This is a genomic window from Paenarthrobacter nitroguajacolicus (genome assembly GCF_031455195.1).
Taxonomy (GTDB): Bacteria; Actinomycetota; Actinomycetes; order Actinomycetales; family Micrococcaceae; genus Arthrobacter; species Arthrobacter nitroguajacolicus_D.
In genome coordinates this window covers 740930-797382 of record NZ_JAVDSH010000002.1, presented here as the reverse complement: position 1 = coordinate 797382, position 56453 = coordinate 740930, and the positions used below count along the sequence as shown (strand labels likewise).

Below are 56453 nucleotides of genomic sequence, written 5' to 3'. Positions count from 1 at the left end.
CGTCGAAGCCGATCAGCAGACCTTCGCCACGGACTTCGGTGACGGCCTCCACAGCGGCAAGGCCCTCGCGCAGGTGTGCCCCGACGGCCAGCACGTTCTGCAGGACGCCCTGGCTTTCGATGGCGTGCAGCGTGGCAAGCGCGGCCGCCGTGGCCACCGGGTTCCCACCGAAAGTGGTGCCGTGCTGTCCCGCGGTGAGCAGGGCCGACGTCGTGCTCCCGAAAGTAATCAACGCTCCCACCGGGAAGCCGCCACCGAGGCCTTTGGCGAGCGTGACGGCGTCGGGCACAATTCCGGCGTCCTCGCTGGCCAGCCACTTGCCGGTGCGGCCGATGCCGGTCTGGACCTCATCCAGGATGAGCAACGCCCCTGCCGCCGTGGTGGCCTCGCGGGCCGCCTGCAGGTATGCGGCGCTGAGCGGACGTACGCCCGCTTCGCCCTGGATGGGTTCCAGGAAAACAGCTGCCGTGGAATCGTCGACGGCGGCACGCAGGGCGTCGATGTCGTCGAACGGTATGTGGACCACGCCACCGGGCAGTGGTTCGAACGGGGCCCGATACGCTTCCTTTGCGGTGAGCGCCAACGCGCCCATGGTGCGGCCGTGGAAGGCACCTTCGAGGGCGATGACCTTGGTGCGCTTGCCGTCGGAGTTGTTCCGGCGGGCGAGCTTGAATGCGGCTTCATTGGCCTCCGTGCCCGAGTTTGCGAAGAACACCTTGGAACCAGCCGGTGCCTTGCTGATCGCTAGGAGCTTTTCAGCGAGTGCGATCTGCGTGGGGCTCGTGAAGAAGTTCGAAACGTGGCCGAGCGTGGCGAGCTGGCTGGATATGACCGACGTGACGAACGGGTGGGCGTGGCCCAGCGCGTTGACGGCGATGCCGCCCAGCAGGTCCAGGTATTCCTTGCCATCGGCGTCCCATACCAGGCAACCCGCCCCCCGGACCAGGACACGCTGCGGAGTGCCAAAGACACCCATGAGCGAGGAGTTGTAGCGGGCAAGCCAGTCAGCGCCTGAGCTCTGTGAAACGAGCGTGGTTGCGGCAGCCTCCGCCGCGATGGGGGCCCCGCCCGCTTCGCGGTGCCCGACCACACCCGGCCCCCCATCGCTGCTGCGGCTTTCGGCGGTATGGCTCAGTTCGGTGCTCATGCGTTCACTTCCTCGTCGGGTACTACCTGGGTGCCAATGCCCGCTGTCGTGAAGGTTTCCAGCAGCATCGAGTGCGCGAGGCGCCCGTCCACGATGTGGGCGCGCTGCACGCCTTCGTCGATTGCTTTGAGGCAGGCGGCCATTTTAGGGATCATTCCGGACTCCAGGCGAGGCAGCATTTCACGGAGCTCGGTGGCGGTCAGCGAGGAGATCAGCGAGGACTTGTCCGGCCAGTTGGCGTAGAGGCCCTCGACGTCGGTCAGAATGACGAGCTTGGTGGCGCCCAGGGCAGAAGCAACAGCTGCAGCGGCAGTGTCCGCGTTGACGTTGAGCACCTGCCCGGTGGTGGAGCCGGTTCCATCCCCCGCGTCCAGGATTTCCGGGGCGACGGTGGAAATCACGGGGATGCGACCGGCGTCGAGAATGTCCTTAATACCTGCGGGATCAACGCCGACAACCTCGCCCACCAGGCCGAGGTCCACTTCCTCGCCGTCAACAACAGTGCCGGTGCGCACGGCGCGCAACAGGCCGCCGTCCTCGCCGGACATGCCCACGGCGTACGGTCCGTGGGAGTTGATGAGGCCAACAAGTTCACGGCCCACCTGGCCGGTGAGGACCATGCGGACCACGTCCATGGCCTCGGGCGTGGTGACCCTGAGGCCTCCCTTGAACTCGGATTCGATGCCGAGGCGGCTGAGCATGGAGTTGATCTGCGGGCCGCCGCCGTGAACCACCACGGGATGGATGCCCACGTGGTGGAGGAACACGATGTCCTCCGCGAAGGCACGGCGAAGGTCATCGTTGACCATGGCGTTGCCGCCGTACTTGATCACCATCGTGGTGCCGGCAAAGCGCTGGATCCACGGCAGAGCCTCAATCAAGGTTCCGGCTTTATCCTGGGCTGTCTCGGCTGAGACGTGGCCCATGGAGGTAGTTTCCCGCGTGTTGGCAGTCATCGTCTTCCGCTCAGCTTGAGTAGGCGCTGTTCTCATGCACGTAATCGTGCGTGAGGTCATTCGTCCAGATGGTCGCCTCGGCGTCGCCGGCCTGCAGGTCGATTTCGACCAGCACTTCGCGCGGCTCAAGGTCCACCAGATTACGGTCCTCGCCGATGCTGCCGTTGCGGCAGATCTGGACCCCGTTCATGGCGACGTTGAGTTGATCGGCTTCGAACACGGCGTCCGTGGTTCCCACAGCGGAGAGGACACGGCCCCAGTTGGGGTCCTTGCCAAAGATGGCGGCCTTGAAAAGGTTGGACCGGGCAACGGACCGGCTAACGATCTCGGCGTCCCGTTCGCTGGCGGCGTTGAACGTCCGAATGGCGATGTCGTGGCTGGCGCCCTCCGCGTCCCCGATGAGCTTGCGGGCCAGTTCAGCGCAGACCCTGGTCACTGCGTCGCTCAACTGGGCAGTTGAAGGCAGGGCTTCAGAGGCACCTGATGCCAGCAGCACAACAGTGTCGTTGGTGGACATACAGCCGTCCGAGTCGGCGCGGTCAAAGGTGACGCGCGTGGCGTCGCGGAGGACGACGTCGAGCTCGTCGGCAGGCACTTCGGCGTCCGTTGTCAGGACCACCAGCATGGTTGCCAGGCCTGGTGCCAGCATGCCGGCACCTTTGGCAATACCACCTACGGTGAACTGCTTACCTTCAGCATCGGTTCCCGTGAAGACTGCTTCCTTGGAGACGCTGTCGGTAGTCATGATGGCCGTGGCGGCTGCGGAACCGCCGTTTTCTGAAAGCCCGGAAGCAGCAGCCTCGACGCCGGGGAGGATCTTGTCCATGGGCAGTTGCTCGCCGATCAGGCCAGTAGAGCAAACCACGACGTCGGAAGCTGAGACCCCCAGCACCTCTGCCACCTTCTCGGCAGTGGCGTGGGTGTTCTGGAAACCCTGTGGACCGGTGCAGGCGTTGGCGCCGCCGGAGTTGAGGACCACGGCGTCCACGCGGCCGTCGCTGACCACTTGGCGCGACCAATGCACGGGAGCGGCCGCCACGCGGTTGGACGTGAATACTGCAGCGGCGGCCTTGGACGGTCCGTCGTTCACGACCAGGGCGAGGTCCGGGTTGCCTGATGCCTTGATGCCGGCTTTGACGCCTGCGGCGCGGAATCCCTTGGGGGCGGTAATGGTCACGGTGCAACTCCCTGCAGGTTCAGGCCGGCGGTTTCGTCCAGGCCGAGGGCAATGTTCATGGACTGCACGGCGCCGCCGGCGGTCCCCTTGGTGAGGTTGTCGATGGCGCAGGTCACGATCACGCGGCCTGTGTGCTGGTCGAACGCCAACTGCATGACGGCATGGTTGGATGCCTGCACCGATTTGGTGGTGGGCCACTGGCCTTCCGGCAGCAAGTGCACGAATGGCTCGTCGTCGTACGCGTCTGCCCACGCCTGCCGAAGTTCAGCTTCGGTCACGCCGTGGGCAACTTTGGCCGTGGCGGTCGTGAGAATGCCGCGACTCATCGGCACCAACGTGGGCGTGAAGGACACGGTCACCGGCTCCCCCGCAGCATTGGACAGGCCCTGTTCGATTTCCGGCGTGTGGCGATGACCGCCACCCACGCCGTAGGGGCTCATGGAACCCATGACTTCACTGCCAATCAGGTTGACCTTGGCTGCCTTGCCGGCGCCTGAGGTACCTGAGGCGGCAACAATCACGACGTCGTCCGTCAGGAGGAGATTCTTGGCGAACCCGGGTGTCAACGCGAGCAGGGCCGACGTCGGGTAGCAGCCGGGGACAGCGATGCGGGTGGCACCCTTGAGCGCCTCGCGCTGGCCCGGCAGTTCGGGCAGGCCGTAAGGCCAAGTGCCTGCATGGGCTGAGCCGTAGAACTTTTCCCAGGCTGCGGCGTCCTGGAGGCGGTGGTCCGCGCCGGCGTCGATCACTACAGTGCCTTCGGGCAACTGGGCAGCGATCTCGGCGGAAGCGCCGTGGGGCAGGGCCAGGAACACCACATCGTGGCCGGACAGGTTTTCCACCGTGGTGTCTTCAAGAATCCGGCTGGCCAAACCATGGAGATGCGGCTGCAACTCCCCTAGTCTGGAACCGGCGTTGCTGTGCGCCGTGATCGCACCGATGGTGACGTTCGGATGGCCCGCGAGCAAGCGCAGCACTTCTCCCCCGGCGTAGCCGCTGGCACCGGAGACGGCAACAGAAATAGTCATGACTCCACTATACAGCAAGAATATTCATGCCGTCCGATATTTATGCATGCCTAATGTGAGCTGTCACATTTGTTAGGACATTGCGCGTATGCTTAGTGGAGGGTGATCCAGACCGTGCAGTCCGAACGTCGGCTGCAGCGTTGCCCGTTAGTGATACGGGGCATATAAATGGCACCCACGTCCACCGCTGAGCGCCCCAAAGCACGCGCAATTCAGCCAAATCCCGTCGTTCAGAGCTACTCAGAGCTCCTCAAGAGCGTCAAGTCCGCAGGACTCCTTGAGCGCCGCAGCGGCTTCTATATCTGGGTTTTCGTCGCCCTGATACTGCTCATGGCCGGCACCTGGCTCGGATTCGCCCTCATTGGCGAATCCTGGTACCAGCTCCTCATTGCCGCAGCCGTCGGCATTCTCTGCACGCAGTTGAGCTTCCTGGCCCACGAAGCCGGACACAAGCAGATCTTTGCCTCCCGCCGCGCCAACGATTGGTCGGCGCGTCTCCTGGCCACGGGCATCGCCGGCATCAGCTACTCCTGGTGGGAGCAGAAACACGGGGCCCACCACAACCACCCCAACGTCATTTCCAAGGACCCCGACATCCGGAACAACGCCTTGGTTTTCTACGAAGACGCAGCTGCGGAACGCAAGGGCCGCCTGGCGTTCCTGACAAAGAAGCAGGGATGGTTCTTCTTCCCCCTGTTGACCCTGCTCGGCCTGAGCCTTCAATTCGATTCGATCCGCTTTGTCTTCGGCAAGCAGAAGGTCCGGCACCGCTGGGTGGAAACCCCCATCCTCGTGGCACGCCTGACGGCATTGCCGGTGCTGGCTTTCACCTTCCTGCCCATCGGAATGGCGTTCGCTTTCCTCGGCGTCCAGATCATGGTTTACGGCTTCTACATGGGCGCATCCTTCGCCCCCAACCACAAGGGCATGCCCGTTCTCCCCAAGGACAGCCGCGTGGACTTCCTCAACCGCCAGATCCTGACCTCGCGCAACATCTCCGGCGGCATCTTCATGGACTTCCTCCTGGGCGGACTCAACCGTCAGGTAGAGCACCACTTGTTCCCGGACATGGCCCGCCCCCACTTGTACAAGGCCACGAAGATCGTCCGTGAATTCTGCGCCAAGCACTCGATCCCCTACACCGAAACCACGCTCATGCAGTCGTACGGGATCGTGGTCAGCTACCTCAACGAGGTGGGCCTCGCAGCAGGCCGCGGCTTCGACTGTCCCGTGGCTTCGACGCACGGACGCCGCTAGCCGTTCGACATGGGAGGCCCCAACCTCCCTAGGATGGATTCTGAAACCGGGCACCGGAAGGACCGCCCCGGAGTGAGGAGCCACCATGACGCACGCCATTGTCGCAAAGCAGCCCGGAGGACCTGAAGTCCTCGAATACGCCTCCGTGGAAGCACCAGCCCCCGGTCCCGGCCAGTTGCTGATCAAGGTCGCAGCTGCCGGGGTGAACTTCATCGAAACCTATCAGCGCAACGGAACCTACAAGGTTGACTACCCCTTCACCCCCGGCGCAGAAGCCGCCGGCACGGTGGAGGCGGTGGGTGAGGGCGTTGAGGACATTGCCGTTGGCGACCGTATTGCCACGGCTGAAGGGTCACGCACCTACGCCGACTACACTCTCGTGGATGCAGCGAAAGCGCTTCCGGTTCCGGACGGCGTCGACGACCACACTGCGGCTGCCCTTCCACTGCAGGGCATCACAGCGCACTACCTGATGAATTCATCCTTCCGCGTCGAGCCAGGACACACCGTCCTGCTGCACGCGGGAGCCGGGGGCGTCGGCCTCCTGCTGACTCAGCTCCTGAAGGCCCGCGGGGCACGTGTCATCACCACCGTTTCCTCCGACGAGAAGGCCAAGCTGTCCGCGTTGGCCGGAGCTGACGAAGTCCTTCGCTACGAGGGTTTCGCCGACAAGGTCCGGGAACTGACCGACGGCGAAGGCGTCAACGTGGTGTACGACGGCGTCGGCAAGGACACCTTCGACGAATCCCTCCGAAGCCTCCGCATCCGGGGTGCCATGGTGCTCTTCGGTGCCGCCTCCGGCCCTGTGCCACCGTTCGATCCCCAGCGCCTGAACGCCGGTGGTTCCTTGACACTGACCAGGCCCACCATGGCGCACTTTGTGCAGAACACGCACGAACGCCGGTGGCGCTCAGCCGAAATTTTCGACGCCGCCGCCAACGGAACCCTCGCCGTCAGAGTCGGGGCAACCTACCCCCTGGCCGAAGCAGCACAGGCCCACCGTGACCTGGAAGGCCGCCGGACCACCGGCAAAGTCCTGCTTCTGCCGTAACTCCACAGCCCGGCTCCCGAACAACTGGCGACCTACAGGCAAACAGTGGTGCAAGAAAATGTGACGAACAGGAAACGTCAGACACCTTTTGTTCACCTTTCTGCGCAAAGCTAGGCCTGTGAGCACAGAACATCCCGTGGGGGCCGGGCCGGCGCCTGCCCTGACCACCTACCGCCCCCAGTTGCCGGGCGGCGCCGCGGCACCAGCCGAGCGCACGCTCGTGGACATCCTGGAGGAGACCACAGCATCTTTCCCCGAGGCTTCGGCCTTGGATGACGGGCAAAAATCCCTCAGTTATACCGAACTCCTCACGGCGGTACGGACCTTCGCCGCACAATTGAACGCTGCGGGCCTGGGACGTGGTGAGAAAATCGGCGTCCGCATCCCCTCCGGAACCAATGAGCTGTACATCGCCATCCTGGGAATCCTCATGGCCGGCGCGGCATACGTTCCGGTCGATGCCGACGACCCCGAGGAGCGGGCACGCCTTGTGTTCGGGGAAGCCAAAGTTGCTGCGGTGATTGGGACGGGGCTTGATATTCAAGCTGCCGGGGCCCCACGCGAACCTGTCCCCAGCCCCTGCACACCCGGGCTGGATGATGATTCCTGGATCATCTTCACCTCCGGATCCACTGGCACCCCCAAGGGTGTTGCGGTGAAACACCGTTCCTCCGCCGCGTTCGTTGACGCAGAGGCGAGGATTTTCCTGCAAGCCGAACCCATCGGCCCCCAGGACCGCGTGCTGGCGGGCCTGTCGGTAGCCTTCGATGCTTCCTGCGAAGAGATGTGGCTCGCCTGGCGCCACGGTGCCTGCCTCGTCCCGGCTCCGCGGGCGTTGGTGCGGACCGGCATGGACCTGGGTCCCTGGCTGATCAACCACGGCATCACCGTGGTTTCCACGGTGCCCACCCTTGCTGCGTTGTGGCCGGCAGAGTCCCTCGAAAACGTCCGCCTCCTCATCTTCGGCGGCGAGGCATGCCCGCCGGAGCTGGCCGAACGGCTCGCCGTCGAGGGCCGCGAAGTCTGGAACACTTACGGACCCACCGAGGCCACCGTCGTCGCCTGCGCCGCACCGTTGGGCGGACCCGGCCCGGTCCGGATCGGGCTGCCTTTGGACGGCTGGGACCTCGCCGTCGTCGATTCTGATGGTGTCCCGGTCGCGGAAGGCGGGATCGGTGAACTGATCATCGGCGGCGTCGGGCTGGCCCGCTACCTTGATCCCGCCAAGGACGCCGAGAAGTATGCACCTATGACAACCCTGGCCTGGGAGCGGGCCTACCGCTCCGGCGACCTGGTCCGTTTCGAAGCGGAGGGCCTGATCTTCATGGGCCGGGCCGACGAACAGGTCAAGCTGGGTGGACGCCGCATCGAATTGGGCGAGGTGGACGCGGCACTGCAGGCACTCCCCGGCGTGGCGGGAGCTGCCGCCGCAGTTCAGACCACGGCTGCCGGCAACCAGATCCTGGTGGGCTATCTTGCACCCGTTGACGGCTACCAGTTGAACATGGACGAAGCCCGTCGCCTCCTGGGCGAGAGCCTCCCGGCAGCGTTGATCCCCCTGCTGACGGTAGTGGATTCGTTGCCCACCAAGACCAGCGGAAAGGTGGACCGCCATGCCCTGCCTTGGCCGCTGGCGGGAGCCGGTGCCGCTGAGGCCAGCAACGCGCCCCTTAACCTGCCGGACGACGCCCGTTGGGTGGTGGACCAGTGGGAGTCGGTATTGGGCAGTCCCGTCAGTACCCTTGACGCGGATTTCTTCGCCTACGGCGGCGGGTCCTTGGCCGCGGCCCAGCTCGTATCTGCCCTCCGGGTCCGGTACCCCACCATCACCGTGGCTGACATTTATGCGACGCCGCGCGTCGGTGCCCTGATCGACGCCGCCCGCCAATCACTGCCCGACGGCGGTACGGCAGGTCCCGCTGCCGAGCGCACCGTTCATCCCACAGCCTTGAAGTCGCAGATCTTCCAGGTCCTCATGGGAGTGCCGCTCCATATTCTGGTGGGAATGCGTTGGCTCACCTACCTGATGGCCGGCAACAGATTACTGGCAGACTTTGCCGGATTCGCTGCAGCTCCTGTGGTTTCCTGGTGGTGGATCGCGGCGTCCTGGCTGGTCTTCGTCAGCCCGCTGGGCCGTATGACCATTTCGGTGATAGCGGCCCGCGTGCTGCTCGGCAAGATCCAGCCTGGCACCTACCCCAGGTCCGGCAAAACCCATCTTCGGCTGTGGCTCGCCGAACAAATTCAAGACCTCTCCGGCGCCATCGGCCTCGCCAGCGCCCCGTTCGTCCCTTATTACGCGCGCGCCCTCGGCGCCAAGATCGGCCGGGACGTGCACCTGCACTCGTTGCCGCCTGTTACGGGTTTGTTGTCATTGGGCAGTGGCGCCAACATCGAGCCGGAAGTCGATCTTTCCGGATGGTGGGTGGATGGCGACTCGGTGCACATCGGCCAGATACACGTAGGAGCCGGTGCCGTCGTCGGTGCACGAAGCACCCTCATGCCCGGCACCACCATTGGCGCAGGCGCACACGTCGACGCCGGATCCGCAGTGCTGGGCAAAGTGAAGGCCGGCCACCTGGTCGCCGGATCCCCGGCCGAACGACGCGGCAAGGCAAAGCACGATTGGCCTGAGTCGTCGGGCCGTCCTTCCGCTGTGGACCGGCTATGGTTTACCGCCTTTGCCAGCGCTTCGGCGCTTCTGGCCCTGATCCCGTACATCTCCGCCTTCGCTGCTGCACTGGTGGTTCTGGCTTCCATCCAAGGCCACGATTCGTTGGAGACCGCACTCCCCCAGATAGCCCTGGCACTCCCACTGGCGGCGTTGGCGTGGTTCTTTGGGAACCTGGTCCTCATCCTCGTTGTTGCCCGGCTCCTTGGCCTCGGACTCAAAGAGGGGTATTACCGTGTCCGCAGCCGGATCGGCTGGCAGGTGTGGGCCACAGAACGCCTGCTGGACATGGCACGTGAGCTCCTCTTCCCCGTCTATGCCAGCCTGTTCACTCCTGTTTGGCTGCGCTTGCTCGGCGCCAAGGTGGGCAAGAACGTGGAAGCGTCCACAGTTCTGCTGGTGCCCAGGATGACTACCATCGGCGATGGCGCGTTCCTGGCTGACGACACCATGGTGGCGTCCTACGAACTGGGCGGTGGTTGGATGAAAATCGCGCCGGCCAAGATCGGAAAGCGGTCATTCCTCGGCAACTCCGGGATGACGGCCGCCGGGCGGAATGTACCAAAGAACTCCCTCGTGGCCGTCCTGTCGGCCACCCCTGCCAAGGCGAAGTCGGGCACGTCGTGGCTTGGCAGCCCACCGGTCAGGTTGCGCCGCACCGCCGTCGACGCCGACCAGACGCGGACTTTCCAGCCACCCCTCAAGCTCAAAATCGCGCGTGCACTGTGGGAGCTGTGCCGCCTGGTACCTGTCGTCCTGACTGTTGCCATCGCCGTCGGGGTCATGCTGGTCCTGGATTGGGTAGCCCGTGGGTGGGGCTATTGGATCGCGGCAGTGCTGGGCGGCGTGGTCATGCTGGCGGCAGGTGCGGTGGCAGCACTCAGCTCCATCGTGGCCAAGTGGGTCCTGGTGGGAACCATTCGCGCTGGCGAGCACCCCCTGTGGAGTTCGTTTATTTGGCGAAATGAAGTAGTTGATACGTTCATCGAAATGGTCAGCGCTCCGTGGTTCGCCCGATCGGCCGCCGGGACTCCTGCCTTGGTGTGGTGGCTCCGCGGGCTTGGCGCGAAGATCGGCCGCGGAACGTGGTGCGAAAGCTACTGGCTGCCCGAAGCCGATCTGGTGACGCTCGGAGAGAATTCCACGGTCAACCGCGGCTGCGTTGTCCAGACGCACCTGTTCCACGACCGGGTCATGAGTCTGGACACGGTAACGCTCGGGAACGGAGCCACCATGGGTCCGCACGGCGTGATCCTCCCCGCCGCCAGCATCGGCGACGGCGGTACTGTTGGTCCGGCGTCGTTGGTCATGCGTGGCGAAACCGTCCCGGCGGGGACGTACTGGATGGGCAACCCTGTCAGCCCGTGGGTGGGTCCGTCTGCACAAGCGCCCCGTCTCAAGTAGATTGGGCAGATCATGACCGCACCAATCACTACCCCCATGACCGAAGCCGACCCCTACACCCTGGACCACGGCAGCACCAGCTACCGTGTGGACCGGTATGAGTTGGACCTCGACGTCAGGCTGGGCAGCAACAAGCTGATCGGCAAGGCGGTCCTGCGCTGCACGGCTTTGGAACCGACAGCTCAGATCGTCTTGGACCTGGTGGGTTTGAGGGCAAGCAAAGTTCAACTGGACGGCAAGAAGCTCCAGAAGTTCAGCCATAGGGCTGAACACCTGGTGCTCAACCCGGCCTCCCCGCTTAAGCCTGGGCAGCAGTTTTCCTTGGAGATCCGCTACGATGGCAACCCCCAGCCCCGCCGTGGACTGTGGGGAGATGTTGGCTGGGAAGAATTGAACGACGGCGTCCTGGTCGCCGGCCAGCCCAATGGAGCAGCGTCCTGGTTCCCCTGCAACGACCATCCCCGTTACAAATCGAGCTTCCTCATCTCGGTGACCACCGATGACAATTACCGGCCTGTGTGCAACGGGCGGCTCGTATCGCACTCCCGTAAGTCGAGCAGGGAAACGTGGGTCTACGAACAGGCTGAGCCCATGGCGACGTACCTGGCTACCGTACAGATCGGCCGTTACATCAAGGTTCCGTTGCAGGCCGACGATTCCCACCACAGGGTCCCCCAGTTCGTCGCCGTTACTCCAGAGATGGCAGCCGACGCCCTGCAGGGCCTGCGACGCCAGCCGGACATGATGCGGACCTTCGAGGATTGCTTCGGCCCTTACCCGTTCGCCGACTACACCTCGGTGGTCACTGAAGACGAACTTGAAATCCCGCTGGAAGCTCAGACCGTCTCCATCTTTGGCCGGAACCACATGCGTGACGCCTGGGATTCCCAGCGCCTGATCGCCCACGAACTCTCCCACCAGTGGTTTGGAAACTCCTTGACCGTCAGCAGCTGGAAAGACATCTGGCTGCATGAAGGATTCGCCTGCTACGCGGAGTGGTTGTGGTCCGAGGAATCCAGGACCATGACTGTCGCCGCCCGGGCAACGGCCGCGTGGAAAAGGCTCGACGCCGGACCCCAGGACCTACTGGTCGGCGATCCCGGGCCTGAGCTGATGTTCGACGACCGCGTCTACAAACGTGGGGCCCTTGCCCTGCATGCTGTGCGGATGGCGTCCGGGGATGAGGCGTTCTTCGGCTTCCTGCAACATTGGACGGCCTCAAACCGGCACGGATCGGTGTCCACCGAGGCGTTCATTGAGGCTGCCAACGCGTTCATTCCGGGCTTTGATGCCGCGTCAATTCTCCGGCCGTGGCTCTACGAGGCGGCGCTGCCCGCCCTGCCTTCACCGCGTTAGCCGACGGCCAAGGCGGCTACGAGGCCTTCCGGCAGTGCCCGTCCGCCTACAGTGTCCAGGTCCTGCACACCGTGGCGCCCCAGCACATCCAGGTCGCTGGGATCGCGTCGCAGGCCCTCACCGGTCATCTTCAGCCACGCCTCCTTGCGCGCCCAGAGGCGGGTCCGCTGCTCGTCGCGCAGCGTCTCGGGGGTTGACGCCAGGTAGCGCTTCTCATTCCTGGTCAGGACGACGTCGTCGAAACCCGCGAACGCTGCCCGGTCTGTTGCTTCAAGGTCCACTCCCAGCCGTAGGCCTCCTTGTGGATGCACGACGCCGGCCAGCAGCACCCAGCCCGACGCCCGGGACGCGCTGAGCGCGATAGGTGCGGGGCCGCCGTCGAGCGTGAACCCGGGGCGGCCGTGGTCCTGTCCGGGGCCGCACAGAGGGCAACGATAGTCGGGCAGCAGCTGGTGGGGTTTCACGTCGAGGAGCGCAGCAGCGAACTGTTGGAGGGCGAGCCGGCCTGCCACAAATGCGTCCCGGTCTTGGGCACTGGCGAACCTGGCTGCACGGCGCTTGGCAGGTTGCCCCATGAGCCGTAATTGCTCGTCCGGGACCAGCTGGACCTCGAGCTGATGCAACTCAAGCACAAGACTGTTCGTCATGCCCTCGCTCGGCTCTCGATTGCTCCAAGGAACAAGGGAAGCAACGGGTTGGCGCTCTCGCGAAGCCAGGCAACTCCTATGTCCCAGACCGCGGACTCCAGGTCGATCGCGATAAGTTGCACGCCGTCGGGGAGGATAGCTGAGGCGCTGGCGGGGACCACGGCCGAGCCCGCTCCCGCGGCTACGAGTGCCACTACAGTCAGCAGGTCCGACGTTTCGTAGACCGTCGTCGGGCTGCATTTCAGGTCCAGGAACAGCTCGTTTGTTTGCGCGGCCAGGCCCGGTCCGCGGGCCGGGACGAGGCGGACCAAAGCCTGGTTTTGGAGCCATGCCCGCAGGCCATTCCGGCCAGGCTCGGGAACCGTCTCACCGGCAGGGATGGCGAGTGCCAGCTGATCGCGCCGAATGACCTGCGCGGCAATGTCCTGCGGAACAGGCATGCGAACGAATCCCACGCTTAGCGTGCCGTCGCGGAGTGCGGCAAACTGCCCGGCGGAGGACATATCTTCGAGCTTGATGTCGATCCCGGGGTGACTCGCGCGGAAGGCAGCGACAGCCCGCGGGGCTACATCGATCGCCGACATCCCAAACCCCACGTTGAGCACGCCTTCCACGCCTGCTGCCACCCGCTCCATACGCTGGGCCAAGGCATCTGCCCTGCGCACAAGGTCGACCGCGTCTACGAGCAACGCCTCTCCCGCGGGTGTCAGTGCTGCCCCGTGGCGCCCACGCGTGAACAGCGTGCTTGCGGTCTGCCGTTCCAATACCTGGATCTGCTTGGTCAGGGCGGACTGGGTTGTTGACAGCGCCTTGGCAGCAGCTCCGAAGTTCTGGTTCATGGCAACCGCGATAAACGACCGCAAAAGGCGTAGTTCCATTTCCTAACACTATCGAGAGGACCATGCCCGATCACACACACGTTGCTGAGGCTCCCCGCCACCGAGGAATTTCATTCCTACAAGGAATCAATCTGACACAAATATTCATTGGACAGAATGATTTTCCGGAACAAGCATGGGAGAGGTCACTACCAAGGAGAACCAATGCCCCATGATTCACAGCCCACACTTCGCGCCTCAGCTGTGCAGTTCGAAGCGGTACCGGACCGCCCGGACCTTAACCTCGAGACCATCCGCCGGCTGGCGACCGCTGCTGCAACCGCGGGAACACAATTGATCGCCTTCCCCGAAATGTGCCTGATCGGCTACTGGCACCTTCGAAGGCACACGCCGAAACGCTTGGCGGGGCTTGCCGAGGCTGAGGGCGGCCCGAGCATCCACGCCGTCCGGGACCTCGCCCTTGAGCTGGGCATCGGCATCGGCGTCGGCTACCTCGAGGTGGACGGCGACGGCCGACTATTCAACTCCTATACGGTATGCCTTCCCGACGGCGCCCTCCACACGCACCGGAAAATCCATGCCTTCGAACACGAGTCCATCGAAAGCGGCTCACAATTCACTGTCTTCGACACCCCTTGGGGCATCAAGATCGGAATCCTGATCTGCTGGGACAACAACCTCGTCGAAAACGTCCGGGCGACAGCCCTCCTGGGTGCAACAGTTCTCCTGGCCCCCCACCAAACCGGCGGCACCAACTCACGGAGCCCACGGGGAATGAAACCGATCCCCGTCGGGCTGTGGGAAAACCGGGCAGCAGATCCCGCAGCACTTGAGGCGGCATTCCGCGGACCCCACGGACGCGAATGGCTGATGCGCTGGTTGCCCTCCCGCGCCCACGACAACGGCCTCTTCATCGTCTTCAGCAACGGCGTGGGCCCAGACGATGACGAGATCCGCACGGGTAACGCAATGATCATCGACCCTTATGGCGCGATCATCGCCGAAACCTGGATCGCAGGCGAAGCGATCGTTACCGCCGATCTGGACCTCGGCCTTGTGCCTCTTTCAACCGGCCGCCGATGGATACGGGGCCGCCGACCAGAGCTCTACGCCACCCTGACCCAACGCCAAGGACATGAGCTCGACGCCCGAGCCGCGCGTTTCTCACAACACCCCGTCGAGTCCCCGTAGCGGCCCGCCCGCCGAGCCTTCGCTTCCACGGCTTCGTTAGTCCGGACAGCAGTGTTCCCCGCAGCCAGGACCACGCTGCGGGGAACACAGATGCAGATTAACCCACCCGGGCTACTTCACCGAGGTGAGGTAGTTGGCCAGGGTCGGGGTGATGCGGGTACCCGAGTTTGAACTGCCGCCGTTGGTGTGGATGGCAACAATGGTGTTGGAGCTGTTGTACACAGGCGCTCCGCTCTGGCCTCCGAAAGTGTCCATCTTGTAGTAGACCTTTTCGGTTGAGGTGCTCTCAATGGCGCCTGTCATGGACCACATGGTTCCAAATGCCTTGTCCCCCGGGTAGCCGCGGACGGTTGCGCTGGTTCCGTTCAGGCTGGCGGTGGTGCCAGCGTAGTTAAGCCACCCGGTGGTGTTGCCGATGGTGCAGTCGAGCTTGATGACACCCCAATCGGCGTTGGTGTTGGCCGAGTCGATCCAACGCTGGTCCGTGAGGAGTTGGGTAGCGCCACAGGTTCCGTACGGAGCCGTAGATCCATTCCGGCCAGGTGCCACTTTGACCCCCCAGGAGTAATCAGCAGTGGAACCCGTGCCGCCCTCGTGGACGCAGTGTCCTGCTGTCAGGACGGTGTCATCGGAGATCAGGGCACCGGAACAGATGTAGCCGCCATTGAACTCGATCTGAACGATCGAGCGGTTGGGGGCTGCTGTCGTGTTGGTGATTCGAACCCGGCCGTCGGCGCCGATGACTGAGTCCGTGGAGGCACCGCCAGTCTTGGACGGTGCAGCAATCGTGTATTTGTCGGCGAGTGGCGATGCGGCGGAACCGCTCGTCTGCGACGTGTCCACAGTGTGGGATACAGGCTGGACCTCGGCGGAGGCTGCTTGCGGCATCGACTCTGACGCTGTCGCAGCTCCACCAAGCGAGGACGTCAAAGCCATAACTGCAGCCCCGACAAGCAAAGCAACGTTCTGCTTTTTCATGGGTACCTTTCAAGGGACGGCTCTCACCGAACCGTACGAGGGATGTGATACACACGTTTCACATGTGCATGACAAAACTGTCATACATGCGTGAATACTCTGTCAAGATGCTGGGAGTGCAATCTCAATAAAAACGAAAATCCCCGGAACCAAGGGAGGTTCCGGGGATTTTCAACGAGCGTCAGGGAGATCAGCGTTGGACTGCTCCGAAACGCTCTGCGGCGACTGCGACGGCTGCTGCGCGGGCTTCGGAAGCCTCATCAGCCGTCAGCGTGCGGTCATCGGCGCGGAAACGCAGGCCGAAGGCCAGCGATTTCTTGCCTTCGTCGATACCGGGCCCCGCGTAGACATCGAACAGCGCGACGTCTTCGAGAAGTTCGCCGGCACCTTCGCGAAGGGCAGCCAGAACCTGGTCGGCCGGCACATCCTGCGGAACCACCAGCGCAACGTCCTGCGTCGCAACAGGGAACCCGGAAATGTGCTTAGCGACAATCACGTCGGCAGCGGCTTCGAACAATGCCTCAACATTGACTTCCAGCGCCACAGACCGGGCGGGCATGTCGTGTGCTGCCAGAAGCTTCGGGTGGAGCTCGCCGGCGTAACCCACCACATCGCCGTTGCGCAGGGAGAGTTCCGCGGCACGCCCCGGGTGGAACGCCTGGTGGCTACCCTGGCTGACGACCAGTTCAACGCCAAGAACGTCGGAAATGAGGCGGGCAATATCCAAAGCGTCAGCCCAGTCCCAGGCGCGGGGCTGGTGCGTTGCGGCAGCCGGCGAGTCATGACCCGTAAGGACAGCGCCAACGTGCAGCGGCTGGGGCGGGACGCCGTCGTACAGCGCATCCAGAACCTCATCGGAAGGCTTGACACCCAGCGGCGGGATGGACTCCGTGCCGAGCTTTTCACCCGGGAGGAAGACCGAACCTGCTTCGTACAGTGCAAGGTCACGGAAGCCGCGCGAGTGGTTGCGGCGGGCTACCTCAATGAGGCCGGGCAGGATGGAGGTACGGAGGTAGCCGTTCTCCTCGCTGATCGGGTTTGCCAGCTTCAGTGCCGGACGCTCCGCGCCTTCCTCCGCAACACCGAAGGTGTCGTTGGCGGCCTTGGAAACGAACGGGTAGGACAGCACCTCGGTGAGCCCTGCGTCCGCCAGCGCCTGGACAACACGACGCTTCTGCTGCTGGCTGCGGCTCAAGCCACGGCCCGGAGGCGCCACCGGGAGGGTGGACGGGATGTTGTCGTAGCCCACCAAACGAGCGATTTCCTCGGAGAGGTCTTCCTTGGTTTCGAGGTCATTGCGCCAGCTCGGAGCAGTCACCCGGTAACCGGTGGCGGTCTTCTCCACTACGGCGCCCAGGTCTTCAAGTGAAGAAGTGATCTGCTGGTCGGTGAAGTCGATGCCGATTCGGGCAGCGGCGAATTCTGCGGGCAACTCGATGGTCACCGCATGCGGCGCGGTACCGACGTCGGTCCCGGCCTCATCGGCGGTTCCACCGGCAAGCTCCACCAGGAGGTCCACTACGCGTTGCGCGGCGACGTTGGCCACATGCCAGTCAACGCCTCGTTCAAACCGTTTGGAGGCCTCGGAGGGCAACTTGTGGCGGCGACGCGACCGGGCAATGGAAACTTCGTCGAAGTGCGCCGCTTCCACCAGGATGTTAGTGGTGGAGTCCGACACCTCCGTGTGGGCGCCACCCATGACGCCGGCAATGCCAATGGCCCCTGAGTCATCGGTGATCAGCAGGTCCTCGACGTCGAGCGTGCGCTCTTTGTCGTCGAGGGTGGTGATCTTCTCCCCCGTGACGGCACGGCGGACCACGATGTCGCCCGAGAGCTTGTCGAGGTCGTAGCAATGGTTCGGCTGGCCGAGCTCCAGCATGACGTAGTTGGAGATATCGACAGGCAGCGAGATGGAGCGGATGCCGGCCAGGCGAAGGCGCGAGGACATCCACGGCGGGGTGGGGCGCGAAGCATCCACGCCCCGGACCGTGCGGGCCACAAAGCGGTCGCATCCCGGCTTACCGTAAATGGGGGCGTCATCGTTGAGCTTGACGCCGTACCCGCCTTGGAGGGTGGCCGGCGCGGTGACCTTTGAAGCCGGGTCCACGAACGAGGTTCCCGTGGCGTGCGCGTACTCGCGGGCAACACCACGGATGGAGAACGCATAACCGCGGTCCGGGGTGACATTGATTTCCGCGGCCTGGTCATACAGGCCCAGCAGCTCCATGGCGTCCGTACCGATTTCCGGGTCCAGGCCAATGCGGGAAAGCACCAGGATGCCGTCATGGTCGTCGCCGATGCCCAGCTCGCGCACCGACGCAATCATGCCGGCAGAGAGGTGACCATAGGTTTTGCGCGCTGAGATCCGGAAGTTCCCGGGCAGGACAGCACCTGGCAGGGTAACAACCACTTTGTCGCCCTCAACAAAGTTGTGGGCGCCGCAGATGATGCCCTGCACGCCGGAGGGGTCGATGCCATCGCCGGTGAGGGTCTGCTCCTGTCCCTCCGGAACCACGCGGACCTGGCACCAGTTGATGGTCTTGCCGTTGGATTGCGGCTCCTTGACCAGGCTCAGGACCTGGCCTACGACGATCGGGCCGCTGAGTTCGTCCGTGGGACGGTGGACTTCTTCTTCTTCAAAGCCGACCTTGACCAGATCTGCCATGACGTCTTCGGCCGTTGCATCGGCCGGAACCTGCGCGAATTCACGCAGCCAGGAAAGTGGGATACGCACTGTTAGATCTCCATCCCGAAGTGCTCGCTGAAACGTACATCGCCTTCGATCATGTCGCGCATGTCGCCGACCTCATTACGGAACATGAGGGTCCGCTCAATGCCCATGCCGAAGGCAAAACCTGAATAGACGTCCGGATCGATGCCGGCTGCCCGGAGGACATTGGGGTTGACCATGCCGCAGCCGCCCCATTCGATCCAGCGCGGACCGCCCTTGGCGCCCGGGTGCCAGATGTCGAGTTCCGCTGAGGGCTCCGTGAACGGGAAGTAGTTGGGGCGCAGGCGGATGGAGGCTTCGTCGCCGAACATCTGCCGGGCGAAGTGCTCCAAAGTGCCGCGAAGGTCCGCCATGCTGAGGTTCTTGTCAATCGCCAGGCCCTCGAACTGGTGGAAGACGGGAGTGTGCGTGGCATCGAGTTCATCGGTGCGGAATACCTTGCCTGGGCACAGCACGTAGATGGGCACTTCGCGTTCCAGCATGGAGCGGACCTGCACCGGCGAGGTGTGGGTACGCATGAGCAGGTGCGCCTCGGGGGGTTCCACGAAGAACGTGTCCTGCATTTCGCGGGCCGGGTGGTCCGGCTTGAAGTTCAGGGCATCGAAGTTGAACCACTCCGACTCCACCTCGGGGCCTTCGGCAATTTCCCAGCCCATGCCCACGAAGATGTCCGAAACGCGGTCCTGCAGGGTGGACAGGGGGTGGCGGGCACCGGCACGGCGACGACGCGGCGCGGCGGTGACATCCACGGTTTCTTCGACGAGGATGCGGGCGTCGTTCTCTGCTTCCAGTACCTCGGTCCGGGCTGCGAGCGCCTGGTTGACCCTTCCGCGGGAGGAACCCATGAGCTTGCCTGCCGCAGCCTTGTGTTCCTTGGCCAGGCCGCCGATTTCGCGGTTGGCGAGGCTCAGGGGCGACTTCTCACCGGTGTGGGCGAGGCGGACAGCCTTGAGTTCTTCGAGGGAGGAAGCGGCTGCGATGGCAGCGAGCGCGTCCTCGACGGCAGCGGTGATGGCGGCTTCATCCAGCGGATTCGGGCTGGCAGCGCCTGGCAAAGTGTCAGTCATCTACTGTTCTTAGCTACGAGTAGGGAGCGGCCGGCAATGCTGGCCTGGAAAACGAAAAGGGCAGTGCTCGCCGCGGACGGCAGGCACTACCCTTCAGTCTAGTTGAACGTCACGGACCTGATTTAACGCCTGCGTTCCGAGCAACCTCCGCATGTCCGATGGGTCTAGCATGGCTTCATGACTCCCGCGCAGCGCCTGAGGCAGATCGCAAACGTCATCAACCTGTCCACGCCATTGGGACTTGCGGTGGCAGTAGCGTCCCGCTCCATCCGGTCGCAAGGGCCGCGCGGCCTTGTCATAGCCGCCGGGTATCCCTGGAAACTGCCCCACGCGGGAGCGTTCACCCTGGGAAATGTCATTCTTTTCCGGGCGCCCCAAGGTATGGCGGGCAGCGACGCCACCCTCCTGGGACACGAGGAGCGGCACAGCACCCAGTACGCGTATTGCCTTGGCCTGCCCTTCTTCGCCGTCTACGGCATCGCCGCCGGGTGGTCCCTGCTTCGCAGCGGGGACCCGGCGTCGAGGAATTTCTTTGAACGCCAGGCCGGCCTCGTCGCCGGTGGCTACGTTGACAACCACAAGCGTCGGCAAGGCGGACCAGCCGACCAACGGATTGAGGCTTAGACATGAAGCGAACCATCACCGTCACCGGCACCGGCAGCGCCAAGGCTGCCCCCGACCTGGTCACGCTGACTCTCGGCGTGGAGACCCGCCGCGAGACTGCGGGAAAAGCATACGACGACGCCGGCAAAGCGGCCGCCGCTGTCGCTTCGGCTCTACGGGAAGCCGGCGTCGCAGGCGTTGACTTGCGAACGAGTGGCCTGAATCTCCGTGCCGACATCGCCTGGGTGGAGGGGCAGGGCCAGAAGGTGACCGCCTACGTCGCTTCCACCACCCTCCATGTGGGCATCCGCTCCCAGGCAGATGCCCCGGCTGCCATCGCTGCCGCGGTTGCGGCCGGTGGGGACGACATCAGAATAAACGGCATCGAGCAGGGCTTCGTGGACACGGCTCCCATCACTGCACGGGCTCAGGAGGCGGCCTGGCAGGACGCCTTGGACCGGGCGGAGCACTACGCCACGCTGGCAGGCGTTCGGCTTGGAGCCGTTCGATCCATTTCCCAACAACCAGTTCCCGGCGCTCCCATTCCCGTGGGCGGACTGGTCCGGGCGTCCTTTGCCACGGAAGCACTTCCGGTGGAGGCCGGGGAATCGTCCGTTTCTGCCTCTGTCACGGTGGAGTGGGAACTTCTTTAGTGGATGGCTCCTGCCGGCAGCCGTATGTCCGCGGCCGTTTTCAGTGCCGTGCGAACAACCACGGCAACACCTTCGGCCATCGTTTCCAGGGTCATTGACGGGGTGGCAGTGGCGGCCGGCAGTTGCTCCGGAAGGTACGGGACGTGGATGAACCCGCCGCGGACGCCCGGCCTGGACGCCAGCGCATGCATGAGCGCGTAGAAGACGTGGTTGCAGACGTAGGTGCCGGCCGATTGTGAAACTTCGCCTTTGATGCCTGCGATCTGGAGGTTCCTGAGTGCTGCCTTGATTGGCAGGCTGGAGAAGTAGGCCGCGGGACCGCCCTGGACTACTTCCTGGTCAATGGGGCGCTGGCCGGCGTTGTCCGGGATCCTGGCGTCATCGCAATTGATTGCCACACGTTCCAGCGAGACGCGCTCACGCCCGCCGGCAAGACCGACACACACCACCACCTCAGGAACGGCGCGATCCAAGGCCGCGTTGAGAGATGCTGCCGACTCGCCAAAGACGCAAGGGAGCTCGACGGCTTCCACCGGGTAGCCGTCGTTCCGCAGTATCTCCGTGGCACGCTGCACGGCCCGCCACGACGGATTGACCTTCTCTTCGCCAAAGGGTTCGAAACCAGTCAGGAGAATCATGGGCCAACCCTAGCAACGTCCTTGTCCACATGGTCGGTCCTCCCATCGAAGCCTTGACATTTATTCGAACATACCTTCGAATAGAGATCATGAGATGGGACGCACAAGCACTTTCACCGGCACGTGGGTTGGCGTCCGAAAACACCGGCAACACGCTTCCCGGCCCTGCCCCGGCCATGGAGGCGTTGCTGCCGCTTGCCGGGCTTGTGCGTTCCGTCTCGACACCCGAATTCTCCGGAGTCACCTTCCATGAGGTCACCGCAAAGTCAGTGCTCAACAATGTGCCTTCCGGTTCGGCCATGCCCTTTGAATGGACGGTGAATCCCTACCGCGGCTGCAGCCACGCCTGCGTCTACTGCTTTGCCCGCAAGAGCCACACCTACTTGGAATTCGACGCCGGACGGGACTTCGATTCGCAGGTGGTGGTCAAGATCAACGCCGCCGACGTCCTGCGCAAGGAGCTGGCCAAGCCTTCCTGGCAACGACACCAGGTTGCCCTTGGCACCAACACGGACCCCTATCAAAGGGCCGAAGGCCGTTATGCGCTCATGCCGGGGATCATCAGGGCATTGGCGGATTCCGGAACACCGTTCTCCATCCTGACCAAAGGCACGCTGCTTGCCCGGGACATCCCGCTGCTCAAGCATGCAGCAACGCAGGTCCCCGTGGACCTCGGCATCTCCCTTGCCATGACAAACGAAGACCTTGCAGAGCTCATTGAACCCGGGACCCCCTCCCCGCGTGCGCGGCTGAAACTCATTGCCCGCCTCCGCGATGCCGGCCTGGGCTGCGGGGTCATGGCGATGCCCATCCTGCCTTGGCTTACGGACTCCGATGCAGCCCTCGATGCCCTGTTCACCGAACTGGCCCGGGCGGGTGCCACGGGAGTCACCGCCGGGGCCCTTTACCTCAAACCAGGGACGCGGGAATGGTACATGAGCTGGCTGGCCGCGCAGCATCCCGAATTGGTGGGTAAGTACCGCCGCCTGTACGGCCAGGGATCTTATGCTTCGAAGGAATACCGCAGCTGGCTGGCAGGCAGGATCAGTTTCTTCAAGGCCAAGCACGGCTTCAGTGGAAGCTCGGGATTCAGCCACCGCAATGCCCGCACCACCGACCCTTCGGCAGTTCCTTCCGAGGCCAACGCTGCCTCACCGTTGCCAGGACAAGAACCGCTTTTCTGAGAAGGCCGCTGGTTGCCCACTGAAGGGGCCGCGGCGCAGATCGCTTAAGCTGCGGCGGAGACCCGATCAAGCAGTGCCTGGACAATGGGCAGGTCCGCCGGAATCCATGGAAGTCCCAGAACGTCGTCAAAGCCATCCAAGGGCATCCACCGCAGCTCGTCGTGATCTTCCAGCGGGCGGGGCTCCCCCGCGGTCAGCTCCGCGAACCAAACCCGCATGGCCGCACGCTCGTTGAGGGTCCACCCGGCGCTGTTTCCGGATTCAAGCTCATGGCCCAAACGAACCTCAACCCCGAGCTCTTCGGCGAGCTCCCGGTGCAGTGCGGCCTCTGCCGTCTCTCCCACTTCCACTTTGCCGCCGGGGAACTCCCACATCCCTGCGAACTGGGGAGGAGCGGTGCGGCGTGCGGCGAGAAGACGGGTGGGGGTTTCCAGGGAGTCGACGACGGCGGCGCCTACGACGTTTATGAGTCCAGTCACCGGAACAGTCTATGGCCGTAGCGTCCATGGGGGCCGTCACATGCGGACGCCAAGTCGCCCGAGCACGACTAAACTTGTTATCGGATTTTCTCCGCGTTTCCCGGCCGATCAGGCGCCCCTCAAGAAGCAGGCTTATGACTACCACCGTGTCCCCGTCCGCCACAGCGAAAGCAAGCAAACGCCACCTTGGCATGGCCATCCTGGCCCTGGCTATGGGCGGGTTCGCCATCGGAACCACCGAGTTCGCCATGATGGGCCTCTTGAAGGAAATCGAGGAAGGGCTGGGCATCAGCACTCCGCAAGCGGGCAGCCTCATCTCCGCCTACGCGTTGGGCGTCGTTATCGGTGCGCCCATTTTCGCGGCCTTCGGTGCGAAACTTCCCAAGAAGCACCTTGCCCTGGGCCTCATGCTTTTCCTGTCCGTGGCAAACCTGACATCGTTCATCGCTCCCGATTACGGTTTCATGCTGCTCTCCCGTTTCGCTTCGGGCCTTCCCCACGGCGCCTTCTTCGGAGTGGCAGCTGTCATCGCGGCGGGCTTGGTGGCTCCCACCAAACGCGGTTGGGCGATTTCCATGGTGATGGCCGGTCTTACGGTGTCGAACGTCATCGGGGTGCCGCTCGCCACCTGGGTGGGTCAAACCTTCGGTTGGCGGCTGCTGTTCATCATCGTCGGTGCCATCGGGCTCCTTACCGTTGCCATGGTGTGGAAGTTCGTCCCGTTCGAAGCGGCCCACCCGGACGCGAGCATCCGGCGTGAGCTGGGAGCCCTCAAACGCCTCCAGGTGTGGCTGGCGCTGTTGATCGGCATCATCGGCTTCGGCGGTTTCTTTGCCGTCTACACCTACATCGCCCACACGATGACGTCCGTGGCAGGTATCCCCGAAAGCCTTATCCCTGCCGTCGTGGCCCTCTATGGGCTTGGCATGGTGGCAGGCAACATCATCGGCGGACGAATCGCGGACAAGTCCGTCATGGGGACCATCTACTGGGTCATGCCGGGAATCGCCGTAGCCCTGGTGGTTTACGCCGTCGCCGCGCACTGGGCGTGGGCGGCCTTCATCATGGCATTCGTCGTTGGCGGCGTGGGATCCATGCTCACCCCCGCCCTGCAGACACGCCTCCTCGACGCCGCTCCCGGTGCCGCGTCGCTGGCCTCTTCCTTGAACCACTCCGCCCTCAACATCGCCAACGCACTGGGTGCCTTCCTCGGCGGCACCGTCATCGCCTGGGGCTGGGGCTACGTCGCTCCGGCACTCGTGGGTGCGGTCCTGGCCATCCTCGGCCTCGGCGTCGCCGTGGTGAGCGGCCTGCTGGAACGAAGGAAGCCGCTGGCAAGCTGATAGCCGCTGGCCAGCGCGTACAGCGCGCAGCCAGCCAACGAAGGACCCTTAAACGACGAATGGCTCCGCCGGTGCGGAGCCATTCGTCGTTTAAGCTCTAGGCCTGCTGCGCCTGAACCCGCTCGATGTCCGGTTCGAGGTAGATGACCCGAGCGATCGGAACGGCCGCGCGGATCCGCTGCTCGGCGTCGTCGATCCCCTTCGCGATCTCCTGGCCGGTCTCTGAGGCACCCATGGAAATCTTGGCGGCCACCAGCAATTCCTCCGGGCCCAGGTGCATCGTCTTGAGGTGGATGATGTGGGTTCCGTCGGCCTCCAGGGCTTCGGTGATCCGCTGCACGTCCTCCTTGGTTGCGGACTCCCCCAGCAACAGGGACTTGGTTTCCATTGCCAGCACAATGGCAATGGCTACGAGCAGCAAACCGATCATCGCGGTGCCGAAGGCATCCCAGATACCGTCACCGGTGACCAGGGTCATGCTCACGCCAAACAGGGCGAACACCAAGCCCAGCAGCGCACCGAAGTCCTCCAGGAGGATCACCGGCAGCTCGGGCTGCTTGGCATTACGGACGAACTTGACCCAGGTCTGCTTACCGCGGATGTGGTTCGACTCGATGATTGCGGTCCGGAAGGAGAACCCCTCGGCGATGATGGCGCCGACGAGGACAGCCAACGGAACCCACCAGAAGTCACCTTCGATGCCGTGCGGGTGCTGGAACTTCTCAAAGGCTTCGTACAGGGCGAACAGGCCACCGACACTAAAGAGGACGATCGACACGATGAACGCGTAGATGTACCGCTCACGGCCATAGCCGAACGGGTGTTCCGGGCTGGCCGCACGTTTTGCACGCTTGCCGCCCACCAGGAGCAGGAGCTGGTTGCCGGAGTCGGCAACGGAGTGAATGGCCTCTGCGAGCATTGACGATGACGCCGTCAGGAAGAACGCAATGAACTTCAATACAGCGATGGTCAGATTGGCTGCGAGAGCCGCCACGATCGCTTTGGTACCGCCACCTGCAGCCACGAAAGCTTCACCTCTTCGGGTTGGGGAAAGTTTGGAATGGGTCAAGAAGAGTCGTCATCGCCTGCCCTTGCAAGCAATACCGTACCCGGCCAGGCGCTGTTTACGCATTCCCCACTCGGACGCCCTGCTGGGAGCGTGCGCTGGCGTATAGGCAGACAGTGGCCGCAGTACCGAGGTTGAGGCTCTCGGCAGCCCCGTAGACGGGCACAGCTACCCGGTGATCGGCAAGGGCCAGTTCCGCATCGGACAAGCCTTGGGCCTCGTTGCCGAACAACCACGCTGTGGGCCCCTCAAGGGCGTATTCGGAGGCCACCGACTCGTTGCCGAGCCTGCGCGCCGCGTTTTCGTCCTGGAGCTTGTCCAAATTGACCGTTCCATACCCGTCGGCGGCCAAGACACCAATGCCAAGCTCCCGGCAACGTGCCACCAGTTCATCAACGTCCACACCCAGGACCACCGGCAGGTGGAATAAGGAACCGGCGGTGGACCGGACGGCTTTGGGATTGTAAATGTCTACACTCGACCCTGTCAGGACCACAGCATCGGCGCCTGCGGCATCAGCGGCACGCAGCACCGTTCCGGCGTTACCGGGGTCGCGCACCTGGCACATCACGGAAATAAGGCGGGGGCCGGCGTCGAGTACTGACTCCAGGCTAACGTCGACAAAACTGCAGACCGCCACAATCCCCTGCGGATTGACAGTGTCCGCCATCGCGGCCAGGACCTCATCGCTGGCGAGCCTGAGCTGCGTGCCCTGCGCGAGGTCGGCGAGTTCGGGAAGCCGCTCCAGGCACGCTTCGCTAGCGAAAACTTCATGCACGACGGCGTCGCCACCTGCCGCTGTCCGCTCACGGTGCAGGCTCAACGCCTCGCGTACCGCCTGTGGCCCCTCGGCCAGGAAGCGTCCGCGCTTTAAACGCGCCGGGCGCCCGGCAAGCTTGGCGACGTCCCTCACCCGATCAGCTCGGGGGTTGGTCATCGAAAAGTCTTGCGGGCGCCCGGTTTCGTTCATATAAGAACTTTAGTGGCAGTTGCGACTAGTTCTTGATCTGCTGGCGGGCTTCGCCGCCGGCCGGCTCAAAGCCGGCAGCCTTTGCAGCCTCAACCGTGGAGAACCAGTATTCGGCAGCCGTGGTGTTGTACCAGGTGGAACCCGGCACGTGGTACTTCTTGGACTCGGCGTTGCCCTTGATGGCGTAGCCTTCCGGAGCTTCGTCGCCATCAGCAGCAACTGCGCCGTCGATGGCAGGCTTCTCGGAAACGACAGCCTTGACAGCCGTAGCCGTGGCGGCAGCCGGAGCAACCTTTGCAGCCTTGGGAGCAGCTTCGGCCTTTGCAGCCGGAGCAGACGTGTCAGCCGGCAATGCAGCCTTGGCAACGTTCACCAGTGCGGCGAAAGCGTTGGCGTCGGAAACGGCCAGTTCGGCCAGCATGCGGCGGTCAACCTCGACCTCAGCGGCCTTCAGGCCCTGGATCAGACGGTTGTAGGTGAGGCCGTTGGCGCGGGATGCAGCGTTGATGCGCTGGATCCAGAGGCGACGGAAGTCACCCTTCTTCTTACGGCGGTCACCGTAGCTGTACACAAACGAGTGCAGCAGCTGCTCTTTTGCCTTGCGGTACAGGCGCGAACGCTGACCGCGGTAACCCTTGGCGCGTTCGAGGACAACCCGGCGCTTCTTGTGGGCGTTTACCGCCCGCTTCACACGTGCCACGTGCGTACTCCTTCAGAAATCTTTATCCCAAGCTGCTACTGCCGGAAGTCCGGCGGGCCTGAGAAGGCTTTTGGTGTAGTCGGTTCCTGCCGGTTGGCAGACCCCAGAGAACTTGGAACTTAGACGCCGAGCATCTTCTTGATGACCTTGGCATCGCCCTTGAAGACGATCTTGTCGCCGGCAAGACGACGGGTCAACGTGGAGGACTTGTGCTCCAGGTAGTGGCGGCGGTTGGCCTGCTGGCGCTTCAGCTTGCCGGTACCGGTCAGCTTGAAGCGCTTCTTAGCACCGCTGTGGGTCTTCATCTTCGGCATGGGAACCGATCTCCTTACGTATCCACGGACGAGTCCGCGATTCTTTCGCGCAGCCGGCCTACAGGGGCCAGCGTGCTGGTTGCTTGCCAATGGAGGACAGGCCTCCGCGGCGTTGAACTAGTTGGTCTTGCGTGCAGCAGGCTTCGGTGCGACCTTGGGGGCCGCGGGCCGAGCTGCCGGCTTGGGAGCTGCTGGCTTGGCGACGGGCTTCGGAGCCGCAGGAACTGCGGGCTTCGGAGCCGCTGCCGGTACAACCGGCTTCGGAGCTGCCGGAGCAGGTGCCGATTCGGTCTTGGCGGATTCCGTCTTGGCTGGGGCGGCCTTGGCTGGGGCGGCCTTGGCAGCCGGGGCCTTCTCGGCCACAGCTTCCTTGGCTGCCGGCGCGGGAACGTCCTCGACTGCGGGAGCTTCCTCAACAACAGGGGCTTCCTCAACAACCGCGGGCTCGCTGGCTGCCGGGGCTTCTTCAGCTACGGGAGCCTCGACCTCGGGAGCTTCCACAGTTTCCTGTGTGGGCTGTGCTTCGCTTATCTGGAAGCCCTCGGGAAGAAGGTCAGCCAGGCTCTGCGTGAGTGGCGCCTGCTCCCCCGTGGTGTCCACGCGTCCTGCTGCCTTGGCCTCGTTCTGGGCCTTGGCTTCTGCGCGCTGGGTTGCACGGCGAGCTTCAGCCTTGGCTTCGGCCTTGTTCTTCAGCGGGCCGATCACCATGACCATGTTGCGGCCATCGATGCGCGGGCTGGACTCAATGATGCCAACCTCGGCAACATCTTCCGCGAAGCGCTGCAGCAGGCGGATGCCCATTTCGGGACGCTGCTGCTCACGGCCACGGAACTGGATCATGGCCTTGACTTTGTCGCCGGCACCGAGGAAGCGAAGTGCATGTCCGCGCTTGGTCTCGTAATCGTGCTTGTCGATCTTGAGGCGGAAGCGGATTTCCTTCAGAACCGTGTTGGTCTGGTTCTTGCGCGCTTCACGGGCCTTGACGGCTGCCTCGTACTTGTACTTGCCGAAGTCCATCAGCTTGCAAACAGGGGGCTTGGCCTGCGGCGCAACTTCAACGAGATCGAGATCGGATTCGGCAGCAAGACGCAAGGCGTCCTCAATGCGGACAATTCCTACCTGTTCGCCGGCAGGGCCGACCAACCGCACCTCGGGGACGCGGATACGCTCATTGATTCTTGGCTCGCTAATGTTAAAGCTCCTGTGGTTGTGGTGATGTCACCGGCAAATAGAGAAGGCCCCCAATTGCTGGCGCAATCGAAGGCCTCGAAGATCGGGGGCACTCCCCTAGGGGAAGTACGCACCTCGGGGTTTTCACCCTCAAAGTGTCCGACCAGGTACCCGGCAACCTCTTGTCCTGTGAAGGAATCCTGTCCCCTAAGGGAAACGGCTGACGCGGGTGGGAGAGAACTCCGCTTGCTAACTGAAAGTCAATTCTACAGAAACAACCCACCAAGCGCACATTGCGGGCGGCGGGATCGTTGACTGCAAATAACGACTTCCAGTCGGTCTGTGACAAGCTTACCAGTATGAGCACTGAAGACAGCAATTCCCGCAACTCCTTTGGCGAAGACGCCGTCCCGGCAGTTGATGCCGGCGTTTCCCAGCAGATCCGCGACATCGCGGAAGTACCGGCCGTGGAGGTCATCACCACCGGCGCCGTCCATCTGATGAGCGCAGCCGCCGTGAAGGTCGGCCTCGCCGACGATCCCCATGCCGAGGACCTCAAGGACCTCGACGAAGCCCGCAAGCTGATCACGGCCCTCGCCGGACTGGTATCCGCGGCTGCCCCGGAAATCGGCTCCCAGCACGCAGGTCCGTTGCGCGACGGCCTTCGTTCGCTGCAGCTGGCCTTCCGTGAGGCCTCCCTTATTCCCGACGCCCCGGGCAAGGGCCCGGGCGAGAAGTTCACCGGACCCGTGAACTAGCCCCTAACAGCCTCAAGATCCGACGACGGCGACCCAACCACATCAGGTTGGGTCGCCGTCGTCGTTTCCGTGGTTTCGGTAAGTCTCAGACGCGAGCGGATCTCCGGCGCATCGACATCAGGGCCAGGCCGGCAAGGCACAGAACGACGCCCGCCGCACCGATGGCCGCGAACCCGGCTGACGGGCCTACGTTATCGATGAAGATACCTGCCAGCGGCGCGCCGAGCGCCACCCCGGCCGTGAGCGCGGACCCATACCAACCCATGGCCTCGCCGCGACGTTCCTCATCCACGAGGTCGGCCACCTTCTCCGACGATGCCGACAACACAGGAGCACAGAGCAGTCCCGGAAGAAGCGACAGGAAGGCAAGGCTCCAGGTGTCCTGGGCAAAGCCCATCGGAATGGTCAAGGCGGCCATGCCCAGCAGCAACACCATGGGTGAGATCTGCCGCTTCATGGAACCGTAGATCAGCCCGCCAACAACTGACGCGGCGCACCAGAAGAAGAACACAATACCGATCTGGTTCTGGTGGCCGCCCCGTTCCAGCAGGCCCACGATGCTCACGTCCGAGCCGCTCAGGACCATGCCGGATCCGGCCGCCACGGCGAAGAGGGCAGCAACGGAGACCGTAAACCAACTGAAGTTCCGGGCCACCTTGCTGCGGATGGCCGCCGCCCGGGAGGTAGCAGGCGCCATCTCCGAGGCCGCCTCCTGGACGTGGGCCGGAGCGGACGCCACCATGGCAGCCTCGGCGGCCGCCAGGTCTGCTGCAGCCCGATCGGCGGACTCCTGCGGTGTGCAGGCCACATCGCTTCGTGTTGGCGGGTTGAACCACATGAGGAAAAGCCCCGCCACGGAAACCGAGATGCCTACCGCGGTCAGCCCCAGCGCCGAAAAGCCGGCTGTGGCCACGACGGCGCCGACGGCCGGGCCGATCATGAAGACCAATTCGGTCGCGATGGAATCGAGGGCAAAGGCCGAACGGCGCTGCTCACCATCCACCATGACGCCCAACGACTGACGGACCACGCTGAAGATGGGGAGGGTGAAGAGCCCGCCAACAAAAACCAGTGGCAGCAACCACTGATAGGACACGTGCGGAACGATTGTCCAAATGACTGTTTCGGACACAACAGAGGGAATCAATGCCCGGCGCAGGCCCACGGTATCCACCCGGCGGCCACGCCATGGTGCGCCCACGGCAATGCCGATCGTCATGACAGCGGCAGCAGCGCCCGCTGCGGCGTATCCCTGCCCCAGGGTCAGGACAATGTGCAAGGTCAGAAGCACGCCGGCCGCCGAATGCGGAATGCGGGCAATCATCCCCACCACCAGCAAGCGCCGGACAGGGCGGATGGACAGCATCTCTTTATAGAGAGCGAAATTCACTGGCAAATCCTCTTGTTCCCCCGGGGCAGCCCGGAGGGACCGGTACTGCCGTTAGTGCCGCCCAGGCTCCTGTGCTGCACGCTGCAATTTCACTTCAACGGAGTCAACGCTTTCGGCAAACGACTCCATCCGCGCCCACGCTTCGTGCAGGCTGCCAACCAGCGCCTGGACGGCCACGGCGTCAAGTCCATCCTCAAGGAAGAGCACAACCTGGAGTTCCGGGCCCGGGCCTCCGCCGGCGACTACGCTGCCATCCGCCGCCAACGAGGACACCCCACCGCCGGGCCGCGTCTCAAGACGGCGCACGGCCGGAAATTCCAGGGCTACTGAAGCGAGAGCAGACTCCAGTTGATCATCAAGGTATGACGGCGTCCAGTCCCGTTGCTGGGCCAAAGCCCACATTGCCGGCCGCCGCACCACGAACGTGTACGCGGAGCCGGGGTCCAGTACCAGCAGTTGGGCATCTTCCGATACCGCGGACAAGGCCGCCCGCGCCGCATAGACAGCTACCGGACGGGCTTGGGAATGCCACGCTTCCAGGGCCGCCGCAGACGTAAAGACGGGCATCGCAGTTCGGCCATCAGGGGCCTTGAGTGTGATCAAAGCCATATCGGCCTGCTTGTCCGCGTGCAAGCCATCGACACCCTCAGCTTCCTCAGCGAGTTGCGCGACAACCGGAACAAAAACCCGGGCGGTGGCCAGCGATGCCACCACGTCGGCCTCAGTGCCGGTACCACTGATGAGCGCTGCGATAGCCGCGGCATAGCCGGGATCGGCTGAGCCGTCGTCGTCCTCGAAGTTGTGGATCTTGGCGTCATCCCCACTGAGGCTTCGGCCGGCCCAAGGGCGGCCCGCTGAGTCGCCCGCTCCTCCGGCACCCTTCAGCGCGGCGGCGATGTGCCCAGGAAGCTGACGCCCACCGTGGCCATGTTCATCGTGCTGGTGTCCTGCGTCGTGCGGCATCAGCGGCGACCGGCGACGTCCAGGGCCTCAGGCAGCGTGAAAGCACCGGCATACAGGGCCTTGCCCACAATGGCCCCTTCGACGCCGAGCGGCACGAGTTCCCGCAGCACGCGGAGATCTTCGAGGCTCGAAATACCACCCGAAGCCACCACGGGCTTGCCCGTCTTCTCCACCATCTGACGCAGCAACTCGACATTGGGGCCCTGCAGTGTTCCGTCCTTGGTGACATCCGTGACCACGTAGCGGGCGCACCCAGCGTCCTCAAGGCGCGCCAGCACCTCCCAGAGGTCGCCACCCTCCTTGGTCCAGCCACGACCCGCGAGGGTGGTGCCACGGACATCAAGTCCGACGGCGATTTGGTCGCCAAAGCGCTCGATGGCGCGACGGGTCCATTCCGGATTTTCAAGCGCAGCCGTGCCGAGGTTTACCCGAGCAACACCCAAATCCAGGGCCCGCTCCAACGACTCGTCATCCCGCAAGCCACCGGACAACTCCACCTTGACGTAGAGCTGCGACACAACTTCGCTGATGAGTGCGGCGTTGTTCCCCCGACCGAAGGCGGCGTCCAGGTCCACCATGTGTACCCATTCAGCACCTGCTTCCTGCCAGTTCAAGGCAGCTTCGAGGGGCGTTCCATAGCTGGTTTCCGAACCCGCTTCGCCCTGCAGGAGGCGAACCGCCTGGCCATCGACAATATCGACGGCGGGAAGGAGTTCCAGAACGGACTGGGTGGAGGTGGTCATGAGTGTCCTTGAAATTGTGGGGGCGCGGATTAGTTACCGGGCAGCGTCAGGAGATAGGCAGCCAGCAGGGACATCCCTGCCAGCACGTAGAAAGAAACTGAAACCCAGGTGGGCTTCTTCTGCTGATGGAAGGAGATTCCCCCTCCCACCAGCACACCGGCGAGGCCCATGAGGATAACCGACCACATTTAGGCGGCACCGCTTTTAGCGGTTTCCGCCGTGGAGGCAGGCTTGCGCAGGCTGTCCACCCAGTTCCGGAGGAGCCGCGCTCCGGCGTCGCCGGACTTTTCGGGGTGGAATTGGGTAGCGCAGAGGGGGCCGTTCTCGACGGCGGCGATGAAGCGGGCGCCGTGCTCGGACCACGTGACCATGGGAGGGGCCATGCGAGGCTGCACGACGTCGAAGTTCCACTCCTGGACACCATAGGAGTGCACGAAGTAGAAGCGCTCCTGCTCGACGCCGGCGAAGAGCTTGGAACCCTCCGGGACGTCCACAGTGTTCCACCCCATGTGCGGCACAACGGCCGCGGGAAGCAACTCCACCTTGCCGGGCCATTCGGCCATGCCCTCGGACTCCGTGCCGTGTTCAACACCGGCCTCGAAAAGGACCTGCAAGCCGACACAGATAGCAAGCACCGGCCGGCCACCGGCCACCCGGCGACCAATCATGCGGATGGCGTCGACGGCCTTGAGTTCCTTCATGACAGTCTCGTAAGCGCCGACACCCGGAACCACCAGGCCATCGGCGTTGAGAACGTCCTCAGGCTTGGCGCTCAACAGTACGTGGGCACCGGCACGTTCCAGTGCGCGGACAGCAGAACGGACATTGCCCGAGCCGTAGTCCAGCACCGTTACGGTGGGCTTGCCTTCCGGTGATTCCGGCTTGATGGCCGCCACGGTGTCGGTGACAGACCCATCCTTCAGGACCTGGCCGCTCATAGCGCTCCCTTCGTGGAGGGGATTCCCTCGACCCTCGGATCAGATTCCACTGCAGCGCGCAGCGCCCTCGCGAACGCCTTGAACTGGGCCTCCACGATGTGGTGCGGGTCGCGCCCCGCGAGAACCCGCATGTGCAGGCAAATACCGGCGTGCAGAGTGATGGCTTCAAAAACGTGACGGGTCAGCGAACCCGTAAAATGTCCGCCAATGAGGTGGTATTCCTGGCCCGCAGGCTCGCCACCGTGCACCAGGTACGGACGTCCCGATACATCCACTACCGCGTGGGCCAAGGCTTCGTCCAAGGGAACGGTTGCTTCACCGAAGCGACGGATTCCAGCCTTGTTGCCCAGTGCTGTCCGGAGGACCTCGCCGAAGGTGATTGCCACATCCTCCACCGTGTGGTGGGCGTCGATGTGGGTATCCCCCGTGGCCTTGACGGTCATGTCAATCAGCGAGTGCTTGCACAGGGCTGTCAGCATGTGGTCGTAGAAGGGAACCGAGGTGCTGATGTCCGAGACACCGGATCCGTCCAGGTTGATCTCCACCAGGACGGAAGATTCGCTGGTGGTGCGCTCCATGCGCGCGGTGCGGGCAGCGGACGGCGTGGCGCCGGTTTCGCTCATTGGGACGTCCTTATACACGGAGGATTGGTTGGGTCTATTGACAAGTTTAGGCGGGCTGTGAAGCTTGGCCGTCCAAAAGGGCTTCCAGTGCGACCAGGAAGGCCGTGGTTTCCGGTTCGGTACCGGCTGTGACCCGCAAGTGGCCCGGGATCCCGACGTCGCGGATCAGCACTCCTGCATCGAGCAATCCCTGCCAGATAGCGTGCGGGTCCTCGAGACCGCCGAAGAAGACGTAATTGGAGTCCGATGCGGCAGGCTTGAGCCCCATCCGCAGCAACTCTGTGACAATGCGGTCGCGCTGGACTTTGATGTCCTCGACATCGGCCATCAGCGCTTCCCTGTGGCTCAGCGCAGCGAGGGCGGTTGCCTGGGTAATCGCCGAGAGGTGGTACGGAAGCCGGACTAGCCTGATCGCGTCCGTAACCTCCGGGGCAGCGGCCATGTAACCCAGCCGGGCGCCTGCCAAGGCAAAAGCCTTGCTCATGGTGCGCGAGACGATCAGCCGTTCCCGTCCTGGCAGCAGAGTCAGGGCGCTGGGCGTGTTGTCGTGCGCAAACTCGTGGTAGGCCTCGTCAACGATTACGATCGCCTGGCTCGCTTCGCCGGCTTCGTAGACCGCCTCAACGACATCCAGTCCTAGCCCCGTCCCGGTGGGGTTGTTGGGAGAACACAGGAAAACGATGTTGGCGCCGGTCTCCCGGACCTGGTCAGCGGCCGATTGCGCGTCCAGTCCGTAGTCGTCGGCCCGGACTCCACGCAGGTATTCGGTGTCCGTGCCGCTGGCGAGCAGCGGGTACATGGAATAGGTGGGAGGGAAACCCAATGCCTTGCGGCCGGGCCCACCAAATGCCTGGAGTATCTGCTGCAGGACTTCGTTGGATCCATTGGCCGCCCAGATGTTGTCCCGGGTAAGGCCGTGCCCCAGGTACTCGGCCAGGGATTCGCGGAGTTCCGTGAACTCGCGGTCGGGGTAGCGGTTCAAACCAGTGGCGGCGGCGGCAACGGCCTCGGTGATGGCGGCCTGCACATCCGCGGGGACTCCATGGGTGTTCTCGTTGACGTTCAGCAAAACGGGGACTTCAAGCTGCGGTGCGCCGTAGGGGCTCAGTCCACGCAGGTTGGTCCGGAGGGGAAGTCGGTCAAGTCGTTCAAGCTGCTCACTCACCACGTCAGTTTAAGGGCCGCTGCTGCTGCAAACTAACTGTGACGCCGCGCCACCCCGCCTCGCGGCGGCGCCCGACACTTAGTTGGCGGGTACGAAGAGCTGCTGACCGGGCTGGATGCGGCCCCCACGAAGGTCGTTGAGCTGAATGATTTCCGAGATGACGTCGCGGGGGTCACGTTCAGGAGCTGCCGCACCGGCGATACCCCACAGGGACTGGCCGGGCTGGACAGTGACAGTGACGGCGACCGGCGGCCGAAGCTCGGACTGGGAGTCGGAAGCCTTTGCAGGGGAGGTAATGAAACCGGTGAGGCTCAACAGCGCAGCCACCAGCAACATGGCCGGGATGCCGAAGAAGACGATCCGCCCCCGCCGGGTCAGACGCAGGCGGGCGGGCGCCTGGGTGGTGCGGAAATCAGCGAACGTGGTGATTGCGGACATGAGCTGAGCCCTTCTGAGCTATTGCCAACGAGCCGGATGCCCGGCGCCTGGCTGCCAATTCTTGGTGTTCCCCCTCCGCCAACCCCCGATGTTCGAACACTTTCTTCGAACATCAGGCCCCAGCGTCAGGTTAATAGAACACATATTCGAACCTTGCTATGACATTTTTAGCACTTATCAACGAACGGTGTCGAGACTCGCTAGAACAAATGTTTGATAAACGCCTTTGGCTGCCCTACGTTTGAGTGAAGAAACAGCACTGTTTCAGTGGAACAGGAGGGTCTGACATTTTTGCAGGCCCGACAACCCCGGACACGCTCCGGGGACGGAATGGAAAGGCATTGGCGAACATGGCAGCGAAAGCCACAGGCGGCGGGGTACCCCTGCGGAGCCAACAGCCTCAAAAGAGCCCCAAGAGCCTGACCGTCCGTCAGAAGAAGATCCTGGAGACCATCCAGAGGTCCGTGAATGACAACGGATACCCGCCGAGCATGCGCGAGATCGGCGACACCGTCGGCCTTGCCAGCCTGTCGAGCGTCACCCACCAGCTGTCCCAGTTGGAAAAACTCGGGTACCTCCGCCGCGATCCGAAGCGGCCGCGTGCCATGGAAGTCCTGATGCCCCTGACCCTCGACGGCGGTCCCATCCCCGGTGTGGAAACGCCCACGGCACTCCGCAGCACGGGCGGACTCGCTGTGACCGAACTGGCCAGCGCCAGCGACACCGCCATGGTTCCGCTGGTCGGCCGCATCGCTGCCGGCGGTCCCATCCTGGCCGACCAGACCGTGGAGGACGTACTCCCCCTCCCGCGGCAGCTCGTGGGGCATGGCGAATTGTTCATGCTGAAGGTCGCCGGTGACTCCATGATTGACGCAGCCATCTGCGACGGGGACTGGGTGGTGGTGCGGCGGCAGAACGACGCCATCAACGGAGACATCGTGGCCGCACTCCTGGACGACGAAGCAACCGTAAAAACGTTCCGGCAGCGGGACGGCCATACGTGGCTGCTCCCCCAGAACACCCAGTACGAGCCCATCCTTGGCGATCAAGCCACCATCATGGGCAAGGTCGTCTCGGTCCTGCGCTCCCTTTAGCCCTCCTGAGGCCTCCAAGAGGCCTTTAGGAGGCCTTCGCGGACCCCAGCCGCTCAAGAACGCCACGGACTACCTTGCGGTCGGTTGTAGCCCAGAAGGGCGGCAGCGCGGCCCTGAGGAAGCCACCGTAACGTTCTGTGGAAAGCCTGGAATCCAGTACCGCCACCACACCCTTGTCACCCGTTGAACGGATGAGGCGTCCGGCCCCCTGCGCCAGCCGAATGGCTGCGTGGGTGGCCGACACGGCCATGAAGCCGTTTCCACCGGACTGGGCGACTGCCCGTGAACGGGCGGTCATCAGGGGATCGTCGGGGCGCGGGAACGGAATACGGTCTATGACCACAAGCCGGCAGGAACCGCCCGGAACGTCCACACCCTGCCACAGGGACATGGTGCCGAAAAGGCAGGTGTCCGGCTCGTCCGCGAACTGCTTGACCAACGCCGCCATGGTGGACTCCCCTTGGCAAAGGATGTCAACGTCCAGGCGGAGCCGCATGGCATCAGCTGCTTCCTCGGCGGCCCTCCGTGAGGAGAACAGGCAGAGTGCTCCGCCACCCGAGGCCCGGATCAGGTCTTCCAGCTCGTCGAGGGCCTCCGGTGATGTTCCGCGGCCTGGCTTGGGCAGGTGCTTGGCCACATAGAGCACACCCTGTTTGGGGTAGTCGAACGGCGACCCAACATCGATCCCCGTCCAGCTCGGGGCGCCGTCCCCGATCAGCCCCAACCCACCGGCGGCTGGTTCAAAGGCCGAGCCGATGGCCAGCGTCGCGGAGGTGAGGACCACTGTGTGGCCGGCAAAAAGTCCTTCACGCAAACGGCCCGCGACGCTCAACGGCGCGATATTGATGAGGGCGGGTGCTGTTTCATCAGGCTGGGAGTAGCCCTGTTGGGGGTCGAAGTTGCTGTTTCGCGAGAACCACACCACTTCCCGGTTCTCTTTGGCGGCGAGCATGCGTTCGCACAATTCCAGGATGAGCATGAGCCGTGAGCGCGCCAGCTGCCGTCCGCCGTCGACCGCGTTTGAAGAGTCGGTCTTCGAATCGGAAAGTGCCGCGCGCGTGGCGTCCCGCAGCTGGTCAAGGCAGTCAAGCTGTTCGTCGTTGAGCCCGTTGGGCAACAGGCCGTTGGGCACGCCTGCGATGGCCATATCCAGCCGGTCCGCCGCAGCGTTGAGGGCATCCACCGTGATGGCCGTGTGCTTGCGCGCACTGGACGCTGCGGCATGGACCATGGCCACTGACAGCTGGCCGGATACGGCTCCGGTGACTCGGTCCTGCAGTTCGTGGGCTTCGTCAACGACCACGACGTCGTACTCGGGGAGCACGGCCAATCCCTCAAAGGCACTCACGGCCAGCATCGCGTGATTGGTGACGACGACATCGGCCTCAGCCGCGCGGGACCGCGCGAGTTCGCTGAAGCATTCCTCAGCCAACGGGCATTTCTGCGCGCCGAGACACTCCATGGACGTGACCGAAACCTGCCGCCACGCACGGTCGGTGACTCCCGGCATGAGTTCGTCGCGATCACCGGTGGATGTCTTCTCGGCCCACTCGCGAAGCCGGACCACTTCCTTGCCGAGCTGCGACTGCGGCCCGCCCATGGAGGCAGCGAAGTGCGGAACGCTGGTGTCCTCACCCAGGGAGAACAGTTGCCCTTCGGAGGGCTCCTCGCTGGGGAAGCCGCCCTCAAGTTTCTGCCGGCAGACATAGTTTGCCCGGCCCTTCACCAACGCCACGTTGACGGGGCGTTCAAGGGCGGGATTAATGCTCTCCAACAGCCGCGGAAGGTCGCGGCCGACAATCTGGGTCTGCAATGCCAAGGTGGCGGTGGACACGAGCGTCGGTTTGTTGCTGTCCATCGAATGCGCGATCAACGGAATCAGGTACGCCAACGACTTACCTGTTCCGGTCCCCGCCTGGACGAGCAAATGCTCCCCGGTCTCGATCGCCCGGGCAACGTGTTTGGCCATCTCGTGCTGGCCTGCACGGCTTTGTCCGCCCATGCCGGCAACAGCCCGGTCCAACAATTCGAGGGTGGCCTTTTCGCCCACCGACTCGACGGCGTCCGCCGCCACCTTCTCAACCATTGCTGACGAATGACTCCAGTTCGGCTGCCAGTCCTTCGCGGACCATGACAACCACGCGCGTCCCGGATTCCTCGTGGTCAAGGCTCAGGATTTCCGAGTCGGAGCTGTGCAGCTTGCTGATCATGTCGCCACGGTCGTAGGGAATCAGCAGCTCAAGGCGTACTCCCGGCCGTGGAATCGACTGGCTGATGTCCTCCAGCAATTCCGCGATGCCCTGGCCTGTGCGGGTGGAAACCACCGCATGGCGGGGCTCCTTTTGCTTGAGGCGCTCCACGACGAAAGGATCCGCTACATCCACCTTGTTCAGGACAATGATTTCCGGTACCTTGCGCGCATCCACTTCGGTGAAGACAGCCCGCACCGCGGCGATCTGTCCCTCGGGATCCGGGTGCGAAGCGTCGACGACATGCAGGATCAGGTCCGCATCCGCCACTTCCTCCAGCGTGGACCTGAAGGCTTCGATCAGCTGAGTGGGCAGCGAACGGACAAACCCCACGGTGTCGGCAAGTGTGTACCCGATGCCATCCGGGGTCTGCGCCTTGCGGACGGTGGGATCCAGCGTGGCGAACAGCGCATTCTCCACCAGGACACCGGCGTCGGTCAGTCGGTTCAGCAGCGAGGACTTACCTGCGTTGGTGTACCCGGCAATAGCGACGGACGGAACGGCATTACGACGGCGGTTGGCACGTTTGGTCTCGCGCGCCGGCTTCATCGCGGCGATTTCACGCCGAAGCTTGGCCATGCGCGTGCGGATTCGACGGCGGTCCAGTTCGATCTTGGTTTCACCAGGACCACGTGAACCCATGCCTGCTCCGGCACCACCCACCTGGCCACCTGCCTGGCGGGACATGGAGTCGCCCCAACCACGGAGACGCGGGAGGAGGTATTCGAGCTGGGCCAACTCAACCTGGGCCTTGCCTTCGCGGCTCTTGGCGTGCTGGGCGAAGATGTCCAGGATCAGTGTGGTGCGATCCACCACCTTGACCTTGACGATGTCTTCCAGTCCGCGTCGCTGCGAAGGTGCCAGTTCCGTGTCAACCACCACGGTGTCGGCGCCCGTCGCTGCCACGATGTCCTTGAGCTCCTGGGCCTTGCCTGATCCAAGGAAAGTCCCGGGGTCCGGCTTGGTGCGGCGCTGTACCAAGCCATCCAGCACCTCCGAGCCGGCGGTCTCAGCCAAAGCAGCGAGTTCGCGCAGCGAATTCTCTGCATCGGCGAGCGTTCCCTCGGTCCACAGGCCGGCGAGGACGACGCGCTCAAGGCGCAACTGCCGGTATTCAACCTCAGTGACGTCTTCGAGTTCCGTGGAAAGCCCGGCGGTTCGACGCAGGGCGCGGCGTTCAGCCAGATCTTCCTGGTCGCCGTCGTAAATGCTGTGTTCCTGGTCCAGCGTGGAGATCGCCTGCGCCTTGCCAAACACACTGTTGGCATCGTTGTCGTTGGATGCCTGCGCAGGTACATCCTTGGAAAGAATCCGGTCGATGACGGCCTGGATTTGTTCAGGACTCATGTCCTGGGCGTCGGAATCGGATCCGGAGTGCTTCTGGGTGGTCATGGTCTCCTTAGACTGTTCGGCTATTCCAGAATAGTGCTGTTTGCTGTTTGATGGGGCGCTATTCGCGCTGGGCTGACGGTCTTGGGCCAAAGGGGCCTCCTGTGTGCCGGGCGGCCACGTCTCAAAGGCAGTGGTGGCCGCTGCGATTCAACGGAAAGGATCCGCAGGAAGGTCCAGGGCAACCAAGGAAAGGGACATCCGTTCTTCTGGCAAACCGGCGTCAGCGGTGGCGGAGAATAACGGGTGGTGTGATCTTCGGAGCGCCGATCGACTGCGTCATGCAGTGGACTGACTTTGCCAGGTGGGACCTGCCGGGCGGAAAGGCCATGCGGTTGGCTCGGAGCCTAGCTGGCCTGCGTCGCGGGCGGTGCCGGTTTTCGGCAGATTACTCGAAGATCAGGAACATGACTTCCACATTAGCAGCCAGTGTCAACCCACCTGCCTCATGCGACAGTTTCCTATGACGCCGTCAGCCCACTAATCTGGCAAATTATGGAGTCTGCACACTATTTCACTGCCCAGCCAGCTGGACCTTTCACCCGCAAACCCCTCACGGTGGAGCTCGCCGGGGCTACCCGCCAACTGCAGACCTCCTCTGGCATCTTCAGCCCAGACGGCGTGGACAAGGGCACGGCGATCCTTCTTTCGGAAGTCCCGCCGCCGTCACCGCAGGGCAACATGCTGGATATCGGTTGCGGATGGGGTCCCATAGCCCTGAGCCTCGGCTTGAAAGCTCCGCATGCACGCGTTTACGCCGTGGACGTGAATGAGCGATGCGTGACGCTGACCAACGAGAATGCTGCGGCGCTGGGTCTCGGCAACGTCACTGCCAGCCTTCCCGACCAAGTGGATCCTGCCGTCAAGTTCGACACCATATGGTCGAACCCGCCCATTCGCATCGGCAAAGAAGAACTTCACTCGCTGCTTTTGACGTGGCTCCCGCGCCTCGCACCAGGCGGAAACGCCTGGCTGGTGGTCCAGAAGAACCTGGGGTCGGACTCGCTCCAACGCTGGCTTGCCAATGAACTGGACAGCACCTTCGCGGTTTCCCGCGAGAGCACGTCCAAGTCCTTCAGGATCATCAGGGTCAGGAAAGCGTCCCAGTAGCTACGATCACGGCGGGGCCGCTGAGCTCTACGTGCTCGCGGCCGCCGGCACCTGGGAAGAACTTTACGCCGACGACGCCGCCCGGAACGTTGACGTGCCAGTCGTTTGGGGCCGTACTTCCGGCCCAGTGACGAATGGCCACAGCTGCGGCGCAGGCGCCTGTGCCGCACGACTGAGTCTCCCCCACACCACGTTCGTGGACGCGCATGGTGATGGTTCCCACGCCGTCTTCAACCAGGGGCTCGGCGGGAACGACGAATTCGACGTTGGTTCCGTTGGCAGGCTTGGGATCCACCACCGGAGGCTTGAACAGTTGCGTGGCCGCCAGCTCGCTGAGCTCCGCCAGGGCTACCACCGTGTGGGGATTTCCCATGCTGACGGACAGGCCCGGCCGGGCGACTTCAAGACCGTCGGCGCTGACCAGGGCATCCATGGCTTTGCTGGTGGCTTCCCGCGGAAAAATGAACTCCCAAGGCCCCATGTCCACGGCGTAACCCGTAGCAGTGCGCACCACCTTCTTGACGCCGCCGCGGGTGCCAATTGTCAAAGTCTCGCCTGGGCCAAGCTCCACCAGTCTTTCGGCGATGAGGAAATGAACGAACACACGAACCCCGTTGCCGCACATCTCTGACAGGGAACCGTCGCCGTTGCGGTAGTCCATGAACCACTCGGCGGCCGGGTCCTGCTCAAGCATGGCGCGACCCTCGGGAAGGAACCGTGAGGGCACCGCCCGGATGAGGCCATCTCCCCCGACACCAAGGTGCCGGTCGCATAGCTGCGCAACTTGTTCCGGAGTGATCTCGTGGGCGTCGCCTGGGTCGGCGATAAGGACGAAGTCATTACCCGTTCCGTGGCCCTTGGAAAACGCCAGCCCGGACAGGCTGGGGGCGGTCACAGCGGCGCCGGCAGCTGCTGGCTGCTGGGCGGAAAGGGAAGCGGTTTCATCCATGGCTCTAGGCTACCTGCCACGGCTCGTCGGCCCGAAATTGCGGGCGTCAGGCAGCAGCTGCCGCCTTGGCTACGAGCTGGGGGTCCTGCCAGTCCAACCACGCGATTCGCGGATCCGCGCGGAACCAGGTCAGCTGGCGTCTGGCGAACTGCCGCGTGGCGACGATGGTCTCTTCAGCGGCAGCGGCGACGTCAGCCTCGCCGTCGAGCACTTTCAGGAACTGTGCATATCCCAAGGCCCGGGAAGCCGTCTTGCCCTTCCGCAGCCCGGCGGCGTCGAGGCGTGCAACTTCTTCCTGCAGCCCGGCTTCAACCATTCGATGCACCCTTTGGGCGAGCCGTTCCCGGAGGACCTCCCGGTCCACTGAGAGGCCGATTTGGATGGCAGGCTGGAAATAGTCGCGTTGGGGCATGAATGAGCTGAAAGGACGGCCGGTTATCTGGTGAACCTCAAGTGCGCGGATCACGCGTCGGGCATCCCCCAGCCGGGCCGCAGACACGGGATCGACTTCTTCCAGCCTGGTCCGCAGCGGCGCCAACCCGTGGGTTTCGCATTCCTGCTCGAGTTCCTTCCGAACCATCTGATCGGTCCCGGGGAATTCCAGTACGTCCAGCGCCGCCCGGACGTAGAGTCCGGAACCTCCCACGAGGATGGCACGCTTGCCCCGGGAATGGATCTCCTGGATGGCAGCGCGGCACTCCGCCTGGAAGTCGGCAACACTGGCCTCCTCGGTGACATCCATGGTGTCAAGAAGGTGATGGGGAACGCCTTTGCGTTCTTCCACAGTGATCTTGGCGGTGCCAATGTCCATGCCACGATAGAACTGCAGGGCATCTGCGTTGATCACTTCACCGCCCAAGGCCAACGCAAGATTGACCCCGAGATCCGATTTGCCGGAGCCGGTGGGGCCAACGACGGCGATGACGGGAGGCTGCGGTTCAGAGCCGGAGGTGGACACGTCGCGTTGCCCGGCGCTAGGAGCGGCGCACAGGCAGCGACGGCATGCCCAGCGATACGCCGCCCTTGCCGGGAGCTGCCCCGGGTGCGGGAACACCGCAGGAATCTGCCTGTGCCCTGTCCCAGGCATCCCCCGCACGGGACCGGCGCAGAAGGTAGTCCTCCGCGGTGGCTGGATCCGCCACGAGGTGGAAGGCCGCGGCTTCGGTGATGGTCACTGTGACGAAATCACCGGGACGCGGGGTTTCAGCACCTGCTGGGACAGAGAAGTGGACCAGCCGCTGATCCTTGGAACGACCAGACAAACGATGCGTTTCCTCAGCTTTGCGACCGGACTGGGCCGTCACCAGGATTTCGACCTGACGGCCTAGTTGGCTTGCGTTCTCTTCTGCCGCAATGCGGTCCTGAAGGGCTGTGAGGCGTTCGAACCGTTCCTGGACAACCGCCTTGGGCAGCTGGTCCGGCAAATCGGCAGCAGGTGTGCCGGGGCGCTTGGAGTACTGGAACGTGAACGCGGACGAAAAGCGTGACTTTTCCACGACATCCAGCGTCGCCTGGAAGTCTTCTTCCGTTTCGCCGGGGAAGCCAACGATGATGTCGGTGGTGATCGCGGCGTTCGGGATGCGCTCCCTGACCTTGTCCAGGATTCCGAGGAATTTGCTGGAACGGTAGGAGCGGCGCATGTCCTTAAGAACCTTGTCCGAGCCGGATTGCAGCGGCATGTGCAGCTGCGGCATGACGTTAGGTGTCTCAGCCATGGCGTCGATGACGTCGTCGGTGAAGGCAGCGGGATGGGGGCTCGTGAAACGGACGCGCTCCAGCCCTTCAATGTCACCGCAGGCCCTGAGCAGTTTGGAGAACGCCTGCCGGTCGCCGAACTCCACCCCGTACGAGTTCACATTCTGCCCGAGCAACGTCACTTCGACGGCGCCGTCGTCCACCAGCGCCTGGATCTCGGCGAGGATCTCTCCGGGACGGCGGTCCTTTTCCTTGCCTCGGAGTGAGGGAACGATGCAGAACGTGCAGGTGTTGTTGCATCCTACGGAGATGGACACCCAGCCGGAGTACACCGAGTCCCTCTTGGTGGGGAGCGTCGAAGGGAACACATCCAACGATTCGAGGATCTCGAGCTGTGCCTCGTTGTTATGACGAGCACGGTCCAGTAGTGCCGGAAGGGCACCAACGTTGTGGGTACCGAAGACAGCGTCCACCCATGGCGCCTTCTTCACGATGGTTTCGCGGTCCTTCTGGGCCAGGCAACCACCCACGGCGATCTGCATCCCCGGGTGCGCCTCCTTGACCTGCCGCAACTGGCCCAGGTTGCCGTAGAGCTTGTTATCCGCGTTTTCCCGCACAGCGCAGGTATTGAAAACCACGACGTCGGCTATGTCACCGTCCGCTGGTACGTAACCCGCGTCTTCGAGGAGCCCAGCCATCCGCTCCGAATCATGGACGTTCATCTGGCAACCAAAAGTCCGGACCTGGTATGTCCGTGGCATGGCAGAAGGAGTGGCGGAAGCTGTTGGGGAAGGAATGGTCAAACTCACTACTCAAGGGTACCGGCTTCTGCCAGCACCTCACCGACGATCCTGAAAGCCAGGGAAGGCGCGTAGCCCTTGCGTGCCAGCATCGAGGCAAGGCGGCGTGTGTACTTGTCCCGTTCCGCGCGATCGGCCAGGTCCATGCCAGGCCGCAGCTTGCGTTGAACGAGCTCTCGGGCTGCCAGTTCCTCATCCTGATCGCTCAGCTGGGATAGTGCTTCCTCTGCGTCCTCCAGCTCAATGCCTTTGTCCGAAAGTTCACGGCGAAGTGCACCCTTGGCCAGCTTCTTGCTTTGCGATCGGCTGCGGACCCACATCCGGGCGAACTCCGCGTCGTCGATCAGCTGAACCTCTTCGAACCGATCCAGGACTGCCTCCGCTACGTCCTCAGGGACATTGCGCTCGGCGAGCTTCCGGGACAGCTGGAGCCGGCTCCGCGGCGCCATCGTCAACTGCCTCAGGACGATGGCACGCGCCACGGATTCAGGATCAGGTTCGGGATCAGCCGCAACGGAAGAGTCCGGGTCCGGCCCCCTCCTAACCGTCAACGGCCTTCAGCTTCGGGGAGTCTTCCTCCGGCTTGACACCCACTCCGAGCTTTTCCTTGATCAGGCGCTCCAGCTCCTGGGCCAGTTCAGGGTTGTCCCGCAGGAACCGCCGCGAGTTCTCCATGCCCTGGCCAAGCTGGTCGCCGTCATAGGTGAACCACGAGCCCGATTTCTTAATGATGCCGTGTTCGACACCCATGTCGATGATGCCGCCCTCGCGGGAGATGCCCTGGCCGTAGATGATGTCGAACTCGGCGATCTTGAACGGGGGTGCCATCTTGTTCTTGACGATCTTTGCCTTGGTGCGGTTACCTACGGAATCCGCACCTTCCTTCAGGGTCTGGATACGCCGGACATCGATGCGCACGGAAGCGTAGAACTTCAGGGCCTTACCACCGGTGGTGGTTTCCGGGGAGCCGAAGAAGACACCGATCTTTTCACGCAGCTGGTTGATGAAAATGGCGGTGGTCTTGGTCTGGCTCAAGCGGCCGGTGATCTTACGCAGGGCTTGGCTCATGAGGCGGGCTTGGAGGCCCACGTGGGAGTCGCCCATTTCGCCTTCAATTTCGGCGCGCGGAACCAGAGCAGCAACGGAGTCGATAACGACGATGTCGAGCGAGCCGGAGCCGACCAGCATGTCCATGATTTCCAGGGCCTGTTCACCGGTATCCGGCTGCGAGACCAAGAGCGCGTCCGTGTCGACGCCGAGCTTTGCGGCGTAGTCAGGATCAAGCGCGTGTTCGGCGTCGATGAAGGCCGCAATGCCGCCGGCGCGTTGCGCGTTGGCTACGGCGTGGAGGGCAACGGTGGTCTTACCCGAGGATTCCGGGCCGTAGATCTCAACGACACGCCCGCGGGGCAGTCCACCAATTCCCAGGGCCACGTCCAAGGCAATGGAACCGGTAGGAATGACCTCGATGGGCGCGCGGGTGTCGTCACCCAGGCGCATGATAGAGCCTTTGCCGAACTGCTTGTCGATCTGGGCAAGCGCTGCTTCGAGCGCCTTCTCACGATCCGGGGCTGCCGCCATGGTTCACACCTCTGATGCTTTCTCGCTGTGGAGTGGCCCGAAGGGCCGCTTTCCTGTCATGACTGACGCTATTACGGTGCCCGGACATTTTTACCAGCCGACCCCGGCTATGTGGATAAACGGGACTGCAGGATGCCGTGGAATGCGTCTTTCAGGATCAATTTTCCTCTTTCAGGAGCATATCCCCATCCGAACAGATATTCGAACAACGGTTCGGCGTGTCACGTTGCCGACACCTCAAAGCACTCAGCTTGAAGCCGGCTTAATGTCCCTGCCCAGCCTGCGCTCGAGGGGAACGTCCTGGACTTCGCACATGGACAGCCAGACTTCGCGGGGCTGGTAGCCGGCCGCGAGAGCTTCCACCGCAGTGCGTCCACCGACACCGGCGAGCACCAGGGAGTTGGCCAGGACCCGGGAGTAACCTGCCCCGAATTCGTCGTCCATCAATCGCCAAAAGTCACTTGCCCTCACGGATAGAGTCTCTCATGCCGCCGGACTCTAGAATGGTTGCCATGAGCAATCCTCTCCAGAGCGCGCCCGATACGGTCCCGCCAGGCGACGCCGTGGACGACGCCCTCCAGCAGGTGGAACACCAGCTGAGCCTGCTCTGGCGCCGCGCCCGGTCGATCTCCCACCAATTGTCGCGACAGGTCCATCCGGACATGGAGCCGGCCGCGTACGGGCTCCTCACCGTCATCCGCAGGGAAGGCCCCATCCGGCTCACAGAGCTCGCCACCTGCATCGGCGTGGGTAAGCCGTCGGTCAGCCGGCAGATCGCCTTCCTGGAAAGCATCGGCCTCGTTTACAAGGAAGCGGATCCGCAGGACGGCCGCGCCCAGTCCATCCGGCTGACGGACAAGGGCGAGGAGAAGATGCACCAAGTCCAGGACGCCCGCAGGCAAGTGTTCCGTGAACGGCTCGGTGAATGGCCCCTGGAGGACGTCCAGACGCTCGCCGACTATATGGGCAGGCTCAACGCCATCTACGGCGATGGAGTACTGAAGGATGTCACCCTGAAGGAAACGGGCCCGGCGGACCCAGCTTAGGACCCACCAGGGCGTACCACCGCATGCCCCTCAAGGAACCCGGTGCCCACACCAAAGAAGGGCCCCCAGCCAATGGCTGGGGGCCCTTCCCTTAATTCCTGTGTAACGGTTACCGGGCTCCGGAGAGCATTCCCTGCGGGAAGTCGTCCGTAAGATCCAGGTCGCGACCGTAGCGCTGTGAAAATTCCTGCGGAACGGTGTCCGGCACGGACACGCCTTCGGCAACGGCGACGCGGTCGCTGACTTCGCGGAGCATGTGGGACAACGGAACATCCAGGGCTGTGCAGATTGAGGACAGGAGCTCGGAGGAAGCCTCCTTCTGGCCGCGTTCAACTTCACTCAAGTAGCCGAGTGAGACACGGGCGCTGTGCGAAACCTCGCGGAGGGTACGGCCCTGACGCTGGCGGACATCGCGCAGTACATCACCGATCTCGTGGCGTAGTACAACCATTTTGCGCTCCTTCTGTTCGCTCTGTGTCTGATCAGCCAAGCCCACATCCTTCCAGCGGACAACGCCGTTCACGGATACGGGCTGCTTTACCATCTGTATCGCCTTGCTCCCTCGTTCATCCGGTTCGCTGGCTGGCGGACCGGGTTGGTTTCTACATCCTAGGCGCCCCGGCTCTTCCGAAGCGACACAATGACACAACTATTGGCAATCAGTTTTTGTTCCCGGCTACTTTACGAACGGTAACCAACGTCATCCAGCGCGGCAAGGAGACGCGCCATCGCGGCCTCGCAGGCCTGCTCGCGGATGGCTTGCCGGTCCCCCGAAAACCGGTACTCGAAAGAGGAAACCGCCGCTGGCGTAGCCACACCGATGAAGACCGTTCCCACTGCTTTGCCGTCATGGGGCTCCGGGCCGGCTACTCCAGTGGTAGAGATCCCGACGTCTGATCCGCAGGCGCGCCGCGCGCCGTCGGCCATTGCTCCGGCGACTCCGCCGTCAACGGACCCGACAGCAGCAAGCAAGTCGGCCGGCACCCCCAGGACACCTGCCTTGACTGAGTTCTGGTAGGCCACCACACCGCCTTGGAGCATCCCGGACGCCCCAGGGGTATTTGCCAGGGTGGCAGCTACCAAACCGGCCGTGAGAGACTCCGCCGTGGCCACTGTCAGGTGCCGTTCGATCGCCAACGCAACTACCGTCGTCGCGGCCTGGACGCTGCCGGAGGCGGGCGTGCTCACGCGCGGCGTCCGGCTGCCCGAAGCCGCATGGCCTGGATGACGTATTCCACGCCGGTCCACAGCGTGATGGCCAGGGCCAGCATCATGACCCAGAAAGCAACGTCTCCCAGCCACGGCGCGATCGCCTTCAGAGGCAGGATGTACAGGAAAATGGCTACGGTCTGGATGACTGTCTTGAGTTTGCCACCCCGGGAAGCCGGCATGACTCCGTACCGGATTACGACGAATCGGAGGGCGGTGATGCCCCACTCCCGGACAAGGATCAGGATGGTGACCCACCAGGGCAGCTCCCCCAGGATGGACAGGAGCACCAATGCGGAACCAATGAGGAGCTTGTCGGCTATGGGATCGGCAATCTTGCCGAAGTTGGTGATGAGGCCCCGTGCCCTGGCGATGTCGCCGTCGAGCTTGTCCGTGTAGATGGCCACGCCGAAAGCAACCACCGCGGCCCAACGCCAGATCCCGTAGTCGCCGTTGTCGGCCAGAAGGAACCAGACGAAGAACGGCACCAGGACGATGCGGAGCATCGTGAGGATGTTGGGCAGGTTCCAGATGTCGGAGCTGCTGGAGGTCGCGTTATCACCCTCGGCTGTAGTCACCCCTCTAGGCTACCGTCTTTGGCACCGGCTTCCGGGGCGTTACCGTCCGGTGAGGGACCAGGCGTCTTCGCCGCCTTCGTCGTCGTCGTCGGGACCATCAGCACCGTCGTAGTACTCAATGGCCTGCGTCCGGTTGTCCAAGTCCGCCTGCACAAGGTCTTCCGCATAACCGCCGACGGCGATGTTCGAGTTCGCGTTGTCGCTCAGGGCCGCGGTGTGCGCGTCGGGCGCAGCCGGCGACTCCTGGCCCTTCATCGCTGCCAGGACGGCGGCGAGGTCGTCGGGTTTGACCAGGACATCGCGGGCCTTTGAACCCTCTGAAGGCCCCACCACGCCGCGGGACTCCAGGAGGTCCATGAGGCGACCGGCCTTGGCGAAGCCCACACGGAGCTTGCGCTGCAGCATGGAGGTGGAACCGAACTGCGTAGTCACCACGAGTTCGGTGGCCTGCAGCAACACGTCGAGGTCGTCTCCGATGTCGTCGTCGATCTGCTTCTTCGGCGCCTCGGCAGCAACGTCGTCACGGTAGACGGCCTGCAACTGACCCTTGACGTGCTCCACTACCTTATGGATCTCGGATTCGGTCACCCAGGCGCCCTGGACACGCATCGCCTTGGAAGCACCCATCGGCAGGAACAGCGCGTCACCTTGGCCGATGAGCTTCTCCGCGCCCGGCTGGTCCAGGACCACGCGGGAGTCTGTCACGGAGGAGGTGGCGAACGCCATGCGGGAGGGGACGTTCGCCTTGATCAGGCCGGTGACGACGTCCACTGACGGACGCTGGGTAGCCAGGACCAGGTGGATACCGGCGGCACGGGCCAGCTGGGTGATCCGGACAATCGAGTCTTCGACGTCGCGCGGGGCCACCATCATGAGGTCGGCAAGCTCATCGACGATCACCAGCAAGTACGGATACGGCTTGATGACCCTCTTGGAGTCAACCGGGGGTACCACCTTGCCGGCCCGCACAGCCTTGTTGAAGTCGTCAATGTGCTTGTAACCGTAGTTGGCGAGGTCGTCGTAGCGCGCGTCCATCTCACGGACCACCCATTGCAAGGCCTCAGCGGCCTTCTTGGGATTGGTGATGATGGGCGTGATCAGGTGCGGGACGCCCTCATAGGCAGTGAGTTCCACTCGTTTGGGGTCCACCATGACCATTCGCACCTCGTCCGGTGTGGCACGCATCAGGATGGAGGTAATCATGGAGTTCACGAAGCTGGACTTACCGGCACCGGTGGCACCGGCTACGAGCAAGTGCGGCATCTTGGCCAGGTTCGCCACCACGTAGCCACCCTCGACATCCTTGCCGACGCCCATAACCATGGGATGGTCCGTGCGCCGCGCGTTCTGGCTTCGCAGCACATCGCCCAAGGAGACTGTTTCGCGGTCCGTATTGGGAATTTCGATGCCGATGGCTGACTTGCCGGGAATCGGGCTCAGGATTCTCACGTCACTGGACGCCACGGCGTAGGAAATGTTCTTTGATAGGGCGGTAACCCGCTCCACCTTGGTTCCCGGAGACAGCTCGATTTCATAGCGCGTCACGGTCGGACCACGGCTGAAGCCTGTGACCGCCGCGTCAACATTGAACTGCGTGAGGGTGTCGGTCAACGCAGCGACGACAGCATCGTTGGCTTCCGTGCGCTCCTTGGGGATGGAACCCGGCGTGAGGTAGTCCGAAGCCGGCAGCGTATAGGTCACATCGCCCGCCAGGGACAACTGCTCCGTGCGCTGCGGAATGGGTGTTTGGGGAAGCGGCGCCCCGGCCGGCTTCGCCGGAACCTGGGCGATCGCAGGAGCGGGCGCGGTCATCTCCGGAGTCAGGACCGGAATAGCTTCGGTGGGGTTTTCGATTCCCGGCGTTGCCCCTGCCAGTCCCTGGGCGGCCTTGATTTTCCCGACGGCGATCTCGGCCTGGGTAGGGCGGCGTACGCCCGGCGGTACGCGCGGTTCGGACGGACGGGGAGTTTCGTCGTCGTCCACTATGGCGTGCTCAAAGGCCTCGTCCCCGACGTAACCTTCCAGGCCGGCGTCGTTCTCCTCGTCCTTGCCGAAGAGGCGCATGCGCTTCTTCTTCCTGGGCTTGGGCGCCTCATTCCCGTACAAGTAGCTGCGGTCGTGGTCGTCCTTGCCGGAGCCATCCATGAGGTCGACGCCCATAAGGTGGTTGTAGCCCCCGCGGACCCGGGACGGGATGGCACCAAAGGGCGTCGCTGTGACGATCAGCAGCGACACAAAGGCCAGCAGGCTGTAGAGAATCACGGGGATGGCCACATGGATTGCCGCGAAAGGAGCAGCCGCCAGGAAGCCGAGCATGCCGCCCGCCTTGCGCAGGCCATCGAAGCCGTCCCCCACAGTGGGCAGACCGCCGATGACGTGGGCCAGCGCCGATCCTGCAAGGGTCATGATCATGAAGCCGATGCCTACGCGGTTGTTGCCGCGGCCATCCTGCGGCTTCCGGAACAGGCGGAAAGCGCAGATGAACAGCATGAACGGCAGGATCAGGGACATCCAGCCAAAAGTTCCGTTGACCACGCTGTAGACGATGTCAGGCAGCCAACCGGTGAGGCCCCACCACGCGAAAGTGGCAATCGCCACGCCCAACACCAGGTTGAACAACGCAGCACCGTCCCGACGGTCCTCGGGTTCGAGGTCACTGACGTCATGGCCGATACGCCGGACGCCGGCGCCGACCACGTGCCCGATGCCTTGCCACGCTCCTGCCAAGAGGCGCAATGGGAGCGGAGCCTGGGGCTCGACGGCGGCAGCTTGCTTGGTGCGCGCAGTGCTGCCCCGGCCGCTTTTGGCCGCCGTTGCACTGCTTTTGGGGGCAGCCGCGCCTCGGCCTGTGCCGCCGGATTTACTGCTGGAGCTGCCTCGTGGCGTGGAGGTAGTACGGGTCGCCATAAGTGCCACGCTACCCCAAGGGGGCCTGAAATCCGCGGATTTCAGGCCCCTTTGGGCATGCATGTTGCTGGCTGGCGAAGCTTACGCTTCCAGGACCACCGGGATGATCATGGGCCGGCGGCGAAGCTTGCGGTTAACCCACGTGCCAATAATCCTCCGCACCACCTGTTGCAGCTGGTGGGTGGTGTGGTCCGCGTGGTTCAGCACGGCCTCTTCCAGCGCGGCATTGATCTTGGGAATGATCTCGTCGAAGACGGAGTCGTCCTCGGCAACGCCGCGGGCATGGATCTCCGGACCTGAGACAATCTTGCCCGTGGTGCGGTTGATGACCGTGATGATGGAAATGAACCCCTCATCGCCCAGGATGCGGCGGTCCTTCAAATCGGCATCGGTGATTTCACCGACGCTGGAGCCATCCACGTAGACGAACCCGACCTCCACTTGGCCCACGACGTTCGCCTTGTGGTCCCTGAGGTCGATGACCGTTCCGTTGTCGCTCAGGATGATGCCCTCGGAAGGCACCCCGGACTCCAGGGCAATGTTGCCGTTGGCGATCAAGTGCCGGGTCTCGCCGTGCACCGGCATGGCATTGAGCGGCTCGAGGATGTTGTAGCAGTACAGCAGTTCGCCGGCAGCGGCATGCCCCGAGACGTGGACTTTTGCCGTGCCCTTGTGGATGACATCGGCCCCGAGCTTGAGGAGGCCGTTGATGATGCGGAAGACGGCGTTCTCGTTTCCCGGGATGAGGCTCGACGCCAGAATAACGGTGTCACCCTTGCCGACGATCACGCGGTGATCACCGTTGGCCATGCGGGAAAGTGCCGCCATGGGCTCACCCTGTGAACCTGTGGACATCAGGACCACGCGGTCATCGGGCATGTTGTCGATGTTCTTGATGTCAACCAGGATGTTGTCCGGCACATCAAGGTACCCAAGCTTCGCGGCGATGGCCATGTTGCGGACCATGGACCTGCCAACGAACGCCACCTTGCGGCCATGCTTGGCCGCAGCATCGAGGACCTGCTGCACGCGGTGGACATGCGAGGAGAAGGAAGCAACGATGATGCGCTTCTTGGCCTGACCGAAAAGACGGTCAAGGGTAGGGCCGATTTCCTTCTCTGCCGTAGTGAACCCCGGGACGTCCGCGTTGGTGGAATCGGCCATGAACAGATCCACGCCTTCTTCGCCGAGGCGCGCGAAGTGCCTGAGGTCAGTGATGCGGCCGTCCAGCGGCAACTGGTCCATCTTGAAGTCACCGGTGTGGAGGACGTTGCCGCCCTCGGTTCGGATGAAAACTGCAAGGGCATCCGGGATGGAGTGGTTGACGGCCACGAACTCACACTCGAACGGACCGAACTGCTCCACCTGGCCCTCGGTGACCGTGAGGGTGTACGGCTTGATGCGGTGTTCCTGGAGCTTCGCTTCCACCAGGGCAAGCGTGAGCTGGGAACCGATCAGCGGGATGTCGGCTTTGAGGCGCAGCAGGTAGGGAACTGCACCGATGTGGTCCTCGTGACCGTGGGTCAGTACGACACCCACGACGTCCTGGAGCCGGTCCTCAATGTAGGAGAAATCGGGCAGGATCAGATCAACGCCGGGCTGGGTCTCCTCGGGGAAGAGCACGCCGCAGTCAACGACCAGCAGCTTGCCGTCGATTTCGAAGACGGCCATGTTACGGCCGATCTCTCCCAGTCCACCGAGCGGAACAATCCGCAGCGTGCCTTTGGGCAGTTTAGGCGGAGTAACCAGTCCGGGAAGGGCGGTTTGGGTCATATTTTGCTACTTTCCGGCGGAACCGTCCTGGACGTCGAAGTCCATTCCGGCTTCCGCCAAATCCCCGCGGATGATTTCGATCTCGGCCGCGTCCGGCTCCACGAGGGGCAAACGGACAACCGAGTTGGGCAGGACTCCCTGCCACTTGAGAATCTGCTTGGCGGCTACTGCGCCTTGGACCCGTGTCATGGTTCCACGAACCACGGGTTCCAGTTCAAAATTGATGGCCCTTGCCGTGGCGAGGTCGTTGGCGTTGACGGCATCGATCAGCTCGCGGAAGCGGCGCGTGGCCACATGCGTGGTGACACCGACCAGTCCGACGGCCCCCAGCGCCATCCACTGAAGGGTCAGTCCGTCGTCGCCCGAGTAGAAGACCAGGTCTGTTTCTGCCATGACGCGCGTCGCTGCAGCAAAATCGGCCTTGGCGTCCTTGACGGCCACGATGTTCTGGTGCTTGGCGAGGCCGATCATGGTCTCGGGGGCAATCGCGATGGAGGAGCGGCCCGGGATGTCATAGAGCATGACGGGCAGGTCCGTTGAGGAGGCAATTGTCTCGAAGTGGGCGCGGACGCCCGCCTGGCTGGGCTTGTTGTAGTAAGGGGTGACGATCAGCAGGCCGTCAACGCCTACCTCTGCTGCACGCTGTGAAAGATGCACGGAGTGGGCGGTGTCGTTGGTGCCGGTCCCGGCAATGATGGCTGCCTTGCCACCGACGGCTTCTTTGACGGCACGGAACATGCCAAGGTTTTCATCGTCTGTCAGGGTGGAGGTCTCGCCGGTGGTGCCGGTGACGACGAGGCCGTCGCAACCGTCCTGGACGAGCTTCTCTGCCAGCGCCGCGGCTTGGTCGTAGTCAACCTTGCCGTCCTCGGTGAACGGGGTGACCATGGCGGTCAGCAGGGTACCAAGGGCGGGAGTGTGGGCGCGCAAGTCAGACATAAGAAAAACGTTACCCTGTCAAAGGCTTGTTACAAGAATGCGTTCCGCGTGATGGCCCTCATGCACCGCGGCCGGACCTGTAGCCATCCAGGCTGGATCGGACCAGATTCACCATGATGGTTTCCGTTCCCGTGCCGGCTGCCCTGGCCACGGCGGCACCTTCCGGACCCCACCCACCGCTGAGGCCGCAGGAGGCGCCCAGCGGGGTCTTTCCGCCAAGGTTGGCCAGGAGCCCGAACATCCGGTGGTCCATGGACCGGGAACCCAGATGCAGTCCGAGGCGCAATTCCTCGCCGGACACGTACAGGGCCGAAACAGCATAGACGTCGGCCCCTGACTCTGCGGCAGCCGCGGCGTGGGACGGCTGGGCGGCGTCGGCGCACACGGCAAGAGCCACCCGCCATCCGTCCACCACCAGGATTTCGGGGCCATTTCCCGCGACGAACAGCTCACGCTCGTCGCCATGCAGATGGGTCTTGAAGGCCGGTCGCAACGAGCCATCCGGGCCGATGATGAGTGATGCCAACCGGGGAGTGCCGCCAGCTTCCCGCCAGCCTGCACCGATCACCGCTGTGGTCCCGGTGCGGGCACACGCATCCCGAAGAGGCTGGAGCCTTGGATCGCGGTCCGTCAGCCACGCGGAGGGTTGGCCTTCCTGCTCCGGGGCATTGAATGAGCCCAACTCGTACCCCGTCAAGGAGAGCTCTGGAAACAGCACCAGCCGTGCGCCGTCAGCGTGGGCCTTTTCCACAAGCTCCACGTGGGCGGCGACGTTCCTGGCGACAGCTGCTCCCCCACTGCCGGTTCCCAGCGCTTCGTATTGAACGACGGCGGCCAGCAGCGTTGCTGACACTGGCGCGGGCCCGGAGGGTCGCGGCATGGTCAACAGGGATTGTGATTGCGGGTGCGGTTGGGTCACCCGGCCATCCTATTTCGGCGCGCGGCGGAACCAACAACCTCAGGAGGATCCGGGCGTCCGGGCTGGCTGCTCCGAACAGTACTGCGCCACGGCCCGCTCCTTAAGTTGCTCCGCCCACGCCACCAGCCGCTGGGAGGCGCGCACATACTCGAAGAGTTCCATCGGCGTGAGCGAATCAAGATCGGTATCTGCCAGCCTGCGGGCGAGTTCCGCTCCCGGCACCTGCTCGGCAAGCACGGTACCCTCGCGTCGCCACTGGGTGTCCTCCGGGGGTGCGCCGGTTACGAGTTGCCTGAACAGGAAGTCGACCACACCAGGACTCATTGCCTTCATGGGTCCACAGAGGGGATCCGGCGGCTTTGGAACATCGTTCATGCCGCAATGTTATTCGAACATATATTCGAAGACAAGGACCGCCCCGCAATAGCCAGGGCGGACGGGTTGCCGCGCAGCAGCTATGAGACGATCGCTGCATGACTTCGCACGGGACGGCCCCTCAGCAGGAGGGCGCAGGGGCCGGCCCGGTTTCAGCCCGGCTCAAGGGGATCGATGCCGCCCGGGGCGCGGCCTTGCTGGG

The 56453-nt window shown here is 63.6% G+C and carries 54 protein-coding genes (2 of these 54 running past the window's edge); 14 read left to right on the top strand and 40 right to left on the bottom strand.

The window, feature by feature from the left end; all coding sequences use genetic code 11:
- The 4 genes in view from J2Y68_RS07350 to argC are tightly spaced (at most 10 nt apart) and all read right to left on the bottom strand, a layout consistent with a single transcriptional unit that may run on beyond the window.
- A protein-coding gene (locus tag J2Y68_RS07350) for an acetylornithine transaminase (RefSeq protein WP_309991585.1) crosses the window boundary here: on the bottom strand, positions 1-1147 show its 5' portion. The gene continues 194 nt to the left of window position 1, outside the view; the window shows 1147 of its 1341 coding nt (coding positions 1-1147); the start codon lies at positions 1145-1147; its stop codon lies off the left edge, out of view.
- The gene (argB, locus tag J2Y68_RS07345; protein ID WP_309991583.1) at positions 1144-2103 is read right to left on the bottom strand and encodes an acetylglutamate kinase; all 960 of its coding nucleotides are present in this window, start codon (positions 2101-2103) and stop codon (positions 1144-1146) included. The genes J2Y68_RS07350 and argB overlap by 4 nt, the downstream gene beginning before the upstream one ends.
- A 10-nt stretch (positions 2104-2113) precedes the next feature.
- Complete coding sequence (gene argJ / locus J2Y68_RS07340) at positions 2114-3280, bottom strand: bifunctional glutamate N-acetyltransferase/amino-acid acetyltransferase ArgJ (RefSeq protein WP_309991580.1); 1167 nt, start codon at positions 3278-3280, stop codon at positions 2114-2116.
- On the bottom strand, positions 3277-4308 hold the full coding sequence (gene argC, locus J2Y68_RS07335; protein ID WP_309991578.1) for an N-acetyl-gamma-glutamyl-phosphate reductase: 1032 nt from the start codon (positions 4306-4308) through the stop codon (positions 3277-3279). The genes argJ and argC overlap by 4 nt, the downstream gene beginning before the upstream one ends.
- A gap of 168 nt (positions 4309-4476) precedes the next feature.
- Between argC and J2Y68_RS07330 the strand changes: the two genes are divergently transcribed.
- The 4 genes from J2Y68_RS07330 to J2Y68_RS07315 all read left to right on the top strand — a co-directional run bounded on the left by J2Y68_RS07330 (position 4477) and on the right by J2Y68_RS07315 (position 12047).
- Complete coding sequence (locus J2Y68_RS07330) at positions 4477-5565, top strand: fatty acid desaturase family protein (RefSeq protein ID WP_309991575.1); 1089 nt, start codon at positions 4477-4479, stop codon at positions 5563-5565.
- Between the two features lie 85 nt (positions 5566-5650).
- Positions 5651-6616: a quinone oxidoreductase family protein gene (locus J2Y68_RS07325; RefSeq protein ID WP_309991572.1), complete on the top strand. Its 966-nt coding sequence runs from the start codon at positions 5651-5653 to the stop codon at positions 6614-6616.
- A 118-nt stretch (positions 6617-6734) separates the two neighbouring features.
- Entirely contained in the window at positions 6735-10691 is a 3957-nt protein-coding gene (locus J2Y68_RS07320; protein WP_309991569.1) for a Pls/PosA family non-ribosomal peptide synthetase, read from the top strand.
- Positions 10692-10703: 12 nt separating this feature from the next.
- Positions 10704-12047: a M1 family metallopeptidase gene (locus tag J2Y68_RS07315; protein WP_309991566.1), complete on the top strand. Its 1344-nt coding sequence runs from the start codon at positions 10704-10706 to the stop codon at positions 12045-12047.
- Here the strand turns inward: J2Y68_RS07315 and J2Y68_RS07310 are convergent.
- Together J2Y68_RS07310 and J2Y68_RS07305 are read right to left on the bottom strand one after the other, a co-directional pair.
- A complete protein-coding gene (locus J2Y68_RS07310) occupies positions 12044-12694 on the bottom strand; it encodes a 4'-phosphopantetheinyl transferase family protein (protein WP_309991563.1) in 651 nt (216 codons plus the stop codon). The genes J2Y68_RS07315 and J2Y68_RS07310 overlap by 4 nt on opposite strands.
- The gene (locus tag J2Y68_RS07305) at positions 12691-13572 is read right to left on the bottom strand and encodes a LysR family transcriptional regulator (protein ID WP_309991561.1); all 882 of its coding nucleotides are present in this window, start codon (positions 13570-13572) and stop codon (positions 12691-12693) included. Before J2Y68_RS07305 ends, J2Y68_RS07310 begins: the two co-directional genes overlap by 4 nt.
- Positions 13573-13737: 165 nt before the next feature.
- On the opposite strand from J2Y68_RS07305, the gene J2Y68_RS07300 reads away from it, so the two are divergent.
- Entirely contained in the window at positions 13738-14724 is a 987-nt protein-coding gene (locus tag J2Y68_RS07300) for a nitrilase-related carbon-nitrogen hydrolase (protein ID WP_309991558.1), read from the top strand.
- A 111-nt stretch (positions 14725-14835) separates the two neighbouring features.
- Here the strand turns inward: J2Y68_RS07300 and J2Y68_RS07295 are convergent, their stop codons facing one another.
- From J2Y68_RS07295 to pheS, 3 genes are all read right to left on the bottom strand, one after another.
- Positions 14836-15702 (bottom strand): trypsin-like serine peptidase, encoded by an 867-nt coding sequence (locus J2Y68_RS07295; protein WP_309991555.1) that lies wholly within the window; start codon positions 15700-15702, stop codon positions 14836-14838.
- 190 nt (positions 15703-15892) lie between these two features.
- Positions 15893-18436 carry a phenylalanine--tRNA ligase subunit beta gene (pheT, locus tag J2Y68_RS07290; RefSeq protein WP_309991552.1) on the bottom strand — a complete coding sequence of 848 codons (2544 nt, stop codon included), beginning with the start codon at positions 18434-18436 and terminating at the stop codon, positions 15893-15895.
- 2 nt (positions 18437-18438) lie between these two features.
- Complete coding sequence (pheS, locus tag J2Y68_RS07285; RefSeq protein ID WP_309991550.1) at positions 18439-19500, bottom strand: phenylalanine--tRNA ligase subunit alpha; 1062 nt, start codon at positions 19498-19500, stop codon at positions 18439-18441.
- Between the two features lie 177 nt (positions 19501-19677).
- Here pheS and J2Y68_RS07280 point away from each other — a divergent pair, with 177 nt between their 5' ends.
- Together J2Y68_RS07280 and J2Y68_RS07275 are read left to right on the top strand one after the other, a co-directional pair.
- Positions 19678-20124: a hypothetical protein gene (locus tag J2Y68_RS07280; protein ID WP_309991549.1), complete on the top strand. Its 447-nt coding sequence runs from the start codon at positions 19678-19680 to the stop codon at positions 20122-20124.
- 2 nt (positions 20125-20126) lie between these two features.
- Positions 20127-20756, top strand: coding sequence for an SIMPL domain-containing protein (locus tag J2Y68_RS07275; RefSeq protein ID WP_309991546.1), 630 nt, complete (start codon positions 20127-20129; stop codon positions 20754-20756).
- Here J2Y68_RS07275 and pcp read toward each other — a convergent pair.
- A complete protein-coding gene (gene pcp / locus J2Y68_RS07270) occupies positions 20753-21394 on the bottom strand; it encodes a pyroglutamyl-peptidase I (RefSeq protein ID WP_309991544.1) in 642 nt (213 codons plus the stop codon). The two genes, J2Y68_RS07275 and pcp, sit on opposite strands and share 4 nt — an antisense overlap.
- An 89-nt stretch (positions 21395-21483) precedes the next feature.
- Here pcp and J2Y68_RS07265 point away from each other — a divergent pair, with 89 nt between their 5' ends.
- Entirely contained in the window at positions 21484-22578 is a 1095-nt protein-coding gene (locus J2Y68_RS07265) for an Rv2578c family radical SAM protein (protein ID WP_309991541.1), read from the top strand.
- 44 nt (positions 22579-22622) lie between these two features.
- On the opposite strand, the gene J2Y68_RS07260 is transcribed toward J2Y68_RS07265, so the two are convergent.
- Complete coding sequence (locus tag J2Y68_RS07260) at positions 22623-23057, bottom strand: (deoxy)nucleoside triphosphate pyrophosphohydrolase (protein WP_309991539.1); 435 nt, start codon at positions 23055-23057, stop codon at positions 22623-22625.
- 134 nt (positions 23058-23191) lie between these two features.
- On the opposite strand from J2Y68_RS07260, the gene J2Y68_RS07255 reads away from it, so the two are divergent.
- Positions 23192-24400 (top strand): MFS transporter, encoded by a 1209-nt coding sequence (locus J2Y68_RS07255; protein ID WP_309991536.1) that lies wholly within the window; start codon positions 23192-23194, stop codon positions 24398-24400.
- A gap of 97 nt (positions 24401-24497) precedes the next feature.
- On the opposite strand, the gene J2Y68_RS07250 is transcribed toward J2Y68_RS07255, so the two are convergent.
- The 5 genes from J2Y68_RS07250 to infC form a co-directional block, all read right to left on the bottom strand.
- Positions 24498-25424 carry a cation diffusion facilitator family transporter gene (locus tag J2Y68_RS07250; protein WP_211711875.1) on the bottom strand — a complete coding sequence of 309 codons (927 nt, stop codon included), beginning with the start codon at positions 25422-25424 and terminating at the stop codon, positions 24498-24500.
- 100 nt (positions 25425-25524) lie between these two features.
- Positions 25525-26436: a TrmH family RNA methyltransferase gene (locus J2Y68_RS07245; protein WP_309991533.1), complete on the bottom strand. Its 912-nt coding sequence runs from the start codon at positions 26434-26436 to the stop codon at positions 25525-25527.
- 25 nt (positions 26437-26461) lie between these two features.
- Positions 26462-27136, bottom strand: a complete 675-nt coding sequence (rplT, locus tag J2Y68_RS07240) for a 50S ribosomal protein L20, sunset domain variant (RefSeq protein WP_026547339.1) — start codon at positions 27134-27136, stop codon at positions 26462-26464.
- Positions 27137-27255: 119 nt separating this feature from the next.
- Positions 27256-27450: a 50S ribosomal protein L35 gene (gene rpmI / locus J2Y68_RS07235; protein ID WP_059387794.1), complete on the bottom strand. Its 195-nt coding sequence runs from the start codon at positions 27448-27450 to the stop codon at positions 27256-27258.
- A gap of 117 nt (positions 27451-27567) precedes the next feature.
- Complete coding sequence (infC, locus tag J2Y68_RS07230; RefSeq protein ID WP_397334690.1) at positions 27568-28599, bottom strand: translation initiation factor IF-3; 1032 nt, start codon at positions 28597-28599, stop codon at positions 27568-27570.
- A 380-nt stretch (positions 28600-28979) separates the two neighbouring features.
- On the opposite strand from infC, the gene J2Y68_RS07225 reads away from it, so the two are divergent.
- Entirely contained in the window at positions 28980-29378 is a 399-nt protein-coding gene (locus J2Y68_RS07225) for a DUF1844 domain-containing protein (protein WP_309991528.1), read from the top strand.
- An 85-nt stretch (positions 29379-29463) separates the two neighbouring features.
- Here J2Y68_RS07225 and J2Y68_RS07220 read toward each other — a convergent pair whose 3' ends face one another.
- The 8 genes from J2Y68_RS07220 to J2Y68_RS07185 all read right to left on the bottom strand — a co-directional run bounded on the left by J2Y68_RS07220 (position 29464) and on the right by J2Y68_RS07185 (position 35638).
- Positions 29464-30768 carry an MFS transporter gene (locus tag J2Y68_RS07220; RefSeq protein ID WP_309991526.1) on the bottom strand — a complete coding sequence of 435 codons (1305 nt, stop codon included), beginning with the start codon at positions 30766-30768 and terminating at the stop codon, positions 29464-29466.
- A gap of 51 nt (positions 30769-30819) precedes the next feature.
- A complete protein-coding gene (locus tag J2Y68_RS07215; protein WP_309991523.1) occupies positions 30820-31731 on the bottom strand; it encodes an SseB family protein in 912 nt (303 codons plus the stop codon).
- Positions 31731-32474, bottom strand: coding sequence for a bifunctional 1-(5-phosphoribosyl)-5-((5-phosphoribosylamino)methylideneamino)imidazole-4-carboxamide isomerase/phosphoribosylanthranilate isomerase PriA (priA, locus tag J2Y68_RS07210; RefSeq protein WP_309991520.1), 744 nt, complete (start codon positions 32472-32474; stop codon positions 31731-31733). The genes J2Y68_RS07215 and priA overlap by 1 nt, the downstream gene beginning before the upstream one ends.
- 29 nt (positions 32475-32503) lie before the next feature.
- Positions 32504-32662 (bottom strand): hypothetical protein, encoded by a 159-nt coding sequence (locus J2Y68_RS07205; RefSeq protein ID WP_309991517.1) that lies wholly within the window; start codon positions 32660-32662, stop codon positions 32504-32506.
- A complete protein-coding gene (gene hisH, locus J2Y68_RS07200; RefSeq protein ID WP_309991514.1) occupies positions 32663-33412 on the bottom strand; it encodes an imidazole glycerol phosphate synthase subunit HisH in 750 nt (249 codons plus the stop codon).
- On the bottom strand, positions 33409-34035 hold the full coding sequence (gene hisB / locus J2Y68_RS07195) for an imidazoleglycerol-phosphate dehydratase HisB (RefSeq protein ID WP_235521842.1): 627 nt from the start codon (positions 34033-34035) through the stop codon (positions 33409-33411). The genes hisH and hisB overlap by 4 nt, the downstream gene beginning before the upstream one ends.
- Positions 34036-34081: 46 nt before the next feature.
- A complete protein-coding gene (locus J2Y68_RS07190) occupies positions 34082-35200 on the bottom strand; it encodes a histidinol-phosphate transaminase (protein ID WP_309991512.1) in 1119 nt (372 codons plus the stop codon).
- A 78-nt stretch (positions 35201-35278) separates the two neighbouring features.
- On the bottom strand, positions 35279-35638 hold the full coding sequence (locus tag J2Y68_RS07185) for a LysM peptidoglycan-binding domain-containing protein (RefSeq protein WP_309991509.1): 360 nt from the start codon (positions 35636-35638) through the stop codon (positions 35279-35281).
- Between the two features lie 350 nt (positions 35639-35988).
- On the opposite strand from J2Y68_RS07185, the gene lexA reads away from it, so the two are divergent.
- Positions 35989-36732 carry a transcriptional repressor LexA gene (gene lexA / locus J2Y68_RS07180; RefSeq protein ID WP_309991505.1) on the top strand — a complete coding sequence of 248 codons (744 nt, stop codon included), beginning with the start codon at positions 35989-35991 and terminating at the stop codon, positions 36730-36732.
- A 25-nt stretch (positions 36733-36757) separates the two neighbouring features.
- On the opposite strand, the gene J2Y68_RS07175 is transcribed toward lexA, so the two are convergent.
- On the bottom strand, positions 36758-38818 hold the full coding sequence (locus J2Y68_RS07175) for an ATP-dependent DNA helicase (protein ID WP_309991502.1): 2061 nt from the start codon (positions 38816-38818) through the stop codon (positions 36758-36760).
- Positions 38811-40373, bottom strand: a complete 1563-nt coding sequence (hflX, locus tag J2Y68_RS07170; RefSeq protein WP_284987793.1) for a GTPase HflX — start codon at positions 40371-40373, stop codon at positions 38811-38813. The genes J2Y68_RS07175 and hflX overlap by 8 nt, the downstream gene beginning before the upstream one ends.
- Positions 40374-40865: 492 nt before the next feature.
- Between hflX and J2Y68_RS07165 the strand changes: the two genes are divergently transcribed.
- Positions 40866-41480, top strand: coding sequence for a class I SAM-dependent methyltransferase (locus tag J2Y68_RS07165; RefSeq protein ID WP_309991499.1), 615 nt, complete (start codon positions 40866-40868; stop codon positions 41478-41480).
- Here the strand turns inward: J2Y68_RS07165 and dapF are convergent.
- The 6 genes from dapF to J2Y68_RS07135 form a co-directional block, all read right to left on the bottom strand.
- The gene (gene dapF, locus J2Y68_RS07160) at positions 41461-42429 is read right to left on the bottom strand and encodes a diaminopimelate epimerase (RefSeq protein ID WP_309991496.1); all 969 of its coding nucleotides are present in this window, start codon (positions 42427-42429) and stop codon (positions 41461-41463) included. The genes J2Y68_RS07165 and dapF overlap by 20 nt on opposite strands.
- 46 nt (positions 42430-42475) lie before the next feature.
- A complete protein-coding gene (miaA, locus tag J2Y68_RS07155) occupies positions 42476-43387 on the bottom strand; it encodes a tRNA (adenosine(37)-N6)-dimethylallyltransferase MiaA (protein WP_309991493.1) in 912 nt (303 codons plus the stop codon).
- 16 nt (positions 43388-43403) lie between these two features.
- Positions 43404-44885 carry a tRNA (N6-isopentenyl adenosine(37)-C2)-methylthiotransferase MiaB gene (gene miaB, locus J2Y68_RS07150; protein WP_397334709.1) on the bottom strand — a complete coding sequence of 494 codons (1482 nt, stop codon included), beginning with the start codon at positions 44883-44885 and terminating at the stop codon, positions 43404-43406.
- 47 nt (positions 44886-44932) lie between these two features.
- Positions 44933-45406: a regulatory protein RecX gene (locus tag J2Y68_RS07145; RefSeq protein ID WP_397334684.1), complete on the bottom strand. Its 474-nt coding sequence runs from the start codon at positions 45404-45406 to the stop codon at positions 44933-44935.
- Between the two features lie 58 nt (positions 45407-45464).
- A complete protein-coding gene (gene recA / locus J2Y68_RS07140) occupies positions 45465-46505 on the bottom strand; it encodes a recombinase RecA (RefSeq protein ID WP_211711857.1) in 1041 nt (346 codons plus the stop codon).
- A 246-nt stretch (positions 46506-46751) separates the two neighbouring features.
- A complete protein-coding gene (locus J2Y68_RS07135) occupies positions 46752-46976 on the bottom strand; it encodes a DUF3046 domain-containing protein (RefSeq protein ID WP_463675849.1) in 225 nt (74 codons plus the stop codon).
- 41 nt (positions 46977-47017) lie between these two features.
- Between J2Y68_RS07135 and J2Y68_RS07130 the strand changes: the two genes are divergently transcribed.
- Entirely contained in the window at positions 47018-47551 is a 534-nt protein-coding gene (locus J2Y68_RS07130; RefSeq protein ID WP_397334683.1) for a MarR family winged helix-turn-helix transcriptional regulator, read from the top strand.
- A gap of 109 nt (positions 47552-47660) precedes the next feature.
- Here the strand turns inward: J2Y68_RS07130 and J2Y68_RS07125 are convergent, their stop codons facing one another.
- The 8 genes from J2Y68_RS07125 to J2Y68_RS07090 form a co-directional block, all read right to left on the bottom strand.
- A complete protein-coding gene (locus J2Y68_RS07125; RefSeq protein WP_211711854.1) occupies positions 47661-48095 on the bottom strand; it encodes a helix-turn-helix domain-containing protein in 435 nt (144 codons plus the stop codon).
- A 137-nt stretch (positions 48096-48232) separates the two neighbouring features.
- A complete protein-coding gene (locus tag J2Y68_RS07120; RefSeq protein WP_309991485.1) occupies positions 48233-48739 on the bottom strand; it encodes a CinA family protein in 507 nt (168 codons plus the stop codon).
- Positions 48736-49338, bottom strand: a complete 603-nt coding sequence (pgsA, locus tag J2Y68_RS07115) for a CDP-diacylglycerol--glycerol-3-phosphate 3-phosphatidyltransferase (protein ID WP_309991483.1) — start codon at positions 49336-49338, stop codon at positions 48736-48738. The genes J2Y68_RS07120 and pgsA overlap by 4 nt, the downstream gene beginning before the upstream one ends.
- Before the next feature lie 39 nt (positions 49339-49377).
- Entirely contained in the window at positions 49378-52245 is a 2868-nt protein-coding gene (locus J2Y68_RS07110) for an FtsK/SpoIIIE family DNA translocase (protein WP_309991479.1), read from the bottom strand.
- Positions 52246-52326: 81 nt separating this feature from the next.
- The gene (locus J2Y68_RS07105) at positions 52327-54018 is read right to left on the bottom strand and encodes a ribonuclease J (RefSeq protein ID WP_309991476.1); all 1692 of its coding nucleotides are present in this window, start codon (positions 54016-54018) and stop codon (positions 52327-52329) included.
- Between the two features lie 6 nt (positions 54019-54024).
- The gene (dapA, locus tag J2Y68_RS07100; RefSeq protein ID WP_211711849.1) at positions 54025-54957 is read right to left on the bottom strand and encodes a 4-hydroxy-tetrahydrodipicolinate synthase; all 933 of its coding nucleotides are present in this window, start codon (positions 54955-54957) and stop codon (positions 54025-54027) included.
- A 58-nt stretch (positions 54958-55015) separates the two neighbouring features.
- Entirely contained in the window at positions 55016-55876 is an 861-nt protein-coding gene (locus tag J2Y68_RS07095; protein ID WP_309991470.1) for a carbon-nitrogen hydrolase family protein, read from the bottom strand.
- Positions 55877-55915: 39 nt separating this feature from the next.
- A complete protein-coding gene (locus J2Y68_RS07090) occupies positions 55916-56251 on the bottom strand; it encodes a hypothetical protein (protein WP_309991468.1) in 336 nt (111 codons plus the stop codon).
- A 98-nt stretch (positions 56252-56349) separates the two neighbouring features.
- Between J2Y68_RS07090 and J2Y68_RS07085 the strand changes: the two genes are divergently transcribed.
- On the top strand, positions 56350-56453 hold the beginning of the coding sequence (locus tag J2Y68_RS07085; RefSeq protein ID WP_309991465.1) for a heparan-alpha-glucosaminide N-acetyltransferase domain-containing protein. The gene runs 1132 nt beyond the window's last position; the window shows 104 of its 1236 coding nt (coding positions 1-104); its start codon is at positions 56350-56352; its stop codon lies beyond the right edge, outside the window.

What these genes read in the sequence shown, in the direction of transcription:
- J2Y68_RS07280 (WP_309991549.1), top strand. Translation starts at nt 19,678, where the DNA reads ATGACTCCCGCGCAGCGCCTGAGGCAGATCGCAAACGTCATCAACCTG.
- lexA (WP_309991505.1), top strand. Translation starts at nt 35,989, where the DNA reads ATGGCAGCGAAAGCCACAGGCGGCGGGGTACCCCTGCGGAGCCAACAG.
- J2Y68_RS07255 (WP_309991536.1), top strand. Translation starts at nt 23,192, where the DNA reads ATGACTACCACCGTGTCCCCGTCCGCCACAGCGAAAGCAAGCAAACGC.
- miaB (WP_397334709.1), bottom strand. Translation starts at nt 44,885, where the DNA reads ATGCCACGGACATACCAGGTCCGGACTTTTGGTTGCCAGATGAACGTC.
- J2Y68_RS07295 (WP_309991555.1), bottom strand. Translation starts at nt 15,702, where the DNA reads ATGAAAAAGCAGAACGTTGCTTTGCTTGTCGGGGCTGCAGTTATGGCT.
- J2Y68_RS07105 (WP_309991476.1), bottom strand. Translation starts at nt 54,018, where the DNA reads ATGACCCAAACCGCCCTTCCCGGACTGGTTACTCCGCCTAAACTGCCC.
- J2Y68_RS07205 (WP_309991517.1), bottom strand. Translation starts at nt 32,662, where the DNA reads ATGTGGTCGGTTATCCTCATGGGCCTCGCCGGTGTGCTGGTGGGAGGG.
- J2Y68_RS07245 (WP_309991533.1), bottom strand. Translation starts at nt 26,436, where the DNA reads ATGAACGAAACCGGGCGCCCGCAAGACTTTTCGATGACCAACCCCCGA.
- hisH (WP_309991514.1), bottom strand. Translation starts at nt 33,412, where the DNA reads ATGAGCGGCCAGGTCCTGAAGGATGGGTCTGTCACCGACACCGTGGCG.
- J2Y68_RS07315 (WP_309991566.1), top strand. Translation starts at nt 10,704, where the DNA reads ATGACCGCACCAATCACTACCCCCATGACCGAAGCCGACCCCTACACC.
- J2Y68_RS07265 (WP_309991541.1), top strand. Translation starts at nt 21,484, where the DNA reads ATGAGATGGGACGCACAAGCACTTTCACCGGCACGTGGGTTGGCGTCC.
- J2Y68_RS07165 (WP_309991499.1), top strand. Translation starts at nt 40,866, where the DNA reads ATGGAGTCTGCACACTATTTCACTGCCCAGCCAGCTGGACCTTTCACC.
- hisB (WP_235521842.1), bottom strand. Translation starts at nt 34,035, where the DNA reads ATGAGCGAAACCGGCGCCACGCCGTCCGCTGCCCGCACCGCGCGCATG.
- J2Y68_RS07305 (WP_309991561.1), bottom strand. Translation starts at nt 13,572, where the DNA reads ATGGAACTACGCCTTTTGCGGTCGTTTATCGCGGTTGCCATGAACCAG.
- J2Y68_RS07330 (WP_309991575.1), top strand. Translation starts at nt 4,477, where the DNA reads ATGGCACCCACGTCCACCGCTGAGCGCCCCAAAGCACGCGCAATTCAG.
- dapA (WP_211711849.1), bottom strand. Translation starts at nt 54,957, where the DNA reads ATGTCTGACTTGCGCGCCCACACTCCCGCCCTTGGTACCCTGCTGACC.
- J2Y68_RS07125 (WP_211711854.1), bottom strand. Translation starts at nt 48,095, where the DNA reads ATGGTAAAGCAGCCCGTATCCGTGAACGGCGTTGTCCGCTGGAAGGAT.
- J2Y68_RS07110 (WP_309991479.1), bottom strand. Translation starts at nt 52,245, where the DNA reads ATGGCGACCCGTACTACCTCCACGCCACGAGGCAGCTCCAGCAGTAAA.
- dapF (WP_309991496.1), bottom strand. Translation starts at nt 42,429, where the DNA reads ATGGATGAAACCGCTTCCCTTTCCGCCCAGCAGCCAGCAGCTGCCGGC.
- argC (WP_309991578.1), bottom strand. Translation starts at nt 4,308, where the DNA reads ATGACTATTTCTGTTGCCGTCTCCGGTGCCAGCGGCTACGCCGGGGGA.
- priA (WP_309991520.1), bottom strand. Translation starts at nt 32,474, where the DNA reads ATGACCACCTCCACCCAGTCCGTTCTGGAACTCCTTCCCGCCGTCGAT.
- J2Y68_RS07310 (WP_309991563.1), bottom strand. Translation starts at nt 12,694, where the DNA reads ATGACGAACAGTCTTGTGCTTGAGTTGCATCAGCTCGAGGTCCAGCTG.
- J2Y68_RS07090 (WP_309991468.1), bottom strand. Translation starts at nt 56,251, where the DNA reads ATGAACGATGTTCCAAAGCCGCCGGATCCCCTCTGTGGACCCATGAAG.
- hflX (WP_284987793.1), bottom strand. Translation starts at nt 40,373, where the DNA reads ATGACCACCCAGAAGCACTCCGGATCCGATTCCGACGCCCAGGACATG.
- pheS (WP_309991550.1), bottom strand. Translation starts at nt 19,500, where the DNA reads ATGACTGACACTTTGCCAGGCGCTGCCAGCCCGAATCCGCTGGATGAA.
- J2Y68_RS07275 (WP_309991546.1), top strand. Translation starts at nt 20,127, where the DNA reads ATGAAGCGAACCATCACCGTCACCGGCACCGGCAGCGCCAAGGCTGCC.
- recA (WP_211711857.1), bottom strand. Translation starts at nt 46,505, where the DNA reads ATGGCGGCAGCCCCGGATCGTGAGAAGGCGCTCGAAGCAGCGCTTGCC.
- argB (WP_309991583.1), bottom strand. Translation starts at nt 2,103, where the DNA reads ATGACTGCCAACACGCGGGAAACTACCTCCATGGGCCACGTCTCAGCC.
- J2Y68_RS07215 (WP_309991523.1), bottom strand. Translation starts at nt 31,731, where the DNA reads ATGCCGCACGACGCAGGACACCAGCACGATGAACATGGCCACGGTGGG.
- rpmI (WP_059387794.1), bottom strand. Translation starts at nt 27,450, where the DNA reads ATGCCGAAGATGAAGACCCACAGCGGTGCTAAGAAGCGCTTCAAGCTG.
- J2Y68_RS07300 (WP_309991558.1), top strand. Translation starts at nt 13,738, where the DNA reads ATGCCCCATGATTCACAGCCCACACTTCGCGCCTCAGCTGTGCAGTTC.
- J2Y68_RS07175 (WP_309991502.1), bottom strand. Translation starts at nt 38,818, where the DNA reads ATGGTTGAGAAGGTGGCGGCGGACGCCGTCGAGTCGGTGGGCGAAAAG.
- J2Y68_RS07130 (WP_397334683.1), top strand. Translation starts at nt 47,018, where the DNA reads ATGAGCAATCCTCTCCAGAGCGCGCCCGATACGGTCCCGCCAGGCGAC.
- pcp (WP_309991544.1), bottom strand. Translation starts at nt 21,394, where the DNA reads ATGATTCTCCTGACTGGTTTCGAACCCTTTGGCGAAGAGAAGGTCAAT.
- J2Y68_RS07185 (WP_309991509.1), bottom strand. Translation starts at nt 35,638, where the DNA reads ATGTCCGCAATCACCACGTTCGCTGATTTCCGCACCACCCAGGCGCCC.
- J2Y68_RS07325 (WP_309991572.1), top strand. Translation starts at nt 5,651, where the DNA reads ATGACGCACGCCATTGTCGCAAAGCAGCCCGGAGGACCTGAAGTCCTC.
- J2Y68_RS07225 (WP_309991528.1), top strand. Translation starts at nt 28,980, where the DNA reads ATGAGCACTGAAGACAGCAATTCCCGCAACTCCTTTGGCGAAGACGCC.